The organism is Acidobacteriota bacterium (genome assembly GCA_016716435.1).
GTDB lineage: Bacteria > Acidobacteriota > Blastocatellia > Pyrinomonadales > Pyrinomonadaceae > OLB17.
In genome coordinates this window covers 115344-171202 of record JADJWI010000007.1, presented here as the reverse complement: position 1 = coordinate 171202, position 55859 = coordinate 115344, and the positions used below count along the sequence as shown (strand labels likewise).

General features: G+C 55.3%; 58 protein-coding genes and 1 pseudogene (2 of these 59 cut by a window edge). 18 read left to right on the top strand and 41 right to left on the bottom strand.

What is annotated here, in order from left to right; translation table 11 throughout:
- The 24 genes and pseudogenes from IPM21_11755 to IPM21_11640 all read right to left on the bottom strand — a co-directional run.
- Positions 1-1511, bottom strand: partial view of a formate--tetrahydrofolate ligase gene (locus IPM21_11755; GenBank protein ID MBK9164559.1) — the 5' portion only. The gene continues 190 nt to the left of window position 1, outside the view; only the first 1511 of its 1701 coding nucleotides appear in the window; the start codon lies at positions 1509-1511; the stop codon falls past the left edge of the window.
- Positions 1512-1562: 51 nt separating this feature from the next.
- On the bottom strand, positions 1563-1922 hold the full coding sequence (locus tag IPM21_11750) for a cupin domain-containing protein (GenBank protein ID MBK9164558.1): 360 nt from the start codon (positions 1920-1922) through the stop codon (positions 1563-1565).
- 13 nt (positions 1923-1935) lie between these two features.
- Positions 1936-2262 (bottom strand): hypothetical protein, encoded by a 327-nt coding sequence (locus tag IPM21_11745; GenBank protein MBK9164557.1) that lies wholly within the window; start codon positions 2260-2262, stop codon positions 1936-1938.
- A gap of 50 nt (positions 2263-2312) precedes the next feature.
- Positions 2313-2651: a type II toxin-antitoxin system PemK/MazF family toxin gene (locus tag IPM21_11740; GenBank protein MBK9164556.1), complete on the bottom strand. Its 339-nt coding sequence runs from the start codon at positions 2649-2651 to the stop codon at positions 2313-2315.
- Positions 2648-2887 carry a hypothetical protein gene (locus IPM21_11735; protein ID MBK9164555.1) on the bottom strand — a complete coding sequence of 80 codons (240 nt, stop codon included), beginning with the start codon at positions 2885-2887 and terminating at the stop codon, positions 2648-2650. Before IPM21_11735 ends, IPM21_11740 begins: the two co-directional genes overlap by 4 nt.
- Positions 2888-2938: 51 nt before the next feature.
- Positions 2939-4162 carry a cysteine desulfurase gene (locus IPM21_11730; GenBank protein ID MBK9164554.1) on the bottom strand — a complete coding sequence of 408 codons (1224 nt, stop codon included), beginning with the start codon at positions 4160-4162 and terminating at the stop codon, positions 2939-2941.
- A 53-nt stretch (positions 4163-4215) separates the two neighbouring features.
- Positions 4216-5370: a Fe-S cluster assembly protein SufD gene (gene sufD, locus IPM21_11725; GenBank protein ID MBK9164553.1), complete on the bottom strand. Its 1155-nt coding sequence runs from the start codon at positions 5368-5370 to the stop codon at positions 4216-4218.
- A gap of 2 nt (positions 5371-5372) precedes the next feature.
- On the bottom strand, positions 5373-7487 hold the full coding sequence (locus IPM21_11720) for a glycosyltransferase family 39 protein (GenBank protein ID MBK9164552.1): 2115 nt from the start codon (positions 7485-7487) through the stop codon (positions 5373-5375).
- A gap of 4 nt (positions 7488-7491) precedes the next feature.
- Positions 7492-7842, bottom strand: a complete 351-nt coding sequence (locus tag IPM21_11715; protein MBK9164551.1) for a DUF3703 domain-containing protein — start codon at positions 7840-7842, stop codon at positions 7492-7494.
- Positions 7843-7849: 7 nt separating this feature from the next.
- Complete coding sequence (locus IPM21_11710) at positions 7850-8038, bottom strand: type II toxin-antitoxin system HicA family toxin (protein ID MBK9164550.1); 189 nt, start codon at positions 8036-8038, stop codon at positions 7850-7852.
- Positions 8035-8247 carry a type II toxin-antitoxin system HicB family antitoxin gene (locus tag IPM21_11705; GenBank protein MBK9164549.1) on the bottom strand — a complete coding sequence of 71 codons (213 nt, stop codon included), beginning with the start codon at positions 8245-8247 and terminating at the stop codon, positions 8035-8037. The genes IPM21_11710 and IPM21_11705 overlap by 4 nt, the downstream gene beginning before the upstream one ends.
- Positions 8248-8257: 10 nt before the next feature.
- Complete coding sequence (gene sufC / locus IPM21_11700) at positions 8258-9010, bottom strand: Fe-S cluster assembly ATPase SufC (GenBank protein ID MBK9164548.1); 753 nt, start codon at positions 9008-9010, stop codon at positions 8258-8260.
- 58 nt (positions 9011-9068) lie between these two features.
- On the bottom strand, positions 9069-9887 hold the full coding sequence (locus IPM21_11695; GenBank protein MBK9164547.1) for a PhzF family phenazine biosynthesis protein: 819 nt from the start codon (positions 9885-9887) through the stop codon (positions 9069-9071).
- Positions 9884-10144 (bottom strand): nicotinamide mononucleotide transporter, encoded by a 261-nt coding sequence (locus tag IPM21_11690; protein MBK9164546.1) that lies wholly within the window; start codon positions 10142-10144, stop codon positions 9884-9886. The genes IPM21_11695 and IPM21_11690 overlap by 4 nt, the downstream gene beginning before the upstream one ends.
- A 2-nt stretch (positions 10145-10146) precedes the next feature.
- The gene (locus IPM21_11685; GenBank protein MBK9164545.1) at positions 10147-10350 is read right to left on the bottom strand and encodes a hypothetical protein; all 204 of its coding nucleotides are present in this window, start codon (positions 10348-10350) and stop codon (positions 10147-10149) included.
- 73 nt (positions 10351-10423) lie between these two features.
- A complete protein-coding gene (locus IPM21_11680) occupies positions 10424-10801 on the bottom strand; it encodes a RidA family protein (protein ID MBK9164544.1) in 378 nt (125 codons plus the stop codon).
- An 8-nt stretch (positions 10802-10809) separates the two neighbouring features.
- The gene (locus IPM21_11675) at positions 10810-11532 is read right to left on the bottom strand and encodes a hypothetical protein (protein MBK9164543.1); all 723 of its coding nucleotides are present in this window, start codon (positions 11530-11532) and stop codon (positions 10810-10812) included.
- 147 nt (positions 11533-11679) lie between these two features.
- Positions 11680-11949, bottom strand: a complete 270-nt coding sequence (locus tag IPM21_11670; GenBank protein MBK9164542.1) for a hypothetical protein — start codon at positions 11947-11949, stop codon at positions 11680-11682.
- A gap of 130 nt (positions 11950-12079) precedes the next feature.
- Positions 12080-12793, bottom strand: coding sequence for a carbonic anhydrase (locus tag IPM21_11665; GenBank protein MBK9164541.1), 714 nt, complete (start codon positions 12791-12793; stop codon positions 12080-12082).
- A 25-nt stretch (positions 12794-12818) separates the two neighbouring features.
- Positions 12819-13490 carry a DUF2490 domain-containing protein gene (locus IPM21_11660; protein MBK9164540.1) on the bottom strand — a complete coding sequence of 224 codons (672 nt, stop codon included), beginning with the start codon at positions 13488-13490 and terminating at the stop codon, positions 12819-12821.
- Positions 13491-13792: 302 nt separating this feature from the next.
- Positions 13793-14258: pseudogene (gene tnpA, locus IPM21_11655) on the bottom strand (IS200/IS605 family transposase).
- 259 nt (positions 14259-14517) lie between these two features.
- The gene (locus IPM21_11650; GenBank protein MBK9164539.1) at positions 14518-15048 is read right to left on the bottom strand and encodes a hypothetical protein; all 531 of its coding nucleotides are present in this window, start codon (positions 15046-15048) and stop codon (positions 14518-14520) included.
- Between the two features lie 8 nt (positions 15049-15056).
- The gene (sufB, locus tag IPM21_11645; GenBank protein MBK9164538.1) at positions 15057-16496 is read right to left on the bottom strand and encodes a Fe-S cluster assembly protein SufB; all 1440 of its coding nucleotides are present in this window, start codon (positions 16494-16496) and stop codon (positions 15057-15059) included.
- Positions 16497-16618: 122 nt separating this feature from the next.
- On the bottom strand, positions 16619-17098 hold the full coding sequence (locus IPM21_11640) for an Rrf2 family transcriptional regulator (protein ID MBK9164537.1): 480 nt from the start codon (positions 17096-17098) through the stop codon (positions 16619-16621).
- A gap of 555 nt (positions 17099-17653) precedes the next feature.
- On the opposite strand from IPM21_11640, the gene IPM21_11635 reads away from it, so the two are divergent.
- A complete protein-coding gene (locus IPM21_11635; GenBank protein ID MBK9164536.1) occupies positions 17654-18727 on the top strand; it encodes a hypothetical protein in 1074 nt (357 codons plus the stop codon).
- 171 nt (positions 18728-18898) lie between these two features.
- On the opposite strand, the gene IPM21_11630 is transcribed toward IPM21_11635, so the two are convergent.
- The 3 genes from IPM21_11630 to IPM21_11620 all read right to left on the bottom strand — a co-directional run bounded on the left by IPM21_11630 (position 18899) and on the right by IPM21_11620 (position 25445).
- Positions 18899-20833, bottom strand: a complete 1935-nt coding sequence (locus IPM21_11630; GenBank protein ID MBK9164535.1) for a glycogen debranching enzyme family protein — start codon at positions 20831-20833, stop codon at positions 18899-18901.
- Positions 20834-20878: 45 nt separating this feature from the next.
- Positions 20879-21985 carry a glycosyltransferase family 4 protein gene (locus IPM21_11625; protein MBK9164534.1) on the bottom strand — a complete coding sequence of 369 codons (1107 nt, stop codon included), beginning with the start codon at positions 21983-21985 and terminating at the stop codon, positions 20879-20881.
- A gap of 148 nt (positions 21986-22133) precedes the next feature.
- Positions 22134-25445, bottom strand: coding sequence for a TonB-dependent receptor (locus tag IPM21_11620; GenBank protein ID MBK9164533.1), 3312 nt, complete (start codon positions 25443-25445; stop codon positions 22134-22136).
- Positions 25446-26243: 798 nt separating this feature from the next.
- On the opposite strand from IPM21_11620, the gene IPM21_11615 reads away from it, so the two are divergent.
- The 3 genes from IPM21_11615 (at position 26244) to IPM21_11605 (ending at position 28532) form a co-directional block, all read left to right on the top strand.
- Positions 26244-26645, top strand: a complete 402-nt coding sequence (locus IPM21_11615) for a PilZ domain-containing protein (GenBank protein MBK9164532.1) — start codon at positions 26244-26246, stop codon at positions 26643-26645.
- 129 nt (positions 26646-26774) lie between these two features.
- Positions 26775-27839 (top strand): hypothetical protein, encoded by a 1065-nt coding sequence (locus IPM21_11610; protein MBK9164531.1) that lies wholly within the window; start codon positions 26775-26777, stop codon positions 27837-27839.
- A 6-nt stretch (positions 27840-27845) separates the two neighbouring features.
- A complete protein-coding gene (locus IPM21_11605) occupies positions 27846-28532 on the top strand; it encodes a M15 family metallopeptidase (GenBank protein MBK9164530.1) in 687 nt (228 codons plus the stop codon).
- A 62-nt stretch (positions 28533-28594) separates the two neighbouring features.
- Here the strand turns inward: IPM21_11605 and IPM21_11600 are convergent, their stop codons facing one another.
- The 5 genes from IPM21_11600 to IPM21_11580 all read right to left on the bottom strand — a co-directional run bounded on the left by IPM21_11600 (position 28595) and on the right by IPM21_11580 (position 31992).
- Positions 28595-29284: a YceI family protein gene (locus IPM21_11600; GenBank protein ID MBK9164529.1), complete on the bottom strand. Its 690-nt coding sequence runs from the start codon at positions 29282-29284 to the stop codon at positions 28595-28597.
- A gap of 30 nt (positions 29285-29314) precedes the next feature.
- Positions 29315-29704 (bottom strand): hypothetical protein, encoded by a 390-nt coding sequence (locus IPM21_11595; protein MBK9164528.1) that lies wholly within the window; start codon positions 29702-29704, stop codon positions 29315-29317.
- A 4-nt stretch (positions 29705-29708) separates the two neighbouring features.
- Complete coding sequence (rfbB, locus tag IPM21_11590; GenBank protein MBK9164527.1) at positions 29709-30728, bottom strand: dTDP-glucose 4,6-dehydratase; 1020 nt, start codon at positions 30726-30728, stop codon at positions 29709-29711.
- A 5-nt stretch (positions 30729-30733) separates the two neighbouring features.
- Entirely contained in the window at positions 30734-31321 is a 588-nt protein-coding gene (locus tag IPM21_11585) for a PH domain-containing protein (protein MBK9164526.1), read from the bottom strand.
- Between the two features lie 98 nt (positions 31322-31419).
- Positions 31420-31992 carry a lytic transglycosylase domain-containing protein gene (locus IPM21_11580; GenBank protein MBK9164525.1) on the bottom strand — a complete coding sequence of 191 codons (573 nt, stop codon included), beginning with the start codon at positions 31990-31992 and terminating at the stop codon, positions 31420-31422.
- A 507-nt stretch (positions 31993-32499) separates the two neighbouring features.
- Between IPM21_11580 and IPM21_11575 the strand changes: the two genes are divergently transcribed.
- From IPM21_11575 to IPM21_11555, 5 genes are all read left to right on the top strand, one after another.
- Positions 32500-33747 (top strand): magnesium transporter, encoded by a 1248-nt coding sequence (locus tag IPM21_11575; protein ID MBK9164524.1) that lies wholly within the window; start codon positions 32500-32502, stop codon positions 33745-33747.
- A 95-nt stretch (positions 33748-33842) separates the two neighbouring features.
- Positions 33843-34676 (top strand): hypothetical protein, encoded by an 834-nt coding sequence (locus IPM21_11570; protein ID MBK9164523.1) that lies wholly within the window; start codon positions 33843-33845, stop codon positions 34674-34676.
- A 183-nt stretch (positions 34677-34859) separates the two neighbouring features.
- Positions 34860-35462 (top strand): thioredoxin family protein, encoded by a 603-nt coding sequence (locus IPM21_11565; protein MBK9164522.1) that lies wholly within the window; start codon positions 34860-34862, stop codon positions 35460-35462.
- A gap of 3 nt (positions 35463-35465) precedes the next feature.
- Positions 35466-36014: a redoxin domain-containing protein gene (locus IPM21_11560; protein MBK9164521.1), complete on the top strand. Its 549-nt coding sequence runs from the start codon at positions 35466-35468 to the stop codon at positions 36012-36014.
- A gap of 104 nt (positions 36015-36118) precedes the next feature.
- Positions 36119-36619 (top strand): DinB family protein, encoded by a 501-nt coding sequence (locus tag IPM21_11555; protein ID MBK9164520.1) that lies wholly within the window; start codon positions 36119-36121, stop codon positions 36617-36619.
- A gap of 29 nt (positions 36620-36648) precedes the next feature.
- On the opposite strand, the gene IPM21_11550 is transcribed toward IPM21_11555, so the two are convergent.
- Positions 36649-37431 carry a DUF433 domain-containing protein gene (locus IPM21_11550; protein MBK9164519.1) on the bottom strand — a complete coding sequence of 261 codons (783 nt, stop codon included), beginning with the start codon at positions 37429-37431 and terminating at the stop codon, positions 36649-36651.
- A 125-nt stretch (positions 37432-37556) separates the two neighbouring features.
- Between IPM21_11550 and purL the strand changes: the two genes are divergently transcribed.
- Genes purL through hemW form a run of 3 tightly spaced genes read left to right on the top strand, consistent with a single transcriptional unit; the run spans position 37557 to position 42707 of the window.
- Complete coding sequence (gene purL / locus IPM21_11545) at positions 37557-39821, top strand: phosphoribosylformylglycinamidine synthase subunit PurL (GenBank protein MBK9164518.1); 2265 nt, start codon at positions 37557-37559, stop codon at positions 39819-39821.
- 34 nt (positions 39822-39855) lie between these two features.
- Complete coding sequence (locus tag IPM21_11540) at positions 39856-41421, top strand: AbgT family transporter (GenBank protein ID MBK9164517.1); 1566 nt, start codon at positions 39856-39858, stop codon at positions 41419-41421.
- Between the two features lie 29 nt (positions 41422-41450).
- On the top strand, positions 41451-42707 hold the full coding sequence (hemW, locus tag IPM21_11535; protein ID MBK9164516.1) for a radical SAM family heme chaperone HemW: 1257 nt from the start codon (positions 41451-41453) through the stop codon (positions 42705-42707).
- A 56-nt stretch (positions 42708-42763) separates the two neighbouring features.
- On the opposite strand, the gene IPM21_11530 is transcribed toward hemW, so the two are convergent.
- From IPM21_11530 to IPM21_11515, 4 genes are all read right to left on the bottom strand, one after another.
- Entirely contained in the window at positions 42764-43111 is a 348-nt protein-coding gene (locus IPM21_11530) for a DUF5615 family PIN-like protein (protein ID MBK9164515.1), read from the bottom strand.
- Positions 43111-43422, bottom strand: a complete 312-nt coding sequence (locus IPM21_11525; GenBank protein ID MBK9164514.1) for a DUF433 domain-containing protein — start codon at positions 43420-43422, stop codon at positions 43111-43113. The genes IPM21_11530 and IPM21_11525 overlap by 1 nt, the downstream gene beginning before the upstream one ends.
- Positions 43423-43475: 53 nt before the next feature.
- Entirely contained in the window at positions 43476-45002 is a 1527-nt protein-coding gene (locus IPM21_11520; protein ID MBK9164513.1) for a bifunctional metallophosphatase/5'-nucleotidase, read from the bottom strand.
- A 217-nt stretch (positions 45003-45219) separates the two neighbouring features.
- Positions 45220-46014 (bottom strand): tryptophan 2,3-dioxygenase, encoded by a 795-nt coding sequence (locus IPM21_11515; GenBank protein MBK9164512.1) that lies wholly within the window; start codon positions 46012-46014, stop codon positions 45220-45222.
- A 340-nt stretch (positions 46015-46354) separates the two neighbouring features.
- Here IPM21_11515 and IPM21_11510 point away from each other — a divergent pair, with 340 nt between their 5' ends.
- Entirely contained in the window at positions 46355-46564 is a 210-nt protein-coding gene (locus IPM21_11510; GenBank protein ID MBK9164511.1) for a cold-shock protein, read from the top strand.
- 109 nt (positions 46565-46673) lie between these two features.
- Here the strand turns inward: IPM21_11510 and IPM21_11505 are convergent, their stop codons facing one another.
- Positions 46674-46961: a hypothetical protein gene (locus IPM21_11505; GenBank protein ID MBK9164510.1), complete on the bottom strand. Its 288-nt coding sequence runs from the start codon at positions 46959-46961 to the stop codon at positions 46674-46676.
- Positions 46962-47105: 144 nt separating this feature from the next.
- Between IPM21_11505 and IPM21_11500 the strand changes: the two genes are divergently transcribed.
- Positions 47106-48530, top strand: a complete 1425-nt coding sequence (locus tag IPM21_11500) for an L-seryl-tRNA(Sec) selenium transferase (protein ID MBK9164509.1) — start codon at positions 47106-47108, stop codon at positions 48528-48530.
- Here the strand turns inward: IPM21_11500 and serC are convergent.
- Entirely contained in the window at positions 48527-49612 is a 1086-nt protein-coding gene (serC, locus tag IPM21_11495; protein ID MBK9164508.1) for a 3-phosphoserine/phosphohydroxythreonine transaminase, read from the bottom strand. The two genes, IPM21_11500 and serC, sit on opposite strands and share 4 nt — an antisense overlap.
- A 192-nt stretch (positions 49613-49804) precedes the next feature.
- Between serC and IPM21_11490 the strand changes: the two genes are divergently transcribed.
- The 3 genes from IPM21_11490 (at position 49805) to IPM21_11480 (ending at position 54006) form a co-directional block, all read left to right on the top strand.
- Positions 49805-51121: a hypothetical protein gene (locus IPM21_11490; protein ID MBK9164507.1), complete on the top strand. Its 1317-nt coding sequence runs from the start codon at positions 49805-49807 to the stop codon at positions 51119-51121.
- 138 nt (positions 51122-51259) lie between these two features.
- The gene (locus IPM21_11485; GenBank protein MBK9164506.1) at positions 51260-52162 is read left to right on the top strand and encodes a hypothetical protein; all 903 of its coding nucleotides are present in this window, start codon (positions 51260-51262) and stop codon (positions 52160-52162) included.
- A gap of 158 nt (positions 52163-52320) precedes the next feature.
- Positions 52321-54006 carry a putative Ig domain-containing protein gene (locus IPM21_11480; protein ID MBK9164505.1) on the top strand — a complete coding sequence of 562 codons (1686 nt, stop codon included), beginning with the start codon at positions 52321-52323 and terminating at the stop codon, positions 54004-54006.
- 1 nt (position 54007) lies between these two features.
- On the opposite strand, the gene IPM21_11475 is transcribed toward IPM21_11480, so the two are convergent.
- Positions 54008-54652: a DUF480 domain-containing protein gene (locus IPM21_11475; protein MBK9164504.1), complete on the bottom strand. Its 645-nt coding sequence runs from the start codon at positions 54650-54652 to the stop codon at positions 54008-54010.
- A 186-nt stretch (positions 54653-54838) separates the two neighbouring features.
- Here IPM21_11475 and IPM21_11470 point away from each other — a divergent pair, with 186 nt between their 5' ends.
- Positions 54839-55471 (top strand): hypothetical protein, encoded by a 633-nt coding sequence (locus IPM21_11470; protein MBK9164503.1) that lies wholly within the window; start codon positions 54839-54841, stop codon positions 55469-55471.
- Here IPM21_11470 and IPM21_11465 read toward each other — a convergent pair.
- Positions 55407-55859, bottom strand: the 3' portion of a protein-coding gene (locus IPM21_11465) for a DinB family protein (protein ID MBK9164502.1). Its footprint extends 78 nt past the window's final position; only the last 453 of its 531 coding nucleotides appear in the window; its start codon lies beyond the right edge, outside the window; it ends in the stop codon at positions 55407-55409. The genes IPM21_11470 and IPM21_11465 overlap by 65 nt on opposite strands.

Genomic DNA, 55859 nt, shown 5'->3' with positions numbered 1-55859 from the left:
CTGAGGCTCAAATGTGTTTTCGCCATGCAGATCGGCAGGTTGCCGAAGCCGTTCGCTTCGTAGCTCGCGATCTGCTGGTCCGCAAAGGGCTCGAAGCGGACGTTCTCGGCTCCGTAGATCTTCTTTGCGATGGTTTCGATCTTCGTCTTGATCGGCTGGTCGAGGTCGTAAAGAAACTTAAATTCGCTCGGCTCTTCGGCCGCGGCGACAACCATCTCGGCCAGCTCGATCGCACCCTTCCCGCCATCGGCCCAGTGGGTTGAAACCGCCGCTCCAAGAGCGCCGCTCTCAATGGCGATGCGTTTCACGGCCTCGATCTCCTCGGGGTGGTCGGTCGCGAACGCATTTATCGCGACGACCGGCGTAACGCCGTGGAGCTTTACATTCTCGATCTGCTTGCGAAGGTTGGCGGCTCCGGCCTCGACGTCCGCAACGCTATTCTCAAGCATCTCGGGCGGCAGCGGTTTGCCGGCGACGATCCTGTATTTGCCGCTGTGCGATTTCAGTGCTCGGATGGTCGCGACAATGACCGCGGCATCCGGCTTGAGGCCCGAGTAACGGCACTTGATGTTGAAGAATTTCTCGGCACCGATGTCCGCTCCAAAGCCGGACTCCGTCATCAGGTAATCGGCCGTCTTGATGCCGATCATGTCCGCCAGAATGCTGCTGTTGCCATGGGCGACGTTGGCGAACGGTCCGGCGTGGACGAGAGCGGGCGTGTTCTCGAGCGTCTGCATTATCGTCGGGCGAATGGCGTCGCGCATCAGCACGGTCATCGCTCCGGCGGCCCCGATCTCCTCGGCCGTAACGGGCTTTTTGTCGTGCGTCAGCCCAACGACGATCCGGCCGAAGCGTTTCCGCATATCCTGCAGCGAAGTTGTGAGGGCAAGTATCGCCATCACCTCCGACGCGACCGTTATGTCAAAGCCGGTCTCGCGCGGAATGCCGCCTTCCATGCGGCCGCCCAAGCCCACGATGATCTTGCGGAGCGCACGGTCGTTCGTATCGACAACGCGTTTCCACGTGATGCTATGCGGGTTGATGTTGAGCGGGTTGCCGCGGAGCAGCTTGTTGTCGATCATCGCCGCGAGCAGATTGTTGGCCGCCGTTACAGCATGGATGTCGCCTGTCAGGTTGAGGTTGAACGTCTCCATCGGCACGACCTGCGCATAGCCGCCGCCGGCCGCTCCGCCCTTGATGCCGAAGGTCGGCCCCTGCGAAGGCTGCCGGAGCGTGATGACGGACCGCTTGCCGAGATGCTTCATCGCCTCGCCCAAACCGATCAGCGTGGTCGATTTGCCCTCGCCAAGCGGCGTCGGCGTTATCGCCGAGATGTCGATGTATTTTGCGTTCGGGCGGTCCTTGAACTTCTCGATCACATCGAGCCGGACCTTGCCGATGTATGGGCTACCGTAAAGGTCGATGTCATCAGGCCCGAGCCCGAGCTGCTCGGCGATCTCAATAACAGGACGAAGTTTTGCGCATTGGGCTATCTGGAGGTCTGATCTCATAGGGCGATTATCCGCGATTCCGGGTTTGTGATTTGTGACGGTACTCACATTCTACAACTCGGCCCGTGTAGCGGTGAACTTCTCATCAACAACGTTCCCGGTATTTCGGACATTAGCGGGCTCGAACAGCAATACCTCTACCTCCTCGTCAGCTACCGGCCGATGCTCGACGCCCTGCGGCACAATGACAAACTCACCCGGCGAGAGCTCGACAGAGTGGTCGCGAAACTCGATCCGGAAACTACCCTCTATCGCCATGAAAAGCTCATCTTCCTTCTCGTGCTGGTGCCAGGGAAATTCACCCTTGAACTTGACGAGCTTCACCTCCTGCCCGTTCAACTCACCGACGACCTTTGGCCGCCAGTATTCGGAGATCAGAGAGAACTTTTCTGCGAGATTTACCTTTTTCATCGGCTACGTGTTACTAGGTTTGACCGGCCTGACCACCCGAACCACCACCGAATTCTCCGTTCAAAGTCTTCGACATCTTTTTGGGACGCGAAACTCGATACAAAATGTACGCGTTGACGGCGGCGAATAATGAATACATAACGGTAAAGAAGTCTAACCCGGCTCCGTGAATCAGGGCCCATAGAAACAGAACCGAAACAATGCTCCACGGAAGGGTCAGAAGGACGGCTGCAAGCAATGCCTCGAAGCTCCTAAGTCGGCCGTCAAAATCGAAGGCTATCAGCAGACAAACGAAGACGATCAGAAAATAGACTACCGGAATGACGATCTGTCGCTTCATTTGAGAATCACCTTACGCAAATACCTCGATGACCTACTGCGTCGAGCCAGTTAAATCCCAAAAAGCACGGACAGCATCGGGTCAATCTTGGCGCGCTGCCGCGGCGAAAGTTCACCTAGGTCGCGGCGAATGATCTTCTTTGAGACGGTCATCAACCGGTGCAGGCGAATCGTCGATGCCACTTTTAGCCCGTTGGTCTGAAAGTCAGGGTCATTTGCCTGGATCACCAGATCGGTCGCTCCGGGAGCACTCGGAACTTTGCTCGTAATGAAAGCAAGAACGACATGGCCATAGGGCGCGATCTCGTCCGTTAGGCAAACGGCGGGTCTGACCTTCGTTGTCGTCAGGTCATCAAACGGAAATGGAACGAGAACGATCTTATTCCTCATACGGGCTTGCCGTCTTCAAGCGTGTAAATGTCTTCGTCTTCGTCAGACAGAAACGCGAATGCTTCGTTCCCCGCCGCCGAACGCGACCAGTCCTTTTCGTCAATGTCCTCGTCGCCGTTTTGGTCGAGAAAGACGATCACACGAACTCGAGTCTTCTCGCCCAGCGGCAAGCTGTCGTCGAGGATCAGACCATGCTTTCCTTTGATCGTTCCGATGGTTTCGATAGCGGTGACCATATTTCGCTCCGTTTTCGAAATTTTAGCACAACCGGTGTTGACCGACTCGCTTCACGCAAATACCTCAATGACCTTCTGTATCGCGTCCGCGAGTTTGTCGACCTCTTCGCGGGTGTTGTAAAAGGCGAATGAGGCACGGGCGGTCGCCGGGACGTCAAAGAAGTTCATCACCGGCTGAGCACAGTGGTGGCCGGCACGGATGGCGATGCCTTGCTGGTCGAGAATGGTGCCGATGTCGTGCGGGTGTATGCCCTCGACAGTGAAAGACAAAACGCTCGCCTTCTCGGCGGCCGTTCCGATGATCGTCACCTCCGGGATATCCGCAAGCCGTTCGGTCGCGTATTCAAGGAGCTCGTGTTCGTAAGCCGCCGCAGCTTCAAAATCGAGTGCGTTTATGTAATCGATAGCGGCGCCAAGCCCGATAGCATTTGCGATCGCCGGCGTGCCCGCCTCAAACTTTTCCGGGATCGGCGCGTAGGTCGTCTTTTCAAAGCTGACCGTCCGGATCATCCCGCCGCCGGTCTGGTAAGGCGGCATCTTGTCGAGCCATTCGCGCTTCCCGTAGGCAACCCCGCTGCCGGTCGGCGCAAACATCTTGTGCCCCGAGAAGACGAAGAAATCTGCATCGAGGTCCTGAACATCTACCGGAAAATGCGGCACGCTCTGGGCCGCATCAACGCAGACCGGCACGCCAAATTTGTGCGCCGTTGCCGTCATTTCCTTGACCGGGTTAACTGTCCCGAGTGAGTTCGAAACATGCGAGACGGCGACCATCCGCGTCCGCTCATTGAGCATCGCCTCGTATTCCTCGATGATGACCTCGCCGCGAGTGTTGATCGGGACCATCCGCACGTGGGCGCCGCGTTCCTCGGCGATCGCCTGCCACGGGACGATGTTAGAGTGATGCTCCATCTGCGTGACGAGTATCTCGTCGCCTTCATTTATGAACCGCCGGCCGTAGCTCGAGGCGACCAGGTTGACGCCCTCCGTACATCCGCGGACGAAGATACACTCGGCCGCCTCGCGGGCATTGATGAACCGCTTCACCTTCTCGCGGGCCGCCTCAAAGGCATTCGTCGCGTGCTGCGAGAGATAATGAACGCCGCGGTGGACGTTCGAATGCTCCTCAGCCAGGTACTTCGATCCGCGATCGATGACCATCTGCGGTACCTGCGACGACGCCGCGTTGTCAAGATAAACGAGCGGCTTGCCGTTCACCTCACGGTGGAGCACCGGAAAATCTTTTCTAACCTTTTCTACGTCCCAACTCTTCATTTCTTTCGGTTTCATAGGACAAAATGTCGTATCGGTCACACAGGCAAAATAGCCTAGATCTCAGCATGGAGCCGGTTTAGCACGGTTGCATCCAGGTCCTTCTTGATCGCTTCGATCTTGATCTTGTTTATAACCTCTTCGGCAAAGCCGTAGGTCAGCAGGTTCCGTGCGAGCGGCTCGGGCAGGCCGCGGGTCAGGAGATAAAAAAGCTCTTCCTCCTCAAGCTGGCCGACGGTTGCTCCGTGCGAGCATTTCACGTCGTCGTTAAAAATCTCAAGCTGCGGTTTGGTATCGACCCTCGCCTCGTTTGAGAGCAAAAGGTTCTTGTTCGATTGCTGTGCATCGGTGCCGCTCGCATTTTCGCGGACAAAAACCTTGCCGTTGAAAACGGCCCGCGAGGCGTCGTTCATCACGCCTTTATAGTTTTGGTGCGAGAGACAGTTCGGCACCGCGTGATCGATCATCGAATGCGTATCGTGGTGCTGCTCGCTGCCCAGCATATAAAGCCCATCGACCCACGCCTCGCCGCCCTCGGCCGTGAACTTGAGCTCGATATCATGTCGTGATATCGCTCCACCTAGATTGATGTTGGTCGAGTCGTAGCTGCCCTTGCCGAGCGTGACCTCAGTAACGCCATAATTGAAAGCCTCGGCACCGTCTTTCTGCACGCGGTAATGCACGAGCGTCGCGTTGTCCTCGACCAAGATCTGCACCGCCGCGTTCGTAAAGCCCTTCGCCTCCGAAGCATAGCTCTCAACAATGGTCGCCTTGCTTCCCGCCTCCGCGATCACCACCACATGCGGAAAGATCGCCGTGCCCTCGGCCGCGACAAAGTTAAGCTCTATAGGCTCATCAACGACCGTGTCCTTTGCGATCTTGATGACCGAGATCTCCGCCATTGCAAGGTTCAATGCGGTGAAGCCATTGCGGTCAAAGCGGAACCGTCCGAGCAGCTCATGTGCACGAACGCCCTTTTCCTCATGGTCTAGCTCGGTTCCCGCCGCGGCCACTTGCCACGTCTCTTTGCCGATCGCCGCGACGTTCGTGTACTTCCAATCCTCGTCTTGTTGCGTGGGGAAACCCTTCGCCACAAACGCCGCGAATGCTCGTTCGCGCAAGGCTTTTACCGCCGCGTCGTCCTCAGCCGCGAGCCTCGCTTTGAAGCTCTCATTAAATTGCGTTTCCATTACTGCACTTGTTAATGCCATTTCTAAAATACCTTTACCAAACTGAACCGCGCGTCCGCCTTGACCGTTCGGGCCGGGTCGAGCAAAAGCTCGCGTGCCATCTTTAACTTCGCCTCGTTCTCGGCCCTTGGTTTCGTGTCGTCAACGATCGGCGAGCGGTCGTAATCAAAAAGAAAATCATGGCGGGCGAGAACATATTGAACATTCATCGCCGCCGTTCTGGCTTTTAGTTCCTCGGCGCTTCTCGTTTCCCAAACCAACCGCCGAAGCGTCCAATCCTCGAACAAATAGTCCGAAAAATACGGCCTTTCGAGGTTATAGGTATCCCGCCGCATATTTATCAGCCAGACCCGATGGCCGGCGTCCGATTCAGTATTTAACCAGCGGTAATACGGATAATAGTCAAGGTTTCGCGACAGGTATTCCGCCTTGCTTTCCCCGCCGAGAACCACTCGGAGCGGCGCCTTCTGCAGGAACCAGGCCGTGCCCGTCAGCATTGCCGCAATTGCCGCCGCGGCAAACGAAACCTGGCCGATCTGCCTGACGCCGTCAAGGCTCTCACCGAGCCGTTCGAACGCGGCAGCGATGCCGATAGCAAGCAGCGGAACGATCGGCAGCAGATATCGGAGCTGCTGGCTTGAGAAAAGCCAGAAGAGGAACATCACCGCCGCAACCGCCGAGCCGATCTTTGCCTCGGCCGGAATCTCAAGTTTCCAAAGCGCCCAGGCAAGGAACGGCAAACCGAGCAGAAACGCGACGCCGAGAACGCCGTCAAAATGGGTCGCGAGCTCGGGTTGTGCCGTGACCGAAATGTTCCACGGGGCGGCCAAGTAATCGAGCGGTGTCTTAACGTATCCGCCGTACTGAGCATTCATCGCCTGGAAAAGATTCGAGCGATCTACGTCCCAACCCGCAGCCTCGCCCGGCCAGATGCTCATATAGAACGGAAAGATCGGGCTGCCCGTCTCCGCCCACGTCCGCAAATACCACGGCGACGCAATGACACCGGCGAGGACCAACGCGGCCAACCCGAGTCCGGCGACCTTTCCTGCTCGGTCAGCCTCGGACCTCGCCCGCATCATCACAACCAAGGCGAAGGCCGCGATAACAAAAAGCGTCGTCAGCTTTGAGGCGAGTGCCGCTCCGAGGAAAATGGCGACCAAGATCAGCCATCGGCTCTCGAGTGATCTCCACCAACGCGTTAGCGCAAAGACGGCGAGCAGGACGTAAAACGCGAGTGCGAGATCGATGTAGGCACTCGCCGCGACGTGGTAGGCGGTCGGCACGGTCGCGACCATCAGCACGGCGATAAGCGACCATCGCCGCGAAATCCCGCCCTCGCGGGCAAGACCGAATACAGCCGCTAGCAGCAGCGGAAAGAAAAGCCATACCACCGCTCCGCCCGCCGCCTCGGCCGCACGATCACCAACCGGGCCGCCGAGCAGCATCGCCCAAACGACGTGCATCTCCGTTCCGAGTGCCAGATAGCTCGCGATGTTGCCTTCGATAAACGCACTGCTGCCTTGGGCGATGAACGCCTTCGGCACCGAGAAATGATAGAGCAGCGTGTCCTTTGCCGTTGGCGGAGCAAGCGAGGCGATAAGCGAAAGCAGAATAGGCACCACGGCCAACAAAGAAAGGAGCTTATCGAAAACGCCGGTAGGCTGAGACTCGCTTCGCCCCTTACCCGCATTTCGGAACTTCAAGAAGCCGAACGCAGCAGGCAAAAGCCCCAGGACCATTGCACCGACTGCAACGGGCCGCGAATAAAGCCCGGCGAGCCCAAGCAGGAACCAGACGAGCGACCATACGGCCGCCCCAACTGCAAGGCTAAAAAGAACGTCGAGAAGGTAAGAGTTCTTTTCTGCAACCTCCGAACCCAAAGAACGCGAAACGATAAGGTTGCCAATGCCGAACCAAGCGGCAGCTATCGCCACGGCGGTTACAACGCCGGCGACGCTTTCAATCGCTCCGGCACCAATCAAGGGGCCGCCGCCGAGATTTCCGGTCAACTCACCGAGCGTGCCTACGTCCTCGCCGCGGTTCGCGAAAAAGGCGATCAGCAAAACACCGGCCCACACCGCGACGGCAACCGCCGCGATCGAGAAGTTATTTGCCTTTGCCTCCGCCTTTGCCAAATCGTTACTTTCCTTCCGTCCCCACCAGTATTGCCGCCAGGTCGTCCGGGATCGGCATCGGCCGTAGCGGATTGACGTTCGCTCCGCCGGTGTTCCCTTTCGGGTAGATCCCAAGCGGCGTCTTCGTTGCAGCACCGCCGATACGAAGTATTTGCCCCGCAACCTCTCTCTTGTTCCGCTCGCGAATGCCGTGTTTGAGCATCAGCCAGTGGACGCGGGTGTGCTGAAATGTGCTCGCCTGCCCGAGAACATGTGCCCGCTCGAGATGCCGGAACGCTCCCTCGGCATCACCCGCCGCCGAAAGCCTTTCAGCCTCGGCGATCTCTTCCTCGATCTTCTGGTCTAGCAATTTCATCAATGCCCTATTTCGGCTTTGGTACGCCGAGATCTTTGCAGATCTTTTTCGCCAATTCGTCTGGAATCTCGTTATGCCGAGGTACAGCCGACCGACGATTCTGTTCCGGGTTGTGCCACCATGAATGGCGGCCGCCTTCACGAAGCAATTCGCATCCGTTCGCGGTCAAATGCCGCACAAGGTCCCGCCGCTTCATACGGCGATCGGAAGCTCGCGATAATTCTCCCCGGCGAACGAACGGGCGTCTTGACGATTTAGCTCGATCGCTTCACTAAGCGTGACCTTGAGCGTTTCGATCAATTCTTCCCGAGAATTCTCCTGGCAATTGACGCCCTGTATCTCCTCGATCCAGCCGTACCACCATTCGCCATCCTGCTTGATTATTGCAGTGTAAGTCTGAGCCATTGTCGTTCTCCTAGTTCGCCGCTCCCTTGACCCAGTCGTAGCCCTTTTCTTCGAGTTCGAGGGCGAGTTCCTTGCCGCCTTCTTTAACGATGCGGCCATTGGCCAAAACATGTACGTAATCGGGCACTATGAAATTGAGCAGCCGTTGGTAGTGGGTGACCAAAATGATGCCGTTCTCAGAATTTCGGAGCTTGTTCACGCCTTCCGCAACGATGCGAAGTGCATCGATGTCGAGCCCCGAATCGGTCTCATCGAGTATCGCGAGCTTCGGCTCGAGCACTGCCATCTGCAATATCTCGTTCCGCTTTTTCTCACCGCCCGAAAAGCCCTCGTTGACCGAACGCTTGAAGAACTGCGGGTCCATCTCAACGATCTTTGCCTTCTCTTTCAGGTAGTCGTTGAACTCAAGCGGGTCGAGCTCTTCCTGCCCAAGGTGCTTCATCTTCTCGTTATAGGCGAGCCGCAGAAACTGCGAATTTGAAACGCCCGGAACCTCGACCGGATATTGAAACGCCATGAAAACGCCTTCGCGTGCGCGTTCGTCCGGTTCAAGCTCAAGGAGATCCTTGCCCTCGAACAACACCTCGCCCGAGATCACCTCATAGGTCGGATGCCCGGCCAAGACTTTCGACAGCGTCGATTTGCCCGAACCATTCGGCCCCATGATGGCGTGGACCTCGCCCTTCCGAACCTGAAGATTCAGGCCCTTCAATATCTCTTTTCCATCAATGCCTGCATGCAGGTCTTTAACTTCTAGCAACATAAATTTGTCGTCTTTTAACCACCGAGTTCACAGAGAACCCTGAGGTTTTCTAAAAATCTCAATCGCTCTGTGAGCTCAGTGGCGATTCTTCCAGATAGATCTCGCCTTTCAAAAACGTCACCGCATTTCCGCCGATCTTCACTCGGTCGCCGGCGAGTTCGCAATAGAGTTCGCCGCCGCGGGCCGAGACCTGCCGGGCGAATAGTTCGTTTTTGCCCAGCCGCTCTGCCCAATACGGGATCAGCGAACAATGTATCGCTCCGGTCACCGGGTCTTCAGGGATGCCGATCCGCGGTGCGAACATCCGCGATGCAAAATCGCTGCTATCGCCCGTCGCGGTAACGATTACCTCGTCATACGGCATCTTCGCGACGAGCGACATATCAGGGTCAAGTGCCCTGATCTGCGCTTCACTATCGAGCAGCAGAAACACCATATTTCCCTGCGCTTCCCAGGTCTGTTTCGGCTCGGCACCGATGGCTTCGGCAAGTCCCGGAACTGCTTCGATCTCGGTCATCGGATACGCGGGAAAATCGAGTACAAGGCGGTCGCCGGCCTTTACGACGCTTAGCTCGCCGCTGCGGTCCGAATGAAATTGAATGACCTCGTCCTCCAATTTCAGCTCATTGAAGATCACATGCGCGGTCGCGAGCGTTGCGTGGCCGCAGAGGTTCACCTCGACCGTCGGCGTAAACCAGCGGATGTGATAGCGGTCGCCGTCGTTAATGAAGTACGCCGTCTCGGAAAGGTTATTCTCCGCCGCGATCTGCAGCATCAACTCGTCCGCAAGCCAGCCTTCGAGCGGCACAACTGCCGCCGGATTTCCGCCAAAGGGCTTGCTCGTAAATGCATCAACCTGAAATATCTTCAAACTCATTTCGCCACCGTTATGTGCACCGCGTCCATCGCGTCCCGCTCCTCGCGCCGCCAGGCGAGAAAACCGCGGACGTGCAGGCTAAAGAAAACGACGCTCCCGAGTATCAAGGCAATGCTGTTGATCAAAAAGCCGACCGTCATCCAGCTCAGGCTCGCGAGCATCATCACCAAAAAGCCGATGCGGTTCCGATTGCCGAGTAGATAAACGCCCGAAAGCCCCGCCGCGGTCGCCAGCCAATCTATGCCGTAATATTGCATCCCTACGCCTCTTCGCCCCTCGCCGATTGGCCTCCGCGGACTACCGCAACGATGGCAACGACCGCGATCACCGCCCAGACCGCATTAACAAAACTCGAAGGATACGCTCCGTAATACATCGTGTTTATCAGCAGCAAAATGCTCGCCGCGATGTTCAGCCCCTGATAGGCAAACGAATCAGGCTTCAGCTTCTTGAACGACACCATTCCGTAAGCCGCCAAAATAAACGCCGCCCCGATCCAGCCCAGCCCGTCTAAAATGATCGCTTCGATCCGCTTCCTAGGCCTTCGCCGCTATCGCCTGAATCTCTATCTTCGTCCCGAAGTGCAGGTCCTTAACGGGAACGATCGCCCTCGCCGGCCGATGCTCGCCCATCACCTCAGCGTATTTCGTATTCACCTCGTCCCACATTTCCATATCAGACACGTATATCGTCATCTGCAAAACATGGCCCAGATCGCTGCCACCCGCCTTCAACACCGCCTCAACATTTCGCAAAGCAAGTTCCGTCTGCTCACCAATATCACCCGTAAACGGCTCCCGCGTATCCAACGACATCGGCAACTGTCCTGATACATAGATCAACCCGTTATGCTCAACGCCCGGCGAATAATGCCCTTTCGGCTGTGGCTGGTTTGGTGGTTGAATCCTTTTCATTCTTGTCTTCAAGGTTTCTGTAATTCTGTCGCTTTACTAAAGTCAACCGATATCGGCTCAGATGAAAATCGGAAGTGGTCAAACCTTCCTTCCTTTTCCTTTTCAACCAAAACGTTACCGTAGCCCTTCCACCGCTTCTGTAATTTGCGGATCAAATTCGGCTTGAAATATTCAATGTTCCAAGGGGAAAGCTCGTACGTAATGCGCATTTGAAATTCCTTCGATGGAAATGTACTTATCTCATCCCAGGCAACACAACACGTGTATTTCGGGCCCTTTGACTCAAATCTGAGCTGAACATTACCGCTTGATTTCCAAATTTCACTTGGCTGAAGAGTCAACGTATATTCGGACGGCGGAGTCTTTTTATCCAGCTTCTTCGCCAGATCTCGATACTCTTCACTACCGGAAACGGACTGCCAGTATCCTTCGATCAACAGCGAGCGCCGAGTTTTTTTCTCGTCCTCCAGATATACGTGCCAACCACCCAGCACGTATCCGCTTTTATCTTGAGGCCTGAACAAAATGATAGGCCTGTCACCTTCATTGGAGAATTCGACATCAAGACCGATTTTGAATCTAACGTAATCCCTATCGCTTCTATCAACTTCAATTTTCGCGACTTTGGCTCGAATGACCAGCCCACATCCTTCGTCTCGGCATTGGGCAACGGCAAGACTTGACGTCAGAAAAACCACAGTAAAAAGCGATAGAAATTTAGAAATCCGCATAAGCTCTGCCCTGCACTTCCTTCAAGCTTCAACCCCGACAACTTTGTCGCTTCCACCGCGTATTCTAGTGGCGGCTGCCCCGACGCACATATCAACCCGCCATTCTAATTGCCGGGCGAATAACGCCCTTTCGGCTCCGGAATCCCTTCAACTGATATTCTTCGCATTTTTTCTCACCACTGCCGCGACCGCTACAACACCGATAACGGCCCAGACCGCGTTCACAAAGCTCGATGGATACGCCCCGTAATACATCGTATTGATCAGGAGCAAAATGCTTGCCGAGATGTTCAGCCCCTGATACGCGTAAGAATCCGGAGCGATCTTTCTGAACGAGACAAGCAAATACCCCGTAAGTATAAACGCAGCCCCGATCCAGCCTAGGCCATCAAGCACCGCTGCCGTTGCATTTTCCATAGCCTTATCCTAAACCTATTTCGCCCAATTGCGGCAACATCGCATCACCCGTCAAATAAAACACAGGCCCGCTTGAGCAACTTCCGCTCAGCAAGGCCTGTGTTAGCTGTTTCTACAGTTGTTTTCCGGCTTAGCCGATGAACTCGACCTTTCCGGTCTCGAGGTCATAAATGCCGCCGACAAGGATGATCTGCCCCTTTTCGATCATTTCCTTGAGGATCGGGCTTTCCTTCTTGATGTTCTCCATCACGAGCTCGACGTTCTTGCGGCCAACGGCCTCAACGAAATTCGAATTCTTTGAGTTCTTGTCCCCATCACGCCAGTTGGCCGAGATCAGGTCAACGGCCGGCTCTATGCGGTCAAGAAGTCCGGTCAGATTCCCCATCTCCGCACGGTCGCAAGCACCCATCACCGCACCGCACTTCGAGTGCCCGAGAACCATTACGACCTTTGCACCGGCGAGCTTCGTAGCAAACTCAAAGCTCCCGAGCATATCCGGGTTCATAACGTTGCCGGCAACGCGGCCATTGAACGAATCTCCATTGTTGAGGTCGAAGATCTCTTCGACCGCAACACGCGAATCAAGGCAGCTCAGGATCGCGGCATAGGGAAACTGCCCCTGGGCCGTAAAGGATACCTGTTTGCGGTAGTTCTTCTGATTCTTGGGCTTGCCGGCAACGAATCTCCCGTTTCCGTCCTTGAGCAGCTGGAGTGCCTGCTGCGGGGTCATCGCGGCCTGAGAAGCCTTTGTCTGGACTCCATAGCCGGCGGACTTCTGGGCAATTGCCGGAACCACCGAGATACTGAACACCAACGTAAAAATTAGTAGTTTGATCGTTTTCATTGATTTCCTTCCTTATGCTCGTTTTTTATCTGACAGTGAACCGGAGGCTTGTCCCGAGGGCGTTTATTGCCTGCGGGCTTCCTCCCCGAAGCTCGTCTTGGCGAAGATAAAAGACACTTGCCGAGACCGTTTTGTTGAACTTATGCGAAACTCCCAACTGAGAACGGATCCGCGTCACCTCCCGGGCGTTTGCGTCAAGCGTAAACTCGATCGTGCCAAATGGTTCGAATTTACGTTTTGCGAACGTGACCTCGCGTTCGAGGCCGGCCCGGCTGCGTATCGTCCTACGGTCAGAACGAGAATGCCTGTTCTCGTACTGAAACATATTCCGATTCACAAAAGTCCACTTTTCGTTCAGCGGTACGTTCACCGATGCGATGCCCAGATAACGGGTCTCGTACCGATCAACACCCGCCGACGGGCTCGTGTACCGGTAAATGTAAGCCCCGCCCAACGAAAGATACTTGTTCATCTTTCGGGTCAGCGTGAAACCTACCCGGACATCATTGGCCCGTGACATGTTGTCGCCGAACCGGCCAACGGTTGAGAACGCCGCCGACCATTCCCGCTTCTTGCCGAAAGGCACAACGACCTGGGTCTCATTCCAAAATTGGACATCTGTATCGTCGTCGTCCTGTGCAAGCGACGGACTAACAGCAATCGCGAGAACTGCGATCATTAACAACAGGTTTTTCATACTTCCCCTCGTTCGTTCAGGCAAAAGAAAAAGACCTTTCGCAGAAATTGTTCTTACGACAATCCTGCGAAAGGTCTCGAAGCTTTACTGACAGGCCGGAACACTTTTGCGTGTTCGTAGTGACGGCACTGTCAACCCGAAGGCGATCTACTCCCCTTTCACCTAGCGAAACCTTACCAAAAAGTAAGGAAGGATGTCAAGAAACAGCTATTTAGTTTTCAAAGATCAGAAGTAAGCGTGAGTGCACGCTAAAAGCCAAATTCAATTCGTTGAAGCCACATTCCGGAGCCGGTCAACTTCGATCACTCATCGATCCAATCAAAGACAAATCGTTCATCGAAATCCACCTTGAATCGGTCGAGATAGGCCAAATACTCTTGTTTGACGGTCCGCTCTTCATGATGCGACTCCTGACGCCGTATGTAGTCGATGACATCATCCAACTGTGAGATCGAATACGAAAATGCCCCGAAGCCCTCTTGCCATTGAAATTTTCCGCGTACGAGTTTCCTTTCACTTATCCATCTGCTGGAGTTCGCCTTGATGTCTCGAACCAGGTCAGACAGGGCGATATTTGGCTTAATATTCAAAAGAATGTGAACGTGATCCGCAACACCATTTATCGCCAACAATTTTTTGGCCGTGATTGGTGACGATTCCGGTCATGTACTTGTAGAGTTCAGCCTTCCATTCCTTTGCGATTAAATTCTCCCGACCGCTAACCGCGAACACTATCTGAATATAAATTTGAGAATACGTGTTCGCCATCCTTCCCTATTCTTTAGCTCCGAAGGAGCGGAATATTTATAGCACTTGAGCCGAATCGAATTGTAAGAGCTCCATAGGAGCGACACACTCAATCTTTGAAGCTATATGCCGTTCCTACGGAACTCGCTCATTTTGAATCGCTACGCTTGCTATAAACATTCCACGCCTAACGGCGTTCAAATCTTCTTACCCAGCACTCCCATCGAGTTTCAACTTCTAAAGCTTATTCGCTTTGGCCGCGTATTCTCGCGCCGACCCGCTAACATCGACTCCCATTGTACTTCGTCTTTCTAAATGAAAATTTTTCAAACTCGATCAAAATCGTACTACCTGAGCTGAAAAGGATCTCATGCCGAAGTTTCTTTTCATTGACCTCCGAGAGTTCGTCATATCCCCAATCGCCAAAGTTGTTTCCCCAGAGCGGATCGTCGCTAGGAAAATCAAATACCGACTTGGAGACATTTACATACCTCAAATGATAGATCGCATCAAAATCAGCACTTAGAACCTTGATCTCGGCACTAGTACGGTAGAAATCCTTTATCGATGCCGGTTTGCCACTTTCGAGATCGATATGCAGCCCGTCGCCGGTCGCAAACGAGATTAGCCTTGCATCGTGCAAGCCGTTTTTGAAGAACTTATAGTTTCTCTGTCCCAATCGAGGCCGAAGTTGCTCAAGCCGCTCGGCATAAACCGCGATATTCGCTTCGGCACTCTTTTCGGCCCATTTAGCCTCCTTCTCGTCGTCGCTATTCCACCCGCGCCAATGCCTTTTGGTGATGATATCCATCCGACGATCTACCCAACGCTTCCTTCAAGCTTCAATCCCAGCAACTTCGTCGCTTCGACTGCGTATTCCATCGGGAGTTCGCGGAAGACCTCTTTGCAGAAGCCATTGATGATGAGCGAGACGGCGTCTTCTTGCGAGATGCCGCGTTGCTGCAGGTAAAAGAGCTGATCCTCGCTGATCTTCGATGTCGTGGCTTCGTGCTCGACCTTGGCGGTGTTGTTCATCACCTCGATATATGGGAACGTGTTCGCCTCGCTCTTGCCGCCGATCAGCATCGAGTCGCACTGCGTGTAGTTTCGGGCGCCCGTCGCCTTTGGCATTATTTTGACCAGGCCGCGATAGCTGTTGTTCGACTTCCCGGCCGAGATGCCCTTCGAGATGATCGTCGATTTGGTGTTTTTACCAAGATGGATCATCTTCGTGCCGGTGTCGGCGATCTGAGCGTTGTTCGTCAACGCAACAGAGTAAAACTCGCCGATCGAATTGTCGCCCTGCAGGATAACGCTCGGATATTTCCACGTTATCGCCGAACCGGTCTCGACCTGTGTCCACGAGATCTTCGAATTAACGCCGCGGCACGCGCCGCGCTTCGTCACAAAATTATAAATGCCGCCCTTGCCCGTCTCGTCGCCGGCGTACCAGTTCTGGACGGTCGAGTATTTGATCTCCGCGTCGTCCAAAGCGACAAGCTCGACGACAGCAGCGTGAAGCTGGTTCGTGTCAAACTGCGGTGCCGTGCAGCCTTCGTTGTAGGCAACGTAACCACCTTCTTCTGCGACGATCAGCGTGCGTTCAAACTGCCCTGATTCCTGCGTGTTGATGCGGAAATAGGTCGAAAGCTCCATCGGGCAGCGGACGCCTTTCGGGATAAAGACGAACGAACCGTCCGAAAATACCGCCGAGTTCAGTGCCGCGTAATAGTTATCGCCCGTCGGTACCACAGAGCCCAAATACTTCTTAATCAGCTCCGGGTAATCGGCGACCGCCTCGGTAAATGAGCAAAATATAACGCCGGCGTCGAGCAACTTCTTTTTGAACGTCGTCGCGACCGAGACCGAATCGAAGACCGCATCGACCGCCACATTCGCCAGCAACTTTTGCTCCGAAAGCGGAATGCCGAGCTTTTCAAACGTTTTCAACAGCTCCGGATCGACCTCGTCCATTGAGGCCTTTTTCGGCTTCTGCCGCGGCGCCGAATAGTAGGACATGTCCTGAAAATCGATCGCCGGGTATTCGAAGTTTGGCCAGGCCTTCGGCTCTTCCATCTTCAGCCAATGGCGATAAGCCTTGAGCCGAAACTCAAGCAGCCACTCGGGCTCATTCTTTTTTGAAGAGATCAGCCGTACGGTATCTTCCGAAAGCCCCTTCGGGATGACGTCCGATTCAATGTCGGTGACAAACCCGTATTTGTATTCCCTGTTTGTAAGTAATTCTGTTGCTGTACTCATGTTGATTTTTTGCCACGGAGAACACAGAGATCACTGAGATTCTCTTCCACGATGATTCGAAACATCCTCCCGATCCTGTAAATCCTGTTGAGATACCTCCGTGTCCTCTGTGCCCTCAGTGGCTAATTTCCCAATGGTTCGATCGTCCGGTGGATTCCCTGTATCTTGTGGAACATCGCGTCCACTGTTTTTTCATTGCCCACGAGGCTCGCAAGCGTTATCCGCGAGAGAGCGTTCTCGACTATCTCGTGGAGCCCGACGATCACCGGCCGGATTCCGCAATCGCCCGTATGGATACACGTATCGAGCACGCCGGTGTAGCTATCGCAGTGCGAGCTGAGGACGTCCTCGTCCAAAACCTTGATGATCTCGTTCAGGTAAATGTCATCGGCCGGCCGGGCGAGAAAATAGCCGCCCTTGGTACCGCGGGTCGAATTTACAAACCCGGCCTTATTCAAAAGCCACATCAGCTTGCCGGCATTTGCCGCCGAGATGCCTTCGCGTTCCGCGATCTGCGGCAGCGTTAGCGATTCGCCGGCTGGCAGATTTGCGAGCTGAACGAGGCAACGCAACCCGTATTCTTCCTGTGCCGAAATTTTCATAAGCCAAACACCTAAAAGCTCTTGTTACTGAACAATAACCAAATTGTCTCAATTCATTACTTTTTAGTCAAGATTGAACTAACGCCGACTTCTTTCGCTCGAGGGATCGCTAATAATTAACGAAAAGGTAAATCCCAATTAACTCTCTAGACATCTGTTTTATTTAACCTTGACCTTACCGAAGCGATCAGCAAACGCCTTTTTTGTGAACTGCAACGGGTCAAAACAATTCGCGGCCGCAGGATACACTGCAGACCGATCAAAATCCTGCAAGCTTTGCAGGAAAGGTCTCACAGCCCCAACGATTTCATTCACCAGATCAGAACGCCCGGCATACACATCCGGGCGTTCCCATTTGTGCGCCATCAACGGAGATAATATATGAGATCCTCAAACTCAAATGTCCATATTATTGAATCGGGCGCTAAGCCAGGCATGCTCGGCCAAACAGGTATCTCAATGCATTGCCACAGCATGCATTCAAAAGAGATCCTCGATTTTGTTCCCTATTATGCCGAACGAATTCCTATCCTTTCTTCGGTCTGGAAACGAAAAATGAAACGGTTCGAAGAATCCGAAGGCCGTCTCCCGAATTTCAACATCGGTTATTGGACTCCGCCGCTGAGCGGTCAACAGGTATATGACAGCGAAGCATCGTCGATCGAACGGCTTGGCCTGATGCCTATCGTATCCGTTACCGATCATGACAGCATCGAGGCAGCCGGAGAGATAGGCGACCGCGAGCCTAACCGCTTTGCACCGATATCAATGGAGTGGACCGTGCCATTCGGAGAGGCATTCTTTCACCTCGGCGTACACAATATGCCGGAGGATCGAGCGGCCGAGATCACGAAACTTCTGCTTGATTACACCTTCGCCACGGATGGGCCCGACGACGAAAGGCTATCCGAGCTTTTTTCGATGATGCACGACATCCCGGAAATGCTTATAGTTCTCAACCATCCGATCTGGGACATCGAGATGATCGGCCAGCGAAAGCACGAAGCCGCCCTTCACGACTTTTTGCGAAAGCACGGATGCTGGATACACGCACTAGAGATCAACGGCTTTCGATCGATGGCAGAAAATAAAGCCGTGACCGATCTCGCCGATGCATGCGTTCTTCCGCTTGTCTCGGGCGGCGATCGCCATTGCTGTCAGGCGAATACAATGATAAATGTGACGAACGCGACATCATTTAGCGAGTTTGTAAGCGAGGTCCGCATCGATAAAAAGAGCGAGGTCGTCGTGCTGCCGGATTATCACAAACCGCTGCCTTCGCGGCAGCTTCGGTCAATGTCGCAGATACTCGGAGTTTTTCCGGAATTTCCGGACGGTCGCCGTTCTTGGTCAGACCGTATTTTCTTTGATGCCGAAGACGGCCTCGGTCCGCGTCCGATGACCGAACATTGGAACGGTCATCTGCCCGGCTGGACGCGGGTTGCGATGTGGGCGCTTAAGGCGCTGAGCAACGACATGCTTGTGCCGATACTCGGCTTCACTGTCGGCGATAATGACATTGGCAGAAACGACGCGAACGTCCAGACGCCGCCGATCTCGTATAACGATATAGTCTTCGCCGATCGGCAGAGCTTTGGTAAGCAAAAGGCGTTCGCAGCCGGGCAATGATCGTTCGGATGAGAATCAGGTCGCGTTCTTCGGAACTTTACTTGCCAGCCATAGGATCGTCTTCGAGGCAAAAGGCTGAAGAGGAACTTGAGGCTGTTCGCGGCCGGATCGATTCCTGCCTCGCATCTTGGCTTCCTTTCTGATCGTTCGGCGCATCAGAAATAGAGCAGATCAGGCCCGCAGAACCCTCAAGATCTCCGCCACGCTCCAGGCCTGTGCCGGGCAGCCCCGCGGGGCGTGCGGCGGTTCGGCGTCGAATATCTCGGAGACCTGCCCGAGCCCGGCTTCGTAAAGGTGAGTTTCAAAGCCCGCAAGCATCGCGGCGATCTCGGCTTCCTCGTCCGCATATGCCTTCCGGAAAGCATCAATGAACGGCCCGATCAGCCAACCCCAAACAGTGCCCTGATGGTAGGCCGAATCGCGGGCAAAGGGCGGGCCCAGGTAATGTGGAACGTAAGCCGGATCATTTGGCGAAAGCGACCGCAGCCCGACGGGCGTCAGCAACTCCCGGCGGACCTTATCGACGACCGGCTGCCAACGCCGCCGTTCGAGGATCGGATGGGCAAGCGAGACAGCAAAGATCTGATTCGGCCGGACGGACGCATCACGTGTGCCGTTTGCGATGACGTCAAAGAGACACTGCTCGTCCTCATTCCAAAAAAGACCATTGAAACTAAGCTTGGCGAGGTCGGCCATTGCGACGAACCGTTGCTTGTCCTCGTCGTGGCCAAAGCGGTCGGCCAGGTCGGCCATTATTCGTAGAGCGTTGTACCAAAGCGCCTGTATCTCGACCGGCTTGCCCGTCCGCGGTGTGATCACAAGGTCGCCGATCTTCGCGTCCATCCAGGTAAGCTGGTGCCCGGATTCGCCAGCGTAGAGCAGGCCATCAGTATCGAGATGTATCCCGTAGCGAGTGCCGCGAAGGTGCCAAGCGATGATATCGGCGAGCTTCACGTAAAGCTCTTCCTCGACTAGGTCGTAGTCGCCCGTTTCCTCGGCATAGGCCCGGACAGCCTCGAAATACCAGAGTGTCGCATCGACCGTATTGTACTCGGCCGTATCGCCCGCATCGGGAAAGCGGTTAGGGAGCATTCCCTCCGAGATGTGGTTCGCAAACTCGAGGATGATGCTCTTCGCGACCTCGGGCCGGCCGGTCGCAAGCGTCAGGCCCGGAAGAGCGATCATCGTATCGCGGCCCCAATCCGAGAACCACGGGTAACCGGCAATGATCGTGTGCCCCGAGCCGCGGGCAACGATGAACTGGTCCGCCGCCAGGACAAGCTGCATTTCAACGTCGGTTTCGACACCGGCCATCGCGATCAGATCTGCCCGCCGCTTCTTTTCGCTTGCCTCAAGCTCCGCTGCGGCTGAATGCTTGAAAACATCGGTCGAAGCTATTGCAACCGCCGGTTTTGCCAGGTCGAACGTTAGTGCAAATGGCTGAAAGAGATCTTCGCGGTGGTCGAAGCCGCGTTCCTGCTCGATCGCAAGCTCAAAATCGCGATACCAATGCCCGGTTTTCTCGATCCGAGCGGCGTTGTGGCCGATGTATAGCTCGGGCAGGTCCGCGTAAGGCCGGAGGCTGATACTGCCTTCGTTCTCCGTGAAACGGCCGTCGAAATTTTTGTCGGCACGCTGCAGGTGGTGGTAATCAACGAAGGAAACCAGCGGACGGAGTTCAAGCCCAACGCCTTCGGCCAAGCGGCTTTTCAGCTCCCAAACGCAAACAACCGCGTTCCGGCCGTGCGGCATAAAGAGGCGTTTTTCAAGCACGATGCCGCCTGCTTCATACGTCCAGATCGGGAATGGATCGAGCCGGAATGATGATAAGAACCGAAAGCCCTCGGGATGCGTCTTTCCGGGGTAGCGATTTGCCGAAAGCTCGAAACGTTCGCCGCCGACGACAAGCGTTTCCTCGTATTTCGAGAGCATTGCGATACGCCCGAGCGGTGGCCGCGTGGCGGCTGTCAGCAACGCGTGATATCGCCGAGTTCGGATGCCGGCGACCGTTCCCGAGGCAAAGCCGCCGATGCCGTTCGTCTCAAGCCATTCGCGTGAGGCAGCTTCGGCCGGGTCGCTGCAGATGTTTCTATCGAGTTCTATCATCGAAAGTGAATTCACAAAGGGCCCGCGGCTATTCTATCCCGGGCATCAAGCCTTTTCGGCAATGATCTCCCGGTAAAGTGCCTCGGTCGCATCGAGCATTTTCGCAAGCGAGTATTTCTCATCGGCCCGCATCTTTCCGCTGGCCGCGGCTTCCATTCGGTCGAGGTCGCCTGTCAAAAAGCGAACGATCGCCCGCGAAAGCTTAAGCGGATCGCGAACCGGCACGAGCTGGTCCGTCTCGCCGAGAAGCTGCTTCGCCCCTTCGGTCTCGGTCGCGACGACCGCAATGCCAAACGCCATCGCCTCCAGGATCGCAAGGCCGAAACTCTCGCTATGCGAAGGCGAGATGAAAAGGTCGATGGCTGCAAAGAACTCGGACGTGTCCTCTAGCCAATCGAGCCATAGAAATCGCTGCTCCATCCCCATCACCGACGCCAATCGCTTCAGCTCGCGGCGAAAGCGGCCGTCGAGCGAGTGGTCTTGCCCGACGATCACAAAATAGGCATTGGGCACATCTTTCAGCACCTCATGAGCGGAGAGCACAAGGTCACGTTGGCCCTTTTGCTCTTTCAGCTCCCCGAGTGCCCCGACCAACTGGGCACCCGCCGGGATGCTGTGAAACTCACGAAAATCTGCTCTCTTCTTCGGGCTTGAATCTGCCTTGTATCGCTCGAGGTCGATGCCGTTCGGGATGACGCGAACCCGGTCCTTGGCGAAAAGCCGTCTTAGCTCGACGCCGACCGCGTCCGAAACTCCGACGAACCGCGCGCAGTTGCGGAGGGCGAATTTATTGAACGGCTTGAGCGGGAACATCACATGGCGCGTCACCAAATATTGCGACTTTTTCGCGGCCATGCAGGCAATGCTCGCCGGAATATAGTCGCGAGCGACGTGGGCATGGATCAGTTCGATGTCGTTATCGCGAACGAATTCTGCGATCCGCATCGCACTCAGAACACCGAAAGAGTTGCGGATAGAGACATTAAAAATGTTCTGCTCGGGAAGAAAATCAAGCCGCTTTCGCCAGGTACACGTCGGGCGAACGGCCGCGAAGATCTCGTGGCCACGCTCGTGCAGGCCGCGGCTGAGGTCGATCACGTGACGCTCGCCGCCGCCGTAGGTCCTTGCGGAAGATATCTGAAGAATGCGCATTGAAGGGCTCTGTCTATTCTAGTTTCGAGCCCAAGCGATAGCAAAAGCAACCGCCGGCCGGGCTCAGATCTAGAAGCCGCAAAAAAGCCCTCCGAGCGAACTCGGAGGGCGTCATTAGCTTAGCCGTTCGATCCGAAGATCGAGCGTGTTAGTCGAAGATATAACGGAAGGTCAACTGCACCCGGTAAACATCACCGATGGTCGCCGTCTTTTCATAAGGCGAAGAGATCAGTTGGTTTCCGTTGTTCCTCAGGCGGTACCGAGCCCGTCCATCAGCGTCTGCTCCTCGAGCGATAAGCGGTTGAGTTGAGGTAAAGGCCTGCCCAACTCCCCAATCCTTGTCGAGAAGGTTGCCGAAGTTGAGTACGTCAGCCCTGACCTGGAACCTGTGCGTCCGGCCGAACGCTTTGAGGAAAACCTCTTGCGTCAGGTTGAGGTCAACGCGGGTCTCAAACGGCAGGAACGCCGCTCCGCGCTGAGCATAGCCGCCACGGTTCTTCGATAGGTAATCATCTTGCTGGATGAAACTCTCCCATGCGGCCTGCTGTTGTGCAACGGTGAATGTAGTTCCACTGGAAGTAAATTCCTCGAAATTCATTTCCGAAGCATCCCGCGGAATATAGATCAGGTCGTTGCTGGTTCCGCCATCGCCGTTCAGGTCGCCCGAAAAGCGGTAACTTCCGTTGCCGCCATTTCGCGTTTCCCAGAACATCGAAACGGAAGTGGCACCGAACTTGAAGTACTCTTTCCGGTATGAAAACACACCGAATATCCGGTTCCGCGGCGAAGCAAAGCTGTAGCCGAGGCCGGGGTTATTCGGGTCGCCCGGATGCGGGTTGTTGTTCCACGAGCCAAATGCGATCGAACCCGGGTCAACAGTGTTCTTCGACTCACCGTAGCTGTAGGCAGCCTTCAAATAGAGCCCGTTCTTGAACGGCCGCTCCAGGGTGAAGGCGAGGTTCGATGAACGTCCAACGTCCTGGTTTTTCAGAACGATCGCACTCGTGACGTTGCTGTTGATGCGGTTCGAGGTCGTCCAACGCGGCCTTGCGTCGACGCCTGTGAATGCGGTGTTTGCCGGGGCGAGATTGGCGTTGATGTAATAAACGCCATTGACATCGCGGTTATAGATGTACTCAACACCACCGATGAAACCCAGCGGCATGCGAACATCCACACCGACCGACGAACGCCAGATCTGCGGGAAACGGAAATCCGGATTCGTAATCGCCAATCCGTAGCTTGCTGCCGGCAGGCCCGTCGCCGGTTGCTTATAGAAATCCGGATTCGGGTTGAACGGGCGGGTCGTCGTGTTGTCACGCTGCTCGAATCCGGTCAGGATACCGTTCTCACCGATCTGATTCGAGATCCAGACGTACGCCGGACGGCCGGTGAAAACTCCGGTTCCGCCGCGAACCTGCAACCATGACTTGTTGAATGGGGTCCAGTTAAAGCCAACGCGGGGCGACCAAAGAATGTTCGCCTCGGGGAGCTGCTGTGTCTGGTATTGTACCGAAGCCCCCGTCTCATCGCGGAACGTAAAGCCGTTCGCCTGAGCATTCGTAAAGCCGGTATCTCCGAAGAACGGAACGTCCATACGAAGGCCGTAGGTAAGCGAGAAATTGTCCGCTACCTTCCACTGATCCTGGCCATAGAAGCCAACGTACTGGACCTCCAACGGCTGAAGCGGCTTATCGAGGCCGGGAATGTTCGACCAGCGAACCTGGAAGCGTCGCAGATTGACCGGCGATGTTGTCCGGTTCGGATTCGCAAGAAATCCGTTCGCATCCTCGAAGAAATCGGCGAGCGAGTTGTAAACGTAAGCACTCTGCGAGCCCGGGAAGAATACGTTCTCTGAACGATAATTCTCGTAGCTGACACCGGCCGTTATGTTGTGCCGATCGAGGAAGAACGAAAGGTTGTCCTGAACCTGGAACGACTTGTAACGCAGTTCGTTGTTCGGTGTGAACGGTTCAAAACCGAGCGAAATGTAGGTCGAGCCACCCTCAAGAATGTCAATGAACGGGAATATCGTGCCGAGCGAGTCGCGGCTTTCGTCTTGCTTCGTAAAGCCCATAAGCAGGCTGTTCGAAACTCGGGGGCTGAAGACGCTTGTCCACTCACCGACCCACGAACGGATGTTCTCAAGGATCTTGTAGTTCGAATTCTGATAAGTGAACGCTCCGCTCGGGGCTCGTGACCGGCCGAAACCGAGTGACGACGAGGTCGAGAGCGGTACGTCAGTATTCGAATCGAGCTGAATGTAACGGAAATTGACCTTGTTGTTGACGTTGATGTTGTAGTCCGTACGGAAGAGATACTTTTTACCGACGGTATCGCTGTTGTAGCCGGTGATCGGACCGGTCTCGTAACCGAAATTGGTGCGAACAAAATTGCTCACCTGTTCCAGGTCGGATTGTAGCACGCGGGAAACGCTGCCGCCGGCGGTTTCACCGGCCTGGCGAGGCCGAAGCGAAAGACCAGGGCCTGAAAGCTTCTCGTCCTCATAACTGAAGAAGAAGAACAGCTTATCCTTACCCGTAATGAAACCCGGGCCGCCTTCACCAAATCGGAAGAAAGGCAACGGACCTCCGACGCGGAATCCCCACGTACGATAGTCAAACTCGCCGCGGTTGATCTCGTTGTCGCCGGCATCTTTACCGGTAAGTCCGGGCGTCCGATAGATGTAGTAGACCGATCCGCGATAATCATTCGTACCGCTCCGGGTAACGGTGTTGACGCCGGCACCGGTGAAGTTGCCCTGGCGGACATCGTACGGAGCTACGTTTACCTGAAACTCTTCGATCGCATCAAGCGAGATCGGCGAAACGCCGGTTCGCTGCCCCGGCTGTCCGGCCAGACCGAATGAGTTGTTGAAGTAAGAACCGTCAACCGTGATGTTGTTGAGCCGGTTATCCTGTCCGGCAAAGGTACCTCCGCCGCCGGCTTGCGGCGTCAGACGGGTAAAGTCATTGATCGTACGGCCAAGGGTCGGCAGGTTCGTGACCAACTGCCGGTCGACGTTGGTCGAGGCACCGGTCCGTTCTTCCGAAAAGATCTGATCGGCTTCGACCGTGACCTCAACGTCAATTGCCGCACTAAGGTCAAAATTGACCGTGCCGGTCGTACCGAGGCCGAGCTGAATGTTCTCTCGGGTCTGTTCATTAAATCCGGCTGCGATGGCCTTGACCGTATAAGGGCCGCCAACGCGAACGGCCGGAAGATTATAAAATCCGGATGAGTTCGATGTTGTGCTGTAAGCCGAACCCGAAGGTACGTGAACAGCTTCTATAGTTACACCCGCAACCGGGTTTCCGGTTCCGTCAGTAACGCGGCCGGAAATAGCAGACGTCGTTACCTGAGCGAAAACAGCACCCGATTGAATGAGGACGGCCGCGATCACAAATGCGATGCAGAACCCGGCCCTTGATAGCGCTTTGATCGTTCTGTTTTGTTCCATTTTTTTTATTCCTGTCGTTTTTTCATTCAGCGACGGTTTTGTATTAAAAGCTCGAGGCGACGCTGAATGAAACTCTAAAGTCTATTTTGCTGATGTGAATTCCAGGTTAACTCTTTATTTTTCTGAGCCTGTTTTTGAAATCCATCGAAAACCCGCCTTGTAACCATCTCCAAACTTCTTTTTCTTCGAAAAAGCTGAGGAAAAGATCCTGTCCGACACCGTGAGAAATCCACTTTCTCGAATTTTTCGGATTTTTTTCCTGTTTTTTGAATTTCACCGAGCGGCCGTCTATTTGATCCCGGCTTGCGCTCGTAATACGAAAATCTTGATTACCATTGCATTCACAGACCTTTAGCGTCTTGATCCGATACCGGAGTAACTCCAGACGGGACAATGTGGGAAGGCTGATCTGCGTTTTCAAACCTTAATGACGCAATTTGAGTTCCGCAAAAGCGGCGGCAGTGCAAATTGGATAAGCGAGCGTAAAAGCTTATCTTGCTTAAGTTACCGGAAAGTTAACAGTTCGGAAATTTTGTCCTTTCCCGTTTGAATCTGTGCGAGAAAAAAGGGCGAAAGGCATAGGTATTACGGAGTTTTTTGACTCATTTTTTCTGCGGAAAACCTTTTCATGATTTTCCGGCATCAAAGGCTCTCAGTAAAGTTTTTTCAAGTTGCCGAAATGGGGCGTCTTGAAAGTTGACTTTTTTGTAAAAATGCCATAGATTTGCCGGGCATTTTTCACCTGCAGGGAATTTGATTATCGATTTTGGAATAGGAAACAAGGGGGATTTTTCTAATATGGCACAAATAGAGTACGCAACTTCGTCTTATAAGACGCCCCTTCATCATCGCATATTGGCAAATATGCCGGTAAAGGTCTCATGGACCGATGGTGAAAGTGGAAAAAGGGTCAGCGTTGCCGGAACGACCGAGAATATCGGCGAAACCAGCGCACTGGTCAATCTTGAGGTGCTTCCGCCGGTCGGAAGCGAGGTCCGCCTTCGGGTCCTGGAAGAAGATAAGCCGATAATCGACGTTACGACCCGGGTCATCCGTGTTGAACGCGATCCGAGCAAGCCGCTCGCAGCTTTGTCTATTCTCCAGAATGCGAAGAAGTGGAGATCTACTGCAATGGAAGCCGCCGAACGCTGGGCAACCCGCCACTGGCAGCTTAACTACGATGAAGAGTGGGTCAACTAAGCTGATCCACGGTTTCTGAGATATCATAACTGGGCGGAGCGTCGAAAAAGCGTTCCGCCCGTTTTATTGCCCGTCCTTATAAGAGGAGAAGGGCAAACCGCCGCTTGACCGGCGGCATCACAAGATTCAATGAAGATCTTTATCGTTCTCTCTCTAGCACTACTTCTCGCTTTGCCGGCCGCGGCACAGGAAAAGCCGCTGACCCAGCAGGAATACGTCCGCCTGCTCTACGCCCTTGAGGCAAGGTCGAGCGACCGGGCCGAGATCCTTGAAGCTCTGAGGGTTCGCGGCATCGGCTTCGCTCTCACCGATGGCCTCCGCTCGCTCACGCGAACAAAGAGCCGCAATGATCCGGAGCTTCGCCGTGCACTTGATGAAGCCGAGCGTCGCCGCGTAAATCCTACCGCAGCCGAGCGGCCAAGCTCTGCCGAAACTGATGCGATCTTAAAGGAGACGCGGGCGAATACGCTGGAGGCGGTCGATCAGATGCCGGATTTCGTGGTCAAACAGCTCATCCAGCGATCGGCTTCATTTGCCGGAACCGGGAACTTCCGCAATCTTGACCGGCTGGTCGTTGGCGTTAGTTACCGTGCGAGCGGCGAGGAAGAATATCGGGTCCTTTCGGTAAACGGTGCCGTTCAAGCAGATCAAGGGCCGAAACGAACATATGAAGAGGTAGGCGGGACGAGTTCGACCGGCGAGTTCGTCACGGTTCTTGCACTGATCTTTAAGCCCGAGAGCGAAACGCGCTTTGAGCTCGTCGATACGGACGAGCTTCGCGGCCGGCGGGCGATCGTGCTTGATTTTGAGATAGATGTTGAAAAGGCCCGGCAGCAGATCCGCGCGACCGGGGCCAATACGCAGTCCACTGTTACGGGCATCCGCGGGCGGATGTGGATCGACCGCGAGTTGAAACGCGTTCTTCGCATCGAGAGCGACTCCGTCGGCATTCCGAAAGATTTCCCCATCACCGCTGCTCGCCGGATAATAGACTACGATTGGACCGTCATCGCTGAAGAGCGATACCTTTTGCCGCTCGTCTCCGATGTTCGCTTGACCATCCGCGAGGGCTCGCGTAATTATGAGACTCGGAACCTGATCCGCTTTCGCGACTATCAGAAGTTCGGAACCGAGGTCATCATCCGCGATGAGGACGAAGAGCCTTACGTCGAGGATAAGCCGGCCGATCAATAGGTAAAGATGAAAATAGCGAAGACCGCAGCAGAAAGGCGACGGCTGTTTATTGCGGCCGTGCTTTTCTTTTTTGCGGGTGCGATCGGAATATCGGGGCAAAACGGCCCTCCAAAAGAAGAAAACAAACGAGAGGCAGATTTGATCGAACTAAATAAGCTCGACGCGACCATAAAACTCGACATTCGCTATGCGACCGACAACAACTTTGTCGGCAAAAAGGTCTATCCCGAAGCCAGGGCTTTTCTCCAGCGGCCCGCGGCAGAAGCGGTCGTAAGGGTTCACAAAAAGCTTGCCGCCGACGGGCTTGGACTCGTTATCTATGACGGCTACCGGCCGTGGGCGATCACGAAGCTTTTTTGGGAAGTGACACCGGAGGACAAGCGTAAATTTGTCGCCAATCCGGAACGCGGATCAAAGCATAACCGCGGCTGTGCGGTCGATCTGAGCATTTTCGACCTAAAGTCCGGCAAGCCGATCCCGATGCCTTCTGACTACGATGAATTCACCGAGCGAGCCTCGCCCGAGTACGCCGGCGGCACCGAGGAAGAACGCAGGAACCGCGACCTGCTCCGCAGGCTGATGGAGGCCGAAGGCTTTACCGTCAACGCCAATGAATGGTGGCACTTCGATTACAAAGACTGGGAGAGCTACGCGATCTACGACATATCCTTCGAAGAGGCGTCAAGGAACTGATGTAACGTAGAATCTAAAAGAAAGGCCGGCTTCTCAGCCGGCCGTTTTGATTTTCGATCGGACTATTGAGCCGCGGCCGGCTTTGCCTCGAGCGGCTTGATCGCTTCGATCTGCAGCCAGACCGCGATGTCATTTGACAGCACCGGTGTTTCAGTTCCCGGAAGATTCCCGCCGTAATTTACGTTGAAATCACGCCGATTGATGGTCGTCTCGGCAACGGCACCCATCCGTGGGCCGTTACGCTGATTGCCCGGCAGGAATCCCGTTACCCTGACCGGAAAAGTGATCGACTTCGTCACATCCTTCATTTTCAGGTTCCCGGTCACCCGCAGCGAATCCCCGCTCTTCTCGACCTTTGTGCTTGTGAAAGTCATTTCCGGGTAAGTTTCTACCTCGAAAAAATCTTTTGTACGCAGGTGATTATCACGGGCTTCGACGCCTGTATCAACGCTCGTCATTTTAGCGGTGAACGAGACGGACGACTTAGTCACGTCCTCGGCGTTGTAGCTGACCTCGCCCGTGAAATCGCGGAAATAGCCCGGGACCTCGACCAGCCCCATGTGCTTGACGCGAAAGCCGATCGCCGAGTGTGCCCGGTCAAATGCGTACTTGCCGGTCTCGCCCGCCGCAGTCGCTCCGGCCTCTGCCGAGAAGCGTTCCTCGATGTTTGGCTGAACGGCCTCCGCGCCCGAAAACGTAAATGCCGCCAACCCCAATGCCCCTGCCAACGCGAATACGAATAGTCTTTTCATCTTTCCTCCGATTCTAATTTCCTGTGATCGCTAATTTATTTCCACACGCATAAAAAACTTCGCTCGGCGAACCCGCTCGGTCGGCCGCTTCCGGACGTAGAGAAGATAATCGCCCGTCTCCGGCGCCGTGAAGCTGTATTCCGAGTAGCTGTCGTAGTCGGTCTCGAGTTCGAAACCGTCTCCCGCGATGCGAAAATCGAACAAATTGCCTTTCGGTTGTGATGTAACTTTCAGTTTCACGGTTTGCCCGGCTCTTGCCGCGAAGGTGAGATCCATCTCCTCGTTGTTCGCAAGCGTTCCAGTTACCGTCGCGGACGTTTTGCCCCGCTCGAAGCTGATCCGGTTCGGTTCGGCCTTTTGACCAGGAACGGCCAAACAAGCAAGAAACACTGCCGCTAGTGAAAGTGCGATCTTTTTCATTGCCTTAACCCAGTGCCGTTCCGTACATCGTCTTGTAATACTCGCGGTACGCGCCATTGCGGATGTGCTCGACCCACGGCTGATTTTCGCGATACCAATCGATCGTCGCCGCGAGCCCTTCTTCCCACGTTACACGCGGCCGCCAGCCAAGTTCGGTTTCCGCCTTAATTGGGTCGATGGCGTAGCGGCGGTCGTGCCCGAGCCGGTCATCAACGTACCTGATCAGGCTCTCCGGTTTGCCGAGTGCGTCGAGAATAGCCCTAACCACCTCAAGGTTCCGGCGTTCGTTTCGGGCACCGATGTTGTACGCCTCGCCCGCATTTCCTTTTTCGTAGGCGAGCCATATCGCCCGGCAATGGTCGTCAACGAATATCCAATCGCGCACATTTTGTCCATCGCCGTAGACCGGCAGCGGCTCGTCGTTCATCGCGTTGGCGATCATCAGCGGGATCAGCTTCTCCGGGAATTGTCGCGGGCCGTAGTTGTTGCCGCATCGGGTGATGACGGCATCGACGCCGAACGTCTCTCTCGCGGCCCGGACGACAAACTCGGCCGCAGCCTTTGAGGCCGCATAGGGCGAATTCGGCTCGAGCGGCGAGGCCTCGGTGAAGAACGCCGAATCATCCTCGGGCAGCGTTCCCATCACCTCGTCGGTCGAGACCTGCACAAACCGCCGGACGCCTTTCGCCCTTGCCGCATCGAGCAGGACCTGAGTGCCAATGATGTTCGTTCGCAGAAACTCGTCGGCCGAATGGATGCTGCGGTCAACGTGCGACTCGGCGGCAAAGTTAAAGACCGCGTCGCAGCCTTCGGGCATCGCCTCGAGAACCGCCGTTCGGTCGCAGATATCACCTTTGATGAACTGATGCCGCGTCGGATCAACGCCCGAGAGATTTTCCAGGTTGCCGGCGTAGGTCAGTGCGTCAAAGTCAACTATCGCGACCTCCGGCTGCTCATCAAGCACCTGCCGAATGAACGCCGAACCAATAAATCCGGCACCGCCGGTAACAAAGATCTTCTTCATAACAACTAAAACCGGTCGCCGGCCTTCTTCTGCACTTGGTCGAGCAAGATGTCGGCATACTTCCGCGGGCGGTCGATATTGGCAAAGACAAGCCGATCGCCGTCCGTCCCGGCGTTGTCGACGATTATATCGCCTAGCCCGAGCAGCCGCTGAGTGATCGTCGACTTGACGGTCACATCCTGCACACGCGTGAGCGGGAGGCTGGTCGTCGTGCGGGAGATCAAACCGTGGTCTATCTCAAGTTTGTCGGTTGTTAGTGTGTATCGAGAGAGCTTTTGCCGGGCGTGGAAATAGACGGGTATCAAGAGCAACAACAAGCCGATTACCACAAAAATGATCGGCGAAACCGCTGGCAAAAGTATTGAGAGAAACGCGACTATCAGAAAAGCGGCAGCCGCGGTCAAGATATAGCCGGCCCAAACGAATCGCAAGGTCGGATTGATCGAGAATAACGGCACTGCCGAGTCACGAACGGGCAGATCCTCTTTGCGTTTGGCCACGCGCGTTTCCTCTTCAGGTTCCACGACCGAACCGCACTTTTTGCAATAAACCGAATCGGGGGCATTTTCGGAGCCGCATTTTGGGCAGAACATATCGAGAGTTTAAGGTGAACACGCCGGCGCCTGCAATCGCCACGCGCAAAAAAGGCCACCCGAAGGCGGCCGAGTTTTAAATCAATGGAGGAGAAAACTTACTGTGTGACCAACATCATTCTGCCGTCGGGCAAGCGGACCGCGATTGTTGCCGGTTCATAGATCGAAAGCGGCCGCGGGTCCTTTTGCTCTACGCCCCCGGCCTTCGCGACCATCGGCCGCGGGGCCGAGCTTGAGTAACTCGGGTTTGAGATGGTGTTGTACCGCCCAACGATCCGGCGGACATATTCTTGTGTTTCGCGATACGGCGGAACTCGCCGTCCATATTTGAGGACCGCGCCTTCGCCGGCGTTATAGCCAGCAAGTGCGAGGACGACGTCCTGATCAAAAAAGTCGAGAAGCCACCGCATATAGCGAACACCGGCCTCGACATTCTGCTTCGGGTCGTAAATGCTCGTCACTCCAAAGCGACGAGCGGTCGCCGGCATAAGCTGCATCAGCCCGCTTGCGCCTTTGTGCGAGGTCGCACGGATCTTGAATGCCGATTCCTGATGCATCTGTGCATAGATCAGCATCGGGTCGATGCGGTACTTCAGGCTCGCCTGGACGATATAGGAATCGTGAAGTGCGTTGCCGGTCGTGAAGCCTTTCAGGTTAGAGTTTGAACCCATCCGCAGTCGAAGTGCGTTGGCCGATTCGCGGGCGGCGAGGCCATCGGAGGCCGATGCGGTATTCCGTGCCCGGGTCGATGCCGTCGGCGTTACCGGAACCGTTACCCATCTTCCGTTGCGGCGAACCCGTTTAGTTTTCGGCGCCTCAACAGCCGGTTTCGGCTCTTCGGGCCGATAAACCGTTACGCCCTTGGCCGAGTCCCAATTATCAAATGTGCGAGTCTGTGCAGATACCGCTAACGGGAGAGTAGAGAGGAAGATGACGAGAATTAATGGGGTTTTCATCGATCTTGGTGGTTCGGGCGCGAGTGCCCAGGATAAAGTCGGTCGACGACGATTCACCGCTGAAGTGCGGCAAATAAGCAAAGAAAGATAGGATTTATCAATTCGCTAAGAGCAAACATCGTTTAACTCTCTTGAACATAATATCACCTCGCCCGGAGATTGTGAAGACCTTTTTCGCCGAGCGGTTTTCGCGGCGGGCACTTTCGGTTATCTTTATCGCGTATGCTTTATCTTTCGCAGGTACTTGGCGAACCGATAATGGACGCGCGGGGCGAACAGATCGCTCTGATATGGGACGTTCTCGTCCGCTATGGGAGCGAGGATTACCCGCCGGTCATCGGCGTAGTTGCCAAGCTCCGGCGGCGAATGTTCTTCATACCTCAGCGAAACATTGAGGAGTTTGGCCTGTTCGGTGCCCGGATGAGCTCGACCAAGGTTGACCTTAATCCCTTTGACCGGCGAGAAGGCGAGGTGATGCTCGGCAAGGACGTGCTCGACAATCAGCTCATCGACGTAGACGGCAAGCGGGTCGTTCGCGTTAACGACGTTCAGCTTATTGGCCAGAGCGCCGACTGGCGGGTTTCGGGTGCGGACATCAGCATCCGCGGATTTTTCCGTCGGCTGATGCCAAAGGGCTTTTTCGGCTCGGAACGCGTTGTCGAAGTGATCGACTGGGCAGACGTCGGCTATCTTGCTACCGATACGGCAACCGCTACCGTGCAGCTCAAATCGTCGAAGAGTAAACTCTCGCGGCTCCACCCGGTTGAGATCGCCCAGCTTGCCGAAACGCTCTCACCGATCCACCGGACCGAAGTAGTCGAAAGCCTAGATGACGAAGTAGCCGCCGACACGCTTGAGGAGATGTCAACCGAAGCTCAAGCCCGAATTCTTGAGGTGATCGAGAAAGAAAGGGCCGCTGACATTCTCGAAGAGATGTCGCCCGACGACGCCGTCGATGTGCTCGGCGAAATGGACGAAGACAAGGCCCAGGAACTCTTTGACCTGATGGAAGACGAGGAAAAGGCAGACGTCGCCGAACTGATGCGGTTTGACCACGACACCGCCGGCGGACTGATGACGACCGAGTTCGTTACCTTTCCGAAAGATCTGACAGTGGCGGAAACGATCGCCGGGCTCCGCGAAATGGCCGAGACGCCCAATATGATCTATTACCTCTATGTGGTTGAGAAAAAGGATTCCTGGAAGCTCAAGGGTATTATTAGCCTCCGTAGCCTGATCCTCGCCGATCCCGGAGCTCGGCTCGAGGACGTGATGCGAACAGAATTTCGCTATGCACATCCCGCGGAGGCGGCCAAGGAGGCCGCGCAGACCATCTCCGAATACAATCTGCTTGCACTTCCGGTTATCGACGACGAAGGCGACCTCGCCGGAATAGTCACGGTTGACGACGCGATGGAGATACTTCTGCCCCAGAGCGTTAAAAGGAGAGTGCCTAGGATTTTCAGCTAGGAAAACGGTCGCTTTTGTTTGACTCAAACAACCGAACTTCGTTACGATTCGACAGCTTTTACGAACAACCTCAGCGAAACCTTTACACAATGAAAATGAAAATACTCCTTGCGCTATGCGCTACCGTTGTATTCGCCGCCCTTGCCCATGCACAGACCGGCGAGGTCAAATTCAGCAAGTCTGCCAAGGCCGCCGATGGCTCAGCCGAGTTCAGCTCGGGTGATTTTATCTATGCCCACGTCGCCTTTCCGCAGGCGATCTCCGGAATGCTGACGCTAAATGAAAGGCCTGTGACGCTCGTTGCCGAGTTCTATTTGAAGGGCAAAATGCTTGAAGAAGATATGTTCGGCTTTGACACTGCGGCCGTTCGAGGTTCAAAGCAAACATCGATCATAATCCCGGTCGTCTCGGATCCGGCGGGCGACGTGCCCTCTTTCGGAAAGAATCTTTTCTCGACGCGGCTTCCGGCGGAACTTGCTAAGCTTCCCGAAGGCCGCCACGAGATCGAGCTGCAACTCAAGTCCTATAATTTCAAGGACGCGACGGAGGTGATGGCAAAGGGATCGTTTACGCTTGTCATCGCAAGCGGTGCCCGGGCCTGGTATCAGAAGAACGGGAACGAAGCATATGACGCGATGGCGAAGCGTGGTGTAACTTCGGTCAACGTCAGTGCCCGCGATGCCGCAATGGGCGTGGTCGGCGGCACGAGCGTCATAACACTTGTAAACAACTGCGGGCGAAGCGTTTGGATGCGGAAAGCTTCGGGCTCGGACAAGACCGAATACCGCCTCTCGCCGGGGCAAACGATGCGTTATGACCGCGACGGCGGCTATCTGGAGGAATGGAACTTCGGGACGAAGCGTTGGTCGACCGTGTCAAAGATCTGGTCGCCAGGCCCGGACGGGAAAGCCAATATCTGCCAAAAATAGGCTGCATAAACCGGAATAACGGCCGCCAAAGACAGCATAATGTCTTTAGCGGCCGAATCTTTTTTCTATGGTCAAACGAAACTCTGTTTCGGGATTAGCGTAAAATCGTTTGAACTTTCATTGTCGGGCGAGGTCCCGGATTGTTACAATCAAAGGAATCTTTTCAAAAAGGAGTAACCAGCTATGAGGCGTAAACTTTTCTTATTCGTTGCACTGTTCTCTCTTCTTGCTTTTAACCTGACACCCGTTTCCGCTGATGGCGGCATCGAGATCGGGCAAAAGATCGAGAATTTCACACTTACCGGAATTGACGGCAAGGAGCATTCGATGTCGAGCCTGATGGGAAAGAACGGCGCCGTTCTCGTTTGGGTCTCGGCACAGTGCCCGGTCGTCAAAGCCTACAATGACCGCATCAACGCGATCGCGGCGGAATACGAGGCTCGCGGCATCCGATTTATCGGCATCAATTCGAATGCGACCGAGTCGCTCGAATGGGTCACCTCGGATGCGAAAGAGGTCGGCTACAAGTTCCCGGTACTGCTTGATAAGGGCAACGTTCTTGCCGACAAACTGGGAGCGACGGTCACGCCAGAGGTTTATTTTGTTAACAAGGAAGGTGTTCTGCTTTATCACGGTGCCATCGACAACGACCGCTCGGGCAAGAACATTCAGGACCACTACCTCAAAACCGCGTTCGACGCAGCTCTCGGCGGCAAAGCGATCGAGAAAACGCGCACCAACGCATTCGGCTGCACCATCAAGCGTGTAGGCATGGCGGGCAAATAGCCGATGAAAAGCCGAACGTTTTTCAATGCTTTAGCAGGGGCCATCGCTTTCGGGTGGCTCTTTGCTTCTCTCTTTGCTGCCGACGCCCAAGGCCAGAGGCGAGATAGGGGACAACCGGCCGCGGCTGGCCCCAAAGTTGAGAAGATCGACGAAAAGCGATTTGCCGAGCTGCTGAAGCCGAACGGCAAGCCGCTCCTGATCAACTTTTGGGCGACCTGGTGCGAGCCCTGCCGCGAAGAGTTCCCGGACCTCGTGAAGATCGATGCCGAATACAAAGGCAAGATCGACTTCATCACCATCTCGCTCGACTTTGAGGAAGAGATCGCGACCACGGTGCCGAAGTTTCTTGCAGAAATGAAGGCCGAGATGCCGACGTTTCTGCTCGTAACGCCGGATGAGACGGCGGCGATCCAGATGGTCTCGAAAGATTGGGCCGGAGCACTTCCATTCACCGTAATTTACGCTCCCGACGGGAAACTGTCTTACTTCCGGCAGGGCATCGTAAAGCACGACGTTCTGCAGGCCGAACTCGACAAGCTGATCAAGCCGTAGCCGAACCGGCCGGTTTCAGAAAGACTGTCGCCCGCCTGGGGTTGACAGTCTTTTTTGAGAGTGATAGTTTCATCGTTGCAACACATTGCCGCAGGAGGTTTAGGATGTTCAGACATATCAGCGATTTTCAAAAGGCGTGGGAATATGAGGCGGAAATGACCGGGAAGGTCATCGGGACGCTAACGGATGCCTCGCTCGGGCAGCGGGTCAGCGAAGACGGGCGGACGCTCGGCTTTCTTGCCTGGCACATCACACAGACGCTCGGCGAGATGCTCGGGCTGACCGGGCTAAAGGTCGATGCACCGGACTTTGAACAACCATGCCCGGCAACGGCCGCAACGATCGGCGCCGCATTTGCGAAAGCGGCCGAGTCGGTAAGCGAAAAGGTCGCTACCAACTGGACCGACGAGACCCTTTTGCAGACTGATGAAATGTATGGCGAAACGTGGGCACGCGGGCTAACGCTCTTTTACCTCATCGCCCATCAGACGCACCATCGCGGCCAGATGACCGTCCTGATGCGGCAGGCCGGCCTGACCGTCCCAGGCGTTTACGGCCCGGCAAAAGAAGAATGGGCCGCAATGGGCGCTCCCGCTTTGCCGTAATAATCTATGATTGTTGTCCTTCATGGGTCTTACGAAGGGGTATGCAGTTTGTCGGGAGTTGTCCAAGCTCCTTTTTGGACTAGCCAATCGGTTCTCTCAAATGCGAGTTCCATGCTCGAGCAATACTCCTCTCGATCTACTAAGTTTCCATCAGCTCCCACATATCGAATGAACACTCCCCTTTCCTCGGTATATTTCACGATTTGAACTAAAGCCGGTCTTTCAAGGGGGTTTTCAACACCAGTGGTCGGGTTAATTTCGCAACGCCATTTACTGTCGGTTTCGGGGATACTTTCGAAAAGCACCGTCGCTTCCCTTTGGCGGAACTCATCCAAGAACTCAAAGAACGACGCCAAGGCTTTTTCTTCGTGGCCGCAAGCTGATTCAAGAAGCAAGTTGCACCAACCCGCCGTGCTTTCATATTTGCCGAGCTTCATTGCGACCCAGTCGTGGAAGTACCAAATATCCGGGTTACCCACAAGCTCAACATTCAGATTATCCAGGGCTAAACTGTAGCCATCGAGAAACGAATCCAATCGAGTAATCGAGTGCAATCCTAGATAAAGGGCCGGCTTCAGACGAATTCTCTCGATCAGCTCGTAGATATCAACTGATGTCATGGGCTTGAGCAACGCTTCTACTTGTTGCTTTTGGACGCCGGGGAACCACTCGAGGAACTGATCAACAGTTGCTCCGTCCCGGAGATTTTCTAAAAGGGCCCGGATAGGCACGCGGGTCCCGCGAAAGACGGGCTCTCCGCTGATCTTGTCAGGGTCGAATTCGATGATGTTTGCGAGTTCGGTCTTTTCCATATTCCAGCCCTTGTATAGTCGATTATTTCACATAATTTAGGTGAGAGAAAGATTTCTGCAATCGACATAGTGGCGTCAAACCGCTAGAATTACTGTTTTGTTTTCTAGCCTGAAATATACCTACGATGAACGAAGCAGCCATCACGCCGGAGATCGTCGAGCAGCACGGCCTTTCACCCGCAGAGTACGAAAAGATCGTCAATATAATGGGCCGCGAGCCCAACCTGACCGAGCTCGGCGTGTTCAGCGTAATGTGGTCGGAACATTGTTCTTACAAGTCATCACGCGTCCACCTCAAGCGGCTCCCGACCCGCGGCCCGCGTGTCATTGTCCCGCCCGGTGAAAATGCCGGCGTTGTCGATATCGGTGACGACTGGTGCGTTGCCTTCAAGGTCGAATCGCACAATCATCCGTCGTTCATCGAACCTTTTCAGGGGGCAGCGACCGGAGTCGGCGGTATTCTCCGCGACGTTTTCACGATGGGTGCCCGGCCGGTGGCGGCGATGAACTCGCTCCGCTTTGGCCCGCTCGATCATCCCAAACACGGCAACCGCAATCGCTCGATCCTCAAAGGCTGCGTCGAGGGGATCGGCCATTATGGCAATTGTTTTGGCGTGCCGACCATCGGCGGCGAGGTCGTGTTTGACGAAAGCTATTCACTCAATCCGCTGGTCAATGCATTTGCTCTCGGCATTGTCCGCAAAGACCAGATCTTTTTCGGCAAAGCATCGGGCATCGGCAACCCTGTGATGTATGTCGGTGCCAAGACCGGCCGCGACGGCATTCACGGAGCGACGATGGCCTCTGCCGAGTTTGACGAAGAGGCGCTCGAGAAGCGACCGACCGTCCAGGTCGGCGACCCGTTCCTTGAAAAGCTCCTGCTCGAAGCCTGCCTTGAAGCAATGCGAAGCGGAGCGATCGAGGGCATTCAGGACATGGGCGCCGCTGGGCTGACGAGCAGTTCGGTCGAGATGGCCGCCCGGGCAGGCACGGGGCTCGAGCTTGATCTCACGCTCGTGCCGCAACGCGAGACCGGAATGACGGCCTACGAGATGATGCTTTCCGAGTCGCAGGAGCGGATGCTCATCGTCGCCCGCAAGGGCCGCGAGAAAGAGGTCGTAGAGATCTTCAATAAGTGGGACCTCGATGCCGTCGTCATCGGCAAGGTGGTCGAGGGCGACCGGCTCAAGATCATTCACAACGGCGAGGTCGCAGCCGACCTTCCGGTTATGGCTCTGACCGACGAAGCGCCGAAGTATGAAAGGCCGATGGCAGATTCCAAATTTCAAATTCCAAATTCCAGATCTGAAGACAAATTTGGAATGTGGAATCTGGAATCGGAATTCGATGCAAATGCGGCTCTCAGGAAACTTCTAGCTTCGCCCAATATCGCCTCCAAGCACTGGGTCTATGAGCAATACGACTCGATGGTGCGGACGAACACGGCGGTTCTGCCCGGTGCTGATGCGGCCGTGATTCGTGTGAAGGAAACCCGCCGGGCGATCGCGATGTGCCTTGACGGGCCCGGAAGGCTCGTCGCCGTTGACGCGCTTGAAGGAGCAAAGCACGCCGTCGCCGAAGCGGCCCGCAATGTCGCCTGCGTCGGTGCTCGGCCGATCGCTGTCACGAACTGCCTCAACTTCGCCTCGCCTGAAAGGCCCGAGGTGATGCGTTCGTTCTCTGACGTCATCGACGGGATGTCCGAGGCCTGCGAGGCCTTTGAGACTCCGGTCGTTTCGGGCAACGTTTCGTTCTACAACGAAACGGACGGCAAAGGCATCTTGCCGACGCCGACGATCGGCATGGTCGGGCTGATCGAAGACATTCGCAAGGTGATCACGCAGGGCTTTAAGAACGAGGGCGACATGATCGCCCTGCTCGGCTCGACCGGCGATGACCTTTCGGTCAGCGAATTTGCCGCGGCCGTGGCCGGACTTTCGACCGCCGACATGATTTCATCAGGACGCGTGCCGAGGATCGACCTCGGCCTTGAGCGAAAGCTGCAGGACGCACTTCTTGCGATGGCGGATGAGATGCTCCTCGCTTCGGCGCATGATTGCTCGGAAGGCGGGCTGGCGGTCGCCATCGCCGAATCGTGCTTTTCGTCGCTCGCTCGCGAGGCGGCCGGTGCCGAGATCGCACTCGAATCGAACGGGCTTTCGGCCGAGGCGACGCTCTTTGCCGAGTCGCCGACGCGTGTCGTTATCAGCTTTGCCCCCGAGAATCTCGACCGCGTTCGTGATCTCGCCGCCGGACTTCCCTTTGCGGCCATCGGCGCGGTGCGCGATGATGTTTTGAATATCGCGATCGACGGCCAAACCGCCGTATCCTCTCCCGTCGCCGAACTCGAAGCAATTTGGGAATCGGCGCTCGAAAACAAACTTAGCTGACCGAGTCCGGAAACCTGCCGGGCATGAGCTGATTATGGAAAATACTCAGACAGAACCGCCCGTTGATGACCGGCCGAATACTTTCTATTTCCGCCTTCTCGACCGGATCGAAAGGGTCGGGAACAAGATACCGAACCCCGCGTTTCTCTTCTTTCTCCTCGCGATGCTTGCCCTCGTGCTTTCGGCGGTGGTTTCGTGGGCCGATGTTTCGGTCGTTCACCCGGGCACGAAAGAGACGATCAAAGCGGTCAATTTGCTTTCGGTCGATGGGCTCCATCGGATATTGAACGGCCTTATTACGAACTTCACCGGCTTTGCCCCGCTCGGTGTTGTGCTCGTCGGCATTCTCGGCATCACGGTCGCCGAGGCCAGCGGGTTGATCTCGGCAGCTCTGCGAATTCTTGTGATGAATTCGCCAAAGCGGCTTTTGACCGCGGTGGTCGTCTTCGCCGGCGTCATCTCAAACATGGCGAGCGACATCGGCTATGTTGTGCTGATCCCGCTCGCGGCGTTGATGTTTCTAGCTGTCGGGCGGCATCCGCTTGCGGGGCTTGCCGCGGCATTTGCGGGCGTTTCCGGCGGGTTCTCGGCGAATCTGATACTTGCCCCGACCGATGCCTTGCTTGCCGGTTTGACACAGGAAGCGGCAAGGATCCTTGACGCTGCCTACATCGTTACCCCCGCGGCTAACTACTACTTCCTCGCCGCCTCAACCGTACTCGTGACCGTTCTCGGGACCTGGATCACTGAGAAGGTGGTGGTCCCGCGGCTGGGCGAATACACGGGCGACGTTGTTGCCGACAAGCTCGAAAGGCTTACTGCAGACGAAAGACGCGGACTCTTCTACACGGGCATTGCCGCCGCGATCTTCGTCGGGATGATACTTTGGGGAACCATTCCGGATGATGGATTTCTCCGCGATGCGAAGACCGGCAGCCTCATTCGTTCGCCTTTCCTGACCGGCATTATTGCCATCGTATTTTTCGGCGGCGTGCTTTTTGGCGTTGTTTACGGCTTTGCTTCGAAGAGTTTCAAAAGGATCGACGACGTCGTACATGCGATGGAAGGCGGCATGCGGACGATGTCCGTGTACCTCGTGCTTGCGTTCTTCGCGGCGCAGTTCGTTGCCTTTTTCAATTGGTCGAACCTCGGGCTGATCCTCGCCGTTGAAGGTGCCGAGGTGCTTCGTTCGCTCGAGCTTGGCGGCATCACGCTCATCATCTCGTTCGTCATTCTCTCGATCGTGCTCGATCTTTTCATCGGCTCCGCTTCGGCAAAATGGGCCGTGATGGCACCGGTCTTTGTACCGATGCTGATGCTCCTCGGCTATTCGCCCGAGCTGACCCAAGCCTGCTATCGCGTCGGCGACAGCGTCTGCAACATCATCACTCCGCTGATGTCGTACTTTCCGCTGATCGTCGCCTTCGCTCAGAAATACGACCCGAAGGCAGGCATCGGCACCATTATGTCGCTGATGATCCCGTATTCGATCGTCTTCTTTATCGGCTGGACGCTTTTTCTTATTGTCTGGTACCTCTTCGAACTCCCTCTCGGCCCCGGTGCCGGCATCTTCTATCAGATCGAAGCGGCTCCGCAGTAGTTCGGCCGGCAGGGTGATATCCTTTTCCCATGGCGGCCGGGGTTTACATCCATATTCCTTTCTGCAAGTCGCGGTGTTCTTACTGCGACTTTGCGACCGATGTGTATCGCGATTCCGATGCAGTTGAGCGATACGTCGCGGCGTTGGTGCAGGAGATCTTGTCGGAACCGCCTGCGTTAGCGGGCGGCCAATCTACCAGCCTGTCGGAACCGCCTGCGTTAGCGGGCGGCCAGTCTACCAGCCTGTCGGAACCGCCTGCGTTAGCGGGCGGCCAGTCTGCCAGCGAACCTCAACGCAATACGAACTGGCCCGCCGCTTACGCAGCGGGTTCTGACATCGACACCATCTACTTCGGCGGCGGGACGCCCTCGCTGCTTGAACCGGAGCAGGTCGAAAGGATCCTAAACGCAGTGGACTCGATGTTCTCCGTGGCGAACGACGTCGAGATCACGATGGAGATGAACCCAGCGACGGTCACGCCGGAAAAGCTCGATGCCTTCAAGAGCCTCGGTATCAATCGTGCGAGCTTTGGCGTCCAAACCTTCAACGAACGCGACCTCAAGCTCCTGGCCCGCGGCCACGATGCCAATGACGCACGGCAAACCTACCGGATGCTTCGCGAGGCGGGCTTCGCGAACATTAGCTTTGATCTCATCGCCGGATTGCCCGGCCAGACGCTCGAAGACTGGTCACGTAATCTCGCCGAAGCAATAGCGATGGAGCCCGAGCATCTTTCGCTGTATCTTCTTGAAATTCATGAATCGACGCCGCTTGCGGAGCAGGTCCGCAGCGGCCGCCGGACGCCCATCGACGAAGAACTCGCCGCCGAGATGTACGAGCTGATGCTCGACCGCCTCGCCGCCGCGGGCTACGAGCAATACGAGATCTCGAACTTTGCCAAGCCCGGATTTGAATCTCGCCACAACACGAAATATTGGCGGCTCGAACCGGTCTTCGGCTTTGGCGTCTCGGCTCATTCATTCGACGGCCGCGAGCGTTACGCCAACGAGCGCGATACGGCAAATTACGTAGAGCTAATCGAACGCAGCGGCTCCGCTGAAACCTTCCGCGAAACCATCGACCTCGCGTCAGAATCCGCATTCCTTGGTCTTCGCATCAGCGAGGGCATTGATCTTGATGAATATAGAAAACTATTCGGCATCGACCTTAGGCGGAAAATGGTGGCTTTTGCTCAGGACGGCCTTGTCCTGATCACCGATAAGCGACTCAGTCTAACACGACGCGGAATGCTTTATTCGAATGAAATATTTCAGTCGTTTGTCTGATCGAAGTTTTGTGTTTGAGCCTTTGAGGCTGAGCAATAACGGGTACGGTAAAATTCTCAGTACGGGATGAATTCTAGTCGATTGACCAGATCTTCCGGGTCGAGTGTCTTTGCGATAAGTTCAAGATCATCAATTATTTTTCCGATCGGGGAATTCAATTGGTTTGAGTGCACTACCCCTGAGAAGGATTTGGACTGTTTGAGCCGCTTCGTGGCTTCTTGAACAAAGTCTGCATCTTGGGTGTAGACGATCCTTCCAAGTTCGGTCGCACGATCGAGAAGTGCAGGGTCTGAAAGTCGCCGCCGCTGATCTTCGACGGCCGTCAAAACATCGACACCCCGTCTACGTAATCCGTCGATGACAGCGTTCGAGATCTGAACGTCTGTGCAAATACCGACCGCCATCAGATAAGGCCTTTCGCTCGTGCCTTGTTGATCACAAATCGGGAAGTATGCTCCTTCTTGACCTTCTCGATATACTCCTCTCTACGCCGAATGTCAGCGTTGAGCTCTTCCTCATGATCCCAATAATAGGCAAGGGCGGCATGGATCTGCCCCATGGTGAGATACGGATGCTGGTAATGCATTTCCTCAGGGCTCCATCCATGAGCTAAAAGGTCCAGAGCAACCTCGATGACCTTGGTCGTCGTTCCTTTAATATGCGGAACGCCTTTCTTGTCAAAGACAATATGCTCGTATTTGGCCGAAACCGCCATAATCGTATCCTAACTCACGTTGATCTCTAAATCCATAAAATTCTATGGACAGATCAGTTCAATCTTATGATCCGCCCTTCCACCCTCGGCGAGATGGTCGAGTTTGGCGAATCCTTAATGGCTTTTTCGAAGACCTCGGAATCTTTTGGTGCCTTGTCGGCGGCGAGCAGTATCTTCGCTTTTTTGAACATCGTGTAGCCGTCGCCGGACCGCGAGACGAGGAAGTCGGAGGTCGCGATTGTATAAACGGCATCGTCTACGACCCGCTTTCCGCCAACGGTCGCGTCCAAAACCCTCTGGCCGGGCAGTTTGCCCGCGTCAAAGGTGAACTTAAGCCCCGAGACCTGCGGGAACCGCCCCGGTTCGCTGTCCTCGGCCGAGCGGGCAACGCTGTGTTCGAGGATTTCCATCAGCGTCTTGCCCGTCACCTCGACCTTCACGATCGGATTGTTGAAGGGCAGCATCGAGAGCACGTCGCGTTTCGTTAGCGGCCCGGGGTTGTAAGAAAGATCCGCCCGAATCGAACCGCCATTTACGAAACCGATATCGGCACCGACCGCATTACGATAAGCATCGGCGATGAAGTTCCCGATGTCGGTTTCTTTGTTCCTTACCGAATATGAAAGCGCGTCGAGCGGGACCGATGTCGCTCCCACGCGCACCTCAAGCTGGTCGAGAAGTTCTTTGTACTTGGCGATGACCGGGGCGAACTCCGGTGCATCGGCGATTCGGTCCGTGACCGGTATCACCTGCCAGTCCATGCTCGCAAGCTTGCCCGTCTTTTTGTCGATGAAGAGGTCGAATTTGCCGACCTCACGCGCATCGGCCCACATCTTGAAGATCGGAACGCCGGCCGCCGAAGACTGCAGAAGCGTGTGTTCGTGCCCGCCCAGTATCAGATCGATGCCGGGCGCGCAGGCAGCAAGCTTTTTGTCCTGCGCCATGAAAAGATGCGTTAGCCCAATGATGGTATTTGCACCGGCGGCCCGCATTTTCGGGATGAGCTCCTGCGCCGTTTGGCAATAATCCGCGACCTGAAGGTGCTCCTCTATCGAGGATGTCTCTTTCGTCTCCGGAAGCAACAGGCCAATGAACCCGATCTTGACGCCGCCGATCTGGCGAATAACGAACGGTGGCATATCGGCAAAGATCTTGCCGGTTTTTGTATCGATGACGTTCGAACCAAGCCACGTAAATCTCGACTCCTTCATCCGCGCCAGCAGTTCGTCGGTTTTGATATCAAACTCGTGATTGCCAAGCACGCTGTAATCGAGCCCGACCATATTCCAAGCATCGATCATCTGCTTGCCACGATACGTCCGCGTCTCGACCGAGGGCGAAAGAGTGTCGCCGCCGAGCGTCATCAGCGTATTCGGGTTATCTTTCAGAGCCTCTTTGCGGAGCGTCATAACGCGTGCCAAGCCGCCCCGCTTCCCGCCATCAACCGGCGTGAACTGGTAAGTGTCGTTCAAATGCAGGATCGTAACGCGAACGGTCTCTGAGTCCTGGCCGAAAGCCGCCACCGCGAATAGGAGACTTACGAACAGGCTGAAAATAAGCTTTGAATGGGTGTTCATCATGATAATTACTGTCTGCAGCTTTCGGAGTAAGTGAGAAGGGAGAGGTGTTAAGTGAAAAAGGTCGGCTGCAAACTGATAAGTAAAAGATGATAAATTGTCGAAAGTGCGTCGCTCGGCGTACGATCTAAGCGATCTCAAAAGCTGCGTCCCATGACCTATCAATTCTCATCTCTCATTTTTCACGATCCACTCGTCACTCATCACGCATCACTCATCACTAACTAACATCGTTCACTGTAAGATGCGTCCGCGCTTCCCAGAGTTCGGGAAAGAATTTCTTTTTGAGTGTCGTCGTCAGGTAGCCAACGCCTTCTGAGCCGCCGGTCCCGCGTTTCATTCCGAGCATCCGCTCGACCATTTGGATGTGATTGTAACGCCAGGCGATTATCAGTTCGTCATGCTCGATCAAAAGGTCCTGCATGTTGTAAAGCTCGGCGTAAGCTTCGGGTTTCGCCAGCATCTTGACGGTCGAATCCATGCGTTCCTCATAGCTTCCAGCCGCGAGGCCGCTGCGTCCAACGAGCGCCCAGAAGGCATCGGCGAGCGACGGCGAATCGAACCTCGCTTTCAAACGCGTGTACGCAAATTCATCCTCGCGAAATGATTCGAGTATCTTCTCGTCCTTTGCTCCGGACGAAAACTCGAGCTCGCGAAACTGCATTGATTGAAACCCGCTCGCCGGATTCAGCTTGTCGCGAAACTCGAGAAAGCCGATCGGCGCCATCGATTCGAGAATGTGGATCTGCATTACCAGTATCCGCTCGATCGAATTGACCCCTCGAAGCGAATGATTGGCGCGAAAGAGCCGGCCCTCGTTCATCCATCCGATACATGCGTCGAGTTCGTGAAGTATCTGCTTGAACCAAAGCTCGTAGGTCTGATGGATGATTATGAAGAGCAGCTCGTCGTGGCTCTCCGGATCGGAAAGTGTTTCTTGAAGCCGAATGAGCTCCGGCACCTTCAAATACTTGTTGTATGAAAGCGGCGCATTGCCGCCATAAGTTGATGACATCGCAAAAGTTTTCCCTGCAAAAGACACCGTAATCATCGGCTATCGGCAACTTTCTGTCAATTTTCGTCAATTTTGTCGGTTTTCCCGAGAAAGTGCTTGACACCGGCGTTAAATATAAGTAAATTCGCCTTCATCGAAGATTATACCCGCGTAGTCTAACCAAACAGATCTTGCAATTTAAGATTTGATTGAACTTTGAGGTTTCTCCCTTTTCAAAGTCCGGTCGAGCTTCATCTTCGACGCTTTCCGATCAAGGGGTTTTTCCTGTGGATCTGCCAATACACTTGGCAGACAAAGAGAATTTGATTTTTTGAAGTTTGTAGGAGGAATCAGAATAGTGATGTCAAAGACAGTAGGAATGGTCAAGTGGTTCAACAACGCAAAGGGCTATGGCTTTATCGAGCAGCCCGGCGAACAGGACATTTTCGTGCATTACAGCGCGATACTTGGCGACGGCTATAAGACCCTTATCCAAGGACAGGAAGTTGAGTTCGAGGTGACGAACGGTCCCAAAGGCCCGCAAGCTGAGAACGTTGAGGCCCGCGCCTGAAGTCGAATAACTGACCGTTTTCAATCACCCTGCTTTTGATCGAAAGCGATAATGTAAAAGCGGCCGCCAGATCTGGCAGCCGCTTTTTGTTTTAATACTTCCGTCGAGGCTAGATGAGTTCCTCGCCCCTTGCACGGAGCGTTCGCCGCCAGAGCTCGCGATACGATGTAAACCTCGCAACAAGGCCTTGCATCTGGTACCGCTGGCCATAGGAGAGGTTTCGTTTATCCGCGAGCCGCTTCAGATTTGCCTCAAGCCGAGCCCGGGCCTCGAGCGGCGGTCGCTTACTTGCACCATTGAAATAGATATCGAAGTCGATCTTCAGCTTTCTGATCGCTTCATCGATGCGGGATATTTCCTGATCGACGGCTGCGGACTCTTCAAGCCTGGACGGCATTTGGCGGATGGAGGTCGAGATCTTGTGTCGGTTTACCATAGGAATGAGGGGCGAGGGACGGGCTTTTGGGCAAAGGGCCCTTTAAAGCAAATTACTATCGGCCGGACTTTTCCAAAAATTTCCCGCGTATGCTATTGATGGTCTATGCCCGAAGCCGCCAACCGACCATCGCCTAACCCTTTAAGCCAGCTTCCATCGATCGATGAATTGCTTCAGTCCGACATTTTGACGAATTCGATCGCCGAGTTTGGCAGCGTGCGGGTGACGAAATGGGCCCGGCTGGCGGTCGATCAACTGCGGAGCGAGATGTTGAGCTCGCCACCGTCGGAACCGACCGGTAAATCCGCACTTGCCGATGCCGCATTCGGCCTTATCAAAGTTCATCAGGACGCTTTTGCAAGGTCGCTGCTTTCGGGCGTGATCAACGCGACCGGCGTCGTCATTCACACAAACCTCGGCCGGGCACCGCTTTCGGAAAACGCAAAAAAGGCGATCGCCGAGACCGCCGCCGGCTATTGCACGCTCGAATACGACATCGCCACCGGCAAACGCGGCAAGCGCGGACGCGGTGCGGAAGAGCTTATCGCATCGCTGACCGGAGCCGAGGCCGCCGTCATCGTCAACAACTGCGCTTCGGCAGCGTTTTTGACACTTACTGCTCTAGCCGCGGGCCGCGAGGTGGTCATTTCCCGCGGCGAATTGGTCGAGATCGGCGGCGATTTTCGCGTGCCGGATGTCCTTGCCCGCTCGGGCTGTGTTTTAAAAGAGGTCGGCACCACCAATCGGACAAAGCTCGCGGATTACGAGAAAGCGGTCAACGAAAACACCGCGATGCTGCTCCGCGTTCATCCCTCGAATTACCGCATCATCGGCTTTACCTCGACGCCCGGCAATGAGGAGATGGCCGCCCTCGCAAAGGCGAAGGGCGTGGTCTTTTTTGAAGACGCGGGCTCGGGTGCGTTGGTCGATCTGAGCGAATTCGGGCTCGGCGATGAGCCGCTCATTTCTCGATCGGTCACTGAAGGCGCTGACCTCGTCGCCTTTAGTGGTGACAAGCTTCTCGGCGGGCCGCAGTCGGGTCTTATCGTCGGCCGACGCGAGCTTATAGACGCCATCCGCCGTCATCCGCTTTACCGGGCACTCCGGCCGGACAAGCTGACCTATGCCGCGCTTGAAGCCACACTCCTCGCCTACGAACGCGGAACGCATTTTAACGAGATCCCGGTTCTGCGGATGCTCTCAATGTCAGAGGAAGAGTTGGCTGCCCGAGCCGCGAACTCTGCAGAAGCACTGCAAAATAGGTTGCCGAAGGATATCGCGTTTGACGTTGACGTGATCCGCGGAGAGTCTGCTATCGGCGGCGGATCCGCTCCCGGCGTTCATCCGGAAACGACATTGATCGCACTTACTGGCCGCGGCACATCCGCAGAAGATATTGAGCGTCGGCTCCGGCTTGGAATCCCGCCGGTCATCGCCCGCATCGCCGAAGACCGTTTGCTGATCGACCTAAGGACCGTTCGGCCCGAGCAGGAATCTTTGGTGATAGATTCCATCGTAGGCCTCGCCTAGCCGTTCGTGTCACGGAATTCTCTCATGAACTCGACCAATGCCGTAACGCCTTCGTGCGGAAATGCGTTGTAAATCGAGGCGCGGATGCCGCCGACCGAACGGTGGCCGCGGAGTCCGCTCATCCCGCAGCGTTCCGCCTCGGTGCAAAAGCTCTCTTCGAGTTCTTCGCTCGGCAAACGAAAGGTGACATTCATCAGCGACCTCGCGGACCGCTCGGCGTGTCCTCGGTAGAAGCCGTCGCTCGCATCTATCGCCTCGTAGAGCAGTTTCGCCTTTGCTCGGTTTCGCTCGGCCATCGCCGCGAGCCCGCCTTGCTCTGAAAGCCAATCCGTCACCAGCCCGATTAGATAAATGCCCCACGTGTTTGGCGTGTTCGGCATCGAGTCGGCCTTTGCATAGCTCCGGTAATCGAGAAGCTGCGGCAGGCCGTCTGGGGTGCGTTCGAGCAGGTCGTCGCGGATGATGACGACCGTCACGCCGCTCGGGCCGATGTTCTTTTGCGCCCCGGCGTAGATCAACGCATATTTCGAAACATCGATCGGCCGCGAAAGAATATTCGACGAAGCATCGCAGACGACCGGAATGCCGCCTGCTTCGAGATCATACGGAAATTCAACGCCGTCGATCGTTTCGTTCGAAGTGTAATGGACAAAGGCCGAATCGGCGGAAAAGGCAACCTCGTCGGCCAAAGGCACTGATCGAAACCCCGATCCCTTCGTCGTAAAGCTCTCATTCACCGGACCGAACCGGCGGGCTTCGGCGATCGCCTTCTCGCCCCAGGCACCGGTGGTTATGTAGTCGGCATGGCCTCCGCGAAGAAGGTTCATCGGCACCATTGAGAACTGCATAGTCGCACCGCCGTATGTGAAGAGCACTCGGTAATCTGCCGGTAGGCCCAAAAGCTCTCGAATTCCCGCTTCCGCCTTATGGAGAACGCTCTCGAATTCCGGCGAGCGGTGGCTCATTTCCATCACGCTCATGCCCGCTCCGCCGAGCGACAAAAGCTCTTCCCTTGCCCGCTCAAGCACGGGCTCCGGCATTACGGCCGGCCCGGCACTGAAATTAAAGATCCTGCTGGTCATAAAGATAGAGCATTAAGCCAGATGCCAGTTAGCCCATGCTTTTTGTTTTTCTGATGGTCTTTAGCCTCCGACCCTCTCGAAATTTGAGACTAATTCGGGTAAACTCTATTCCAATATAAACCCAAAACCCGGGTTCTGCATCCTAGTCCTGCGACCTGAAGGAAACAGGACCTATAGATCGGAGAAATCGCTATGTTCAAGAGAAAAGTTTTTGGTTCGCTGGCCGTTATGGCCTTCGTACTCTCGCTTGGTTTAACTGCCTTTGGCCAAACCGCTCCGGTACGCGGCAAGGTTCTTATCGAACAACCCGACGGCACGAAGGTGCCTGCGCCGGACATCTCGGTTGAGGCCTACCGGTCAGATATTTCGAAGGGCAAACTGCCCTCGGCCAAGACAAATCGCCGCGGTGAATTCACTTTCGCCGGAGTGCTTTTCGGCGCAAGGCTTATCATTGCTGTAGGTGGGCCGGGTATTGCACCATCGTATCTCGTAAATATTTCGCCCGGTAATGAAAACGTCGAATTTGTCGTAAAGCCGGGCGATGGCCGTATCCTCACTGAAGAGGAGGTTCGTGCAGCCGCTTCACAATCCGGAGGGGTTCCGGCTGCCGGGCTTTCTGACGAAGAGCGAAAGAAGCTCGAGCAGGAACAGGCGGATTTCGAAGCGAAACGTAAAGCTATCGAGGAAGCCAATGCACGCGCCGAGAAAGGCAACGAAGTTCGCCAAAGGACCCTGAAAGAAGGAAGCGAAGCGTTTGCCGCGAAGAACTACGACGTTGCGATCGCGAAGTTTGACGAAGGCTACCAGATCGACCCCGAATTCGTCGGCGGCGCCCCGCTCTTTTTGAACAACAAGGCCCTCTCGCTTCGCCAGAGGGCTGTTGGGATGTTCAATGAGAACGCGAACAAGCCGGCCGCCGAGAAACTGCCGGCAATGGCAAAGGTAAAGCAGGATTTTTCTGATTCGATCGAATCATACCGGAAGGCCTGGGACCTCTCTGCCACGGCGACCGCGGCCGACATGAGCGTTGTTACTCAGTTCAAGAAGCAAACGCTTGACGGTTCGCGAGAGGCGATCAGCCTGATGGTTCGGACGGAACAGGCCGTACCGGAGTCCGCAGAGTCGGTCAAAGCTTTGCTCGATGCTAACATAGCAGCAGATACCGACGACAAGCGAAAGGTCGAGACGCGGCTCATGTTGGCTGACTATTACCGCGTTGCCGGCGATGCCGATAATGCGATCGTCGCTTACAAGGCCGTTCTCGAAGCTGCTCCGGATAACGTTGACGCAATGGCCGGTGCCGGCCTCAGCCTTGTTAACGCCGGCTACCTGAACGGCAACGATGCTCAACTTCAGGAAGGTGCGAATCTGCTCCAGAAGTATGCAGATGCAGCCCCGGCAGGCCACCGCTACAAAGCGGACGCGACTGGACTGATCGAGGCCCTGAAGGCAGACAAGAACATCACTCCGCAGAAGACAGCTCGGCCTAGCACCCGCCGAAGAAACTAACGGAAAATCTCCGAACAAAACGAAGGAGCCGGTCTCAATGGCCGGCTTTTTTGCGCTTTGGCTGTCACAAACCCGGCGGCTTCGGTGTATCCACATTGAATTCCGCTTGCGGGCAGAAAAAATCATCTGGGGGCACTAATGCAGCAATTTTCAATTTTTCTCGGCCGTGTGGCCGCAGTATTTATCATCATCATTTTCGGAAACTGGATCATCGCGGCCCAGGAGAACGTTACGGGAAGCTGGACGGCGAAGGTAAAGGACGCCGCTTCCGGCAAGATACATTTATCATTTGAGCGAAAGAGCGAACGCGGCGGCAAGCACCAGAACGGCTCGACCTATGAGATCTCAGAGCTTAACGGCCTGAGCTCGGGCTCGTTTCAGAGTGGAAGCGTCAGCTTCTCGCTAGTCCGCGAAGCCGGGACGATCCAATGCGAGGGCACGTTTACCGATGGCAAGGGCAGCGGAACGTACCGCTTTTCGCCGAACTATGGCTTTGCAGACGGGCTGCGGGCACGCGGCTTCGAAGTTGATTCGGACGGTAACTCGACTCACCGATCGAGCCTCAAAGAAAGGCTTTTTATGGCCGCGATGCTGAATGTCACGACCGCTCTTGCGGACGATCTGGCCGCGGCAAACTTTGGCAAGCTCGGCCTCGATGATCTTTTTAAGGCAGCCATCTTTAAGATCGACGGCAAGTTCATGGCCGAGATGAAGGCGACGGGCTTTCCGAACCTTTCGATGGAAGACCTCGTCAAGGCTCGCATCTTTAAGATCGACGCCGAGTTCGTCCGCGGCATCAAGGACATGGGCTTCGGAGCGGACAACTTCGAGCACCTCGTGAAATACAGCATTTTCAAGGTTACGCCCGAATATCTCAACTCGCTCCGAAATGAGGGGCTGACCAACCTCGACCCCGAAGAGGTCGTCAAACTTCGCATCTTTAAGGTCGATGCCGAATTCGTCCGCAAGGCCCGGACCGAAAACCCGAACATCAGCGTCGGCGACATCGTCAACAAAAAGATCGGCGTCTGGGTCAGATGAAGTTCTCCCATTGATCCTTTAGAAGAGGCTTCGGCCTCTTTTTTTGTTTCTCAAATTAGAATTTACCCTTCTATGAAACTCTTATATACCTATGGAGCCCTCTTTGTTCCCCACGACTATTGAATTCCCTTCCCCGGGTCGCATTTCGAGATCGCACCATGCTTAGAAAACTTCTTTTGACCGCGCTCGTGTTCTCGGCGATCGCAACTTCGCACGCAGCCGTCTACGACGTTCGGCCGGACGACCCGTCGATGACTGACATCGCAGACGTCCCATGGGCAACTCTTCAGCCGGGCGACGTCGTGCGGATACATTGGCGGCCCGAGCCGTACCGCGAAAAGTGGGTTATCTGCCGCCAAGGTACCGCCGACCAACCGATAACAGTCACCGGTGTTCCGGGCCCGAACGGCGAACTGCCGGTGATCAGCGGCGTCAATGCTACGACTCCCGCGAACCTCAATTTCTGGAGCGAGCAACGCGGCGTCATTAAGATCGGCGGGGCAAATATACCGGCGGACACAATGCCGCGGTTCATCGTGATCGAGGGCCTCGAGATCCGCGGGGCACATCCCGACTATCAATTCACGGGCCGCAACAATGTGATTCAGAACTACTCCTCGGCCGCATCACCGATCTTTGTCGAAAAAGGCGAGAACATCATCATTCGCAACAACATCATCACAGACGGAGCGAACGGCTTTTTTGCAGCCTCGACCGATTCAGCCCAATCGCGGAACATACTCGTTGAAGGCAATTACATCTATGGCAACGGGATCGTCGGGAGCATATTTCAGCACAACAACTACACGGCGGCGATCAATATCACGTTTCAGTTCAACCGTTTCGGCCCGCTGAGAAGCGGTGCGCCGGGCGTGAACCTCAAGGACAGGTCGGCCGGGTTGGTCGTTCGCTACAACTGGATCGAGGGCGGCAACCGAAACATCGATATGGTTGAGGGCGAAGATACGGCGGTGATCCGCAATGACCCGGCATACCAAAAAACATTTGTTTACGGCAATGTGCTGATCAAACAGGACGGCGGCAATAACCAGGTCGTTCACTACGGCGGAGATAACGGAAATACAGCCACTTACCGAAAAGGTAAGCTTTACTTCTACAACAATACGATCTATTCGGTGCGGGCGGGAACAACAGTGCTGATGCGGCTTTCGACCAATGACGAGACCGCCGATGCCCGAAATAACATCATATTTAACACCGCCGTTGGCACCAGCATGGCAATGCTCGCCGAATCTGGCCAACTTTCCCTCACAAACAACTGGGCAAAGACCGGATGGGGAAACTCGCACGAAGGCGGTGGATTTAACGGCACAGTGACCGGCGGCTCGACTATGGTCACAGGCACACAGCCCGGCTTTGCAGATGCGGGTGCGCAGAATTTCTCGCTTGCGGCCGGTTCGCCAACTATCGATGCCGGAACCTCGCCGCATTCGGACACTTTACCTGCAAACGCTTTGCAATCGCAATACGTGAAGCATCGGTCGATCGTTCCGCGCCCGTCCTTTGGCCCGGTCGACCTCGGCGCCTTCGAATACTCGGCGATTGCACCGATACAGATCATCACCGTAGACCTTGCCGATCCGCACTATTTGAGGTTCTACAATGAGTCGTTGTCAGCCGCTGGTGGTTCGGGGAGCTTTGCGTGGTCGGTGTCTGCCGGAAGCCTGCCACCCGGCCTGCGGCTCGACAGTTCTACCGGCGTCATCTTCGGCCGTCCGCGGCTAAAGGGTGTGTTCAGCTTCACAATAACGGTCTCTGACCCATCGGTTCCGGGGTCAACCGCAACCCGGGAATTCGTCATCGAAACTCGCCTCCACCCATAGTTTATTCAAACTGCCTGCGAAATTCCTCGAACATCGCCTTAAATTCCGTGAATTCCTGTCGGAGTTCGGCAAGCTGTGTTTCGACCTCGGCCAAGCGGTCGCCGCCCGCGGGAGCCGCTGAGCTGTGAGTTTCCACGAACGCCGCGGCATCGACCGGGCCGCTGAGCAGATGGGCGTAGCGAGCTTCCTTTTGACCGGGCTGGCGTTCGAGCTTTACGACCAACGGTTCATCGCGGCGAGCAAGTGAATCGAGCGTCTCCTGCACCTCGCTGATCGCACCGAATTCGTGAAGCCTGTCGGCCCGGCCGCGTAGTTCGCCCGCGGTCTGCGGCCCGCGAAGCAGCAGAAGCGTCATCACTGCCGTTCCCGCTTCTTCGAGCTCAAAGACCGACGGCAGCATATGCTTATACTTCACCGTCCGGCTCGTGCTCCCGTGGAAGAGATATACAAGGTTCTTGTCCCGCAGAGTATCAACGGCCGCCAGCACTTCCGATTCGCTAAGAGCCAACACCGGATCGCGGTTCGACTTTTGATTACACGCGGACGCCATCGAGTTCAACGTCAACGGATAATACTCCGGCGTCGTCAACTGCTTCTCGACCAAGCTCCCCAAAACCCTCGCCTCAATTACACTTATCACTGCCATACAATCCCGCAAAAGCTCTAAATCTCAATTCTAGTCTCTATAAATCATACACCGTTTCACTCGATCCCCGCGTCTCCTTGTCCCCTCTTCTCATTTTCTCTTCTTCTCCTTTTCTCCTTTTCTCCTCTTCTCCTCCCCTCGCAATTGCTTCCTCCACCGCTTTACGTGAAACTATACGTTTAAGCGATGGACGTTTTTATCACGAGGACCGAGGCTGAATTTGGGGAAGCATTTGACCGGCTCCGCACCGCCGCGGCACTTGGTTGCGATACCGAGACCTCCGGGCTGAGCCCTACGTCGGGCCGGCTCTATTCGGTGCAGTTCTCTGATGGCGAGTTCAATGTCCTCGTCCCGATTAGCGAGGGCGTCGGGCTCGGGCCGCTGGCAGACATTCTTACGGATGAAGGCATCATCAAGATCTTTCACAACGCCCGCTTTGACCTCGATTTTCTCTCGGCCGCTGGGCACTCGGTCAACAACGTCTTCGACACAATGATCGCCGAAAAGGTGCTGACCCGCGGCGCGAACCAGTCCGCCTCGCTCGCCGAAACGCTTTACCGCTATTTCGCCGTCGATCTGGACAAAACGCAGCGGGCAAAATTTACCCGCAAATGGGACGGCATCTGGACCGAAGAGCTCGTCGACTACGCCCTCTCGGACGTCGTCCATCTTCCGCGGCTGATGGCTGAGCAATCAGATTGGCTTGAAACGCTGGGTTTGTTTCCGAGATATACGGAGCTGATCACGCCACTTCTTACGGCCTCTGAGCGAGACTTTGCTCGACATGCCGGTGATGATGTTCGGCATGGTAGATCGTGAAGTAAAGAATTTCGCGAAGCGTAAGCTTGCCGAGCAGCGGATGCGGGAGCACGAGGATGTCGAGCTTTTTCTCGTCAAATTTTTCGACGTTCTTGCAAAGAGCCTCTACGTGCCCGCGAAGATCATTTACAAGCTTTTCTTTCTTCTCGAACGGGATCGCCTCGGGCCGGTACGCGTCCGGAGCGACAACTCCAGGAATCGCCGCCTGATATCGGGCAACCAGTTCGTCGTAGCTGACCGATGGATGATCCGCCTTTCCGAACATCGACTTAAGAACGAACTCGGGTGCACCGGCTCCCTTGTTCAAAGGTGCAAGCGAGCGGCACAGATGATCTGCCTGCTGGCCGGCGGTCCACTTTTCACCGTTCGGCGAGAAGGTAAAATCGGC

Excerpts from the sequence above, each read along its gene's own strand:
- IPM21_11490 (MBK9164507.1), top strand. The coding sequence starts at position 49,805 with ATGTTCAAGAGAAAAGTTTTTGGTTCGCTGGCCGTTATGGCCTTCGTA.
- IPM21_11550 (MBK9164519.1), bottom strand. The coding sequence starts at position 37,431 with ATGGAAAAGACCGAACTCGCAAACATCATCGAATTCGACCCTGACAAG.
- IPM21_11670 (MBK9164542.1), bottom strand. The coding sequence starts at position 11,949 with ATGGAAAATGCAACGGCAGCGGTGCTTGATGGCCTAGGCTGGATCGGG.
- IPM21_11510 (MBK9164511.1), top strand. The coding sequence starts at position 46,355 with ATGTCAAAGACAGTAGGAATGGTCAAGTGGTTCAACAACGCAAAGGGC.
- IPM21_11595 (MBK9164528.1), bottom strand. The coding sequence starts at position 29,704 with ATGAAAAAGATCGCACTTTCACTAGCGGCAGTGTTTCTTGCTTGTTTG.
- IPM21_11575 (MBK9164524.1), top strand. The coding sequence starts at position 32,500 with ATGCTTTATCTTTCGCAGGTACTTGGCGAACCGATAATGGACGCGCGG.
- IPM21_11665 (MBK9164541.1), bottom strand. The coding sequence starts at position 12,793 with ATGAAAACGATCAAACTACTAATTTTTACGTTGGTGTTCAGTATCTCG.
- IPM21_11500 (MBK9164509.1), top strand. The coding sequence starts at position 47,106 with ATGCCCGAAGCCGCCAACCGACCATCGCCTAACCCTTTAAGCCAGCTT.
- IPM21_11625 (MBK9164534.1), bottom strand. The coding sequence starts at position 21,985 with ATGCGCATTCTTCAGATATCTTCCGCAAGGACCTACGGCGGCGGCGAG.
- IPM21_11540 (MBK9164517.1), top strand. The coding sequence starts at position 39,856 with ATGGAAAATACTCAGACAGAACCGCCCGTTGATGACCGGCCGAATACT.
- IPM21_11505 (MBK9164510.1), bottom strand. The coding sequence starts at position 46,961 with ATGCCGTCCAGGCTTGAAGAGTCCGCAGCCGTCGATCAGGAAATATCC.
- IPM21_11520 (MBK9164513.1), bottom strand. The coding sequence starts at position 45,002 with ATGATGAACACCCATTCAAAGCTTATTTTCAGCCTGTTCGTAAGTCTC.
- IPM21_11710 (MBK9164550.1), bottom strand. The coding sequence starts at position 8,038 with ATGAAGCGGCGGGACCTTGTGCGGCATTTGACCGCGAACGGATGCGAA.
- IPM21_11640 (MBK9164537.1), bottom strand. The coding sequence starts at position 17,098 with ATGAAAATTTCGGCACAGGAAGAATACGGGTTGCGTTGCCTCGTTCAG.
- IPM21_11530 (MBK9164515.1), bottom strand. The coding sequence starts at position 43,111 with ATGGCGGTCGGTATTTGCACAGACGTTCAGATCTCGAACGCTGTCATC.
- IPM21_11680 (MBK9164544.1), bottom strand. The coding sequence starts at position 10,801 with ATGAAAAGGATTCAACCACCAAACCAGCCACAGCCGAAAGGGCATTAT.
- IPM21_11525 (MBK9164514.1), bottom strand. The coding sequence starts at position 43,422 with ATGGCGGTTTCGGCCAAATACGAGCATATTGTCTTTGACAAGAAAGGC.
- IPM21_11615 (MBK9164532.1), top strand. The coding sequence starts at position 26,244 with ATGGCACAAATAGAGTACGCAACTTCGTCTTATAAGACGCCCCTTCAT.
- IPM21_11660 (MBK9164540.1), bottom strand. The coding sequence starts at position 13,490 with ATGAAAAACCTGTTGTTAATGATCGCAGTTCTCGCGATTGCTGTTAGT.
- IPM21_11610 (MBK9164531.1), top strand. The coding sequence starts at position 26,775 with ATGAAGATCTTTATCGTTCTCTCTCTAGCACTACTTCTCGCTTTGCCG.
- IPM21_11585 (MBK9164526.1), bottom strand. The coding sequence starts at position 31,321 with ATGTTCTGCCCAAAATGCGGCTCCGAAAATGCCCCCGATTCGGTTTAT.
- IPM21_11480 (MBK9164505.1), top strand. The coding sequence starts at position 52,321 with ATGCTTAGAAAACTTCTTTTGACCGCGCTCGTGTTCTCGGCGATCGCA.
- IPM21_11475 (MBK9164504.1), bottom strand. The coding sequence starts at position 54,652 with ATGGCAGTGATAAGTGTAATTGAGGCGAGGGTTTTGGGGAGCTTGGTC.
- hemW (MBK9164516.1), top strand. The coding sequence starts at position 41,451 with ATGGCGGCCGGGGTTTACATCCATATTCCTTTCTGCAAGTCGCGGTGT.
- sufC (MBK9164548.1), bottom strand. The coding sequence starts at position 9,010 with ATGTTGCTAGAAGTTAAAGACCTGCATGCAGGCATTGATGGAAAAGAG.
- IPM21_11630 (MBK9164535.1), bottom strand. The coding sequence starts at position 20,833 with ATGATAGAACTCGATAGAAACATCTGCAGCGACCCGGCCGAAGCTGCC.
- IPM21_11730 (MBK9164554.1), bottom strand. The coding sequence starts at position 4,162 with ATGAAGAGTTGGGACGTAGAAAAGGTTAGAAAAGATTTTCCGGTGCTC.
- IPM21_11560 (MBK9164521.1), top strand. The coding sequence starts at position 35,466 with ATGAAAAGCCGAACGTTTTTCAATGCTTTAGCAGGGGCCATCGCTTTC.
- IPM21_11745 (MBK9164557.1), bottom strand. The coding sequence starts at position 2,262 with ATGAAGCGACAGATCGTCATTCCGGTAGTCTATTTTCTGATCGTCTTC.
- IPM21_11485 (MBK9164506.1), top strand. The coding sequence starts at position 51,260 with ATGCAGCAATTTTCAATTTTTCTCGGCCGTGTGGCCGCAGTATTTATC.
- purL (MBK9164518.1), top strand. The coding sequence starts at position 37,557 with ATGAACGAAGCAGCCATCACGCCGGAGATCGTCGAGCAGCACGGCCTT.
- IPM21_11635 (MBK9164536.1), top strand. The coding sequence starts at position 17,654 with ATGAAACGGTTCGAAGAATCCGAAGGCCGTCTCCCGAATTTCAACATC.
- IPM21_11750 (MBK9164558.1), bottom strand. The coding sequence starts at position 1,922 with ATGAAAAAGGTAAATCTCGCAGAAAAGTTCTCTCTGATCTCCGAATAC.
- IPM21_11675 (MBK9164543.1), bottom strand. The coding sequence starts at position 11,532 with ATGCGGATTTCTAAATTTCTATCGCTTTTTACTGTGGTTTTTCTGACG.
- IPM21_11685 (MBK9164545.1), bottom strand. The coding sequence starts at position 10,350 with ATGGTGTCGTTCAAGAAGCTGAAGCCTGATTCGTTTGCCTATCAGGGG.
- sufD (MBK9164553.1), bottom strand. The coding sequence starts at position 5,370 with ATGGCATTAACAAGTGCAGTAATGGAAACGCAATTTAATGAGAGCTTC.
- IPM21_11705 (MBK9164549.1), bottom strand. The coding sequence starts at position 8,247 with ATGGCTCAGACTTACACTGCAATAATCAAGCAGGATGGCGAATGGTGG.
- IPM21_11580 (MBK9164525.1), bottom strand. The coding sequence starts at position 31,992 with ATGGGTTCAAACTCTAACCTGAAAGGCTTCACGACCGGCAACGCACTT.
- serC (MBK9164508.1), bottom strand. The coding sequence starts at position 49,612 with ATGACCAGCAGGATCTTTAATTTCAGTGCCGGGCCGGCCGTAATGCCG.
- IPM21_11650 (MBK9164539.1), bottom strand. The coding sequence starts at position 15,048 with ATGGATATCATCACCAAAAGGCATTGGCGCGGGTGGAATAGCGACGAC.
- IPM21_11605 (MBK9164530.1), top strand. The coding sequence starts at position 27,846 with ATGAAAATAGCGAAGACCGCAGCAGAAAGGCGACGGCTGTTTATTGCG.
- IPM21_11715 (MBK9164551.1), bottom strand. The coding sequence starts at position 7,842 with ATGAAATTGCTAGACCAGAAGATCGAGGAAGAGATCGCCGAGGCTGAA.
- IPM21_11570 (MBK9164523.1), top strand. The coding sequence starts at position 33,843 with ATGAAAATACTCCTTGCGCTATGCGCTACCGTTGTATTCGCCGCCCTT.
- IPM21_11600 (MBK9164529.1), bottom strand. The coding sequence starts at position 29,284 with ATGAAAAGACTATTCGTATTCGCGTTGGCAGGGGCATTGGGGTTGGCG.
- IPM21_11515 (MBK9164512.1), bottom strand. The coding sequence starts at position 46,014 with ATGTCATCAACTTATGGCGGCAATGCGCCGCTTTCATACAACAAGTAT.
- IPM21_11740 (MBK9164556.1), bottom strand. The coding sequence starts at position 2,651 with ATGAGGAATAAGATCGTTCTCGTTCCATTTCCGTTTGATGACCTGACG.
- IPM21_11565 (MBK9164522.1), top strand. The coding sequence starts at position 34,860 with ATGAGGCGTAAACTTTTCTTATTCGTTGCACTGTTCTCTCTTCTTGCT.
- IPM21_11470 (MBK9164503.1), top strand. The coding sequence starts at position 54,839 with ATGGACGTTTTTATCACGAGGACCGAGGCTGAATTTGGGGAAGCATTT.
- sufB (MBK9164538.1), bottom strand. The coding sequence starts at position 16,496 with ATGAGTACAGCAACAGAATTACTTACAAACAGGGAATACAAATACGGG.
- IPM21_11735 (MBK9164555.1), bottom strand. The coding sequence starts at position 2,887 with ATGGTCACCGCTATCGAAACCATCGGAACGATCAAAGGAAAGCATGGT.
- IPM21_11620 (MBK9164533.1), bottom strand. The coding sequence starts at position 25,445 with ATGGAACAAAACAGAACGATCAAAGCGCTATCAAGGGCCGGGTTCTGC.
- IPM21_11690 (MBK9164546.1), bottom strand. The coding sequence starts at position 10,144 with ATGCAATATTACGGCATAGATTGGCTGGCGACCGCGGCGGGGCTTTCG.
- IPM21_11555 (MBK9164520.1), top strand. The coding sequence starts at position 36,119 with ATGTTCAGACATATCAGCGATTTTCAAAAGGCGTGGGAATATGAGGCG.
- rfbB (MBK9164527.1), bottom strand. The coding sequence starts at position 30,728 with ATGAAGAAGATCTTTGTTACCGGCGGTGCCGGATTTATTGGTTCGGCG.
- IPM21_11695 (MBK9164547.1), bottom strand. The coding sequence starts at position 9,887 with ATGAGTTTGAAGATATTTCAGGTTGATGCATTTACGAGCAAGCCCTTT.